57 protein-coding genes (2 of these 57 only partly in view) are annotated in these 55549 nt (G+C 72.3%); 29 read left to right on the top strand and 28 right to left on the bottom strand.

Annotated features, from left to right (window positions below; translation table 11 throughout):
- Positions 1-351 carry the end of a BTAD domain-containing putative transcriptional regulator gene (locus ACRB68_RS42165; RefSeq protein ID WP_153537046.1) on the top strand. Its footprint begins 2670 nt before the window's first position, so the window shows 351 of its 3021 coding nt (coding positions 2671-3021); its start codon lies off the left edge, out of view; it ends in the stop codon at positions 349-351.
- 4 nt (positions 352-355) lie between these two features.
- Here the strand turns inward: ACRB68_RS42165 and ACRB68_RS27055 are convergent, their stop codons facing one another.
- The 4 genes from ACRB68_RS27055 to ACRB68_RS27040 all read right to left on the bottom strand — a co-directional run bounded on the left by ACRB68_RS27055 (position 356) and on the right by ACRB68_RS27040 (position 4636).
- The gene (locus ACRB68_RS27055) at positions 356-1507 is read right to left on the bottom strand and encodes a YncE family protein (protein WP_153537044.1); all 1152 of its coding nucleotides are present in this window, start codon (positions 1505-1507) and stop codon (positions 356-358) included.
- A gap of 55 nt (positions 1508-1562) precedes the next feature.
- Positions 1563-2621: an NYN domain-containing protein gene (locus ACRB68_RS27050; RefSeq protein WP_153537042.1), complete on the bottom strand. Its 1059-nt coding sequence runs from the start codon at positions 2619-2621 to the stop codon at positions 1563-1565.
- Positions 2622-2729: 108 nt separating this feature from the next.
- Entirely contained in the window at positions 2730-2969 is a 240-nt protein-coding gene (locus ACRB68_RS27045; RefSeq protein ID WP_328594829.1) for an acyl-CoA carboxylase epsilon subunit, read from the bottom strand.
- A gap of 74 nt (positions 2970-3043) precedes the next feature.
- Complete coding sequence (locus ACRB68_RS27040; RefSeq protein WP_194293456.1) at positions 3044-4636, bottom strand: acyl-CoA carboxylase subunit beta; 1593 nt, start codon at positions 4634-4636, stop codon at positions 3044-3046.
- Between the two features lie 131 nt (positions 4637-4767).
- On the opposite strand from ACRB68_RS27040, the gene ACRB68_RS27035 reads away from it, so the two are divergent.
- The gene (locus tag ACRB68_RS27035; protein ID WP_153537904.1) at positions 4768-7362 is read left to right on the top strand and encodes a phosphoenolpyruvate carboxylase; all 2595 of its coding nucleotides are present in this window, start codon (positions 4768-4770) and stop codon (positions 7360-7362) included.
- A gap of 63 nt (positions 7363-7425) precedes the next feature.
- Here the strand turns inward: ACRB68_RS27035 and ACRB68_RS27030 are convergent, their stop codons facing one another.
- A complete protein-coding gene (locus tag ACRB68_RS27030) occupies positions 7426-8181 on the bottom strand; it encodes a hypothetical protein (RefSeq protein ID WP_153537039.1) in 756 nt (251 codons plus the stop codon).
- A gap of 28 nt (positions 8182-8209) precedes the next feature.
- Complete coding sequence (locus ACRB68_RS27025) at positions 8210-8416, bottom strand: hypothetical protein (protein ID WP_153537037.1); 207 nt, start codon at positions 8414-8416, stop codon at positions 8210-8212.
- 142 nt (positions 8417-8558) lie between these two features.
- Between ACRB68_RS27025 and ACRB68_RS27020 the strand changes: the two genes are divergently transcribed.
- A complete protein-coding gene (locus ACRB68_RS27020) occupies positions 8559-9554 on the top strand; it encodes a hypothetical protein (protein ID WP_153537035.1) in 996 nt (331 codons plus the stop codon).
- A gap of 108 nt (positions 9555-9662) precedes the next feature.
- Here ACRB68_RS27020 and ACRB68_RS27015 read toward each other — a convergent pair whose 3' ends face one another.
- A complete protein-coding gene (locus ACRB68_RS27015) occupies positions 9663-10436 on the bottom strand; it encodes an enoyl-CoA hydratase/isomerase family protein (protein WP_153537033.1) in 774 nt (257 codons plus the stop codon).
- Between the two features lie 116 nt (positions 10437-10552).
- Here ACRB68_RS27015 and ACRB68_RS27010 point away from each other — a divergent pair, with 116 nt between their 5' ends.
- Entirely contained in the window at positions 10553-11422 is an 870-nt protein-coding gene (locus ACRB68_RS27010; RefSeq protein ID WP_328594827.1) for a biotin--[acetyl-CoA-carboxylase] ligase, read from the top strand.
- 65 nt (positions 11423-11487) lie between these two features.
- Positions 11488-12480, top strand: coding sequence for an adenylate/guanylate cyclase domain-containing protein (locus tag ACRB68_RS27005; protein WP_153537031.1), 993 nt, complete (start codon positions 11488-11490; stop codon positions 12478-12480).
- Between the two features lie 58 nt (positions 12481-12538).
- On the opposite strand, the gene bfr is transcribed toward ACRB68_RS27005, so the two are convergent.
- Positions 12539-13036: a bacterioferritin gene (gene bfr, locus ACRB68_RS27000; protein WP_153537029.1), complete on the bottom strand. Its 498-nt coding sequence runs from the start codon at positions 13034-13036 to the stop codon at positions 12539-12541.
- Positions 13037-13133: 97 nt separating this feature from the next.
- The gene (locus tag ACRB68_RS26995) at positions 13134-13436 is read right to left on the bottom strand and encodes a (2Fe-2S)-binding protein (protein ID WP_153537027.1); all 303 of its coding nucleotides are present in this window, start codon (positions 13434-13436) and stop codon (positions 13134-13136) included.
- A 166-nt stretch (positions 13437-13602) separates the two neighbouring features.
- Between ACRB68_RS26995 and glgX the strand changes: the two genes are divergently transcribed.
- The 5 genes from glgX (at position 13603) to ACRB68_RS26970 (ending at position 21901) form a co-directional block, all read left to right on the top strand.
- Positions 13603-15732: a glycogen debranching protein GlgX gene (glgX, locus tag ACRB68_RS26990; RefSeq protein WP_328594825.1), complete on the top strand. Its 2130-nt coding sequence runs from the start codon at positions 13603-13605 to the stop codon at positions 15730-15732.
- Positions 15725-17947, top strand: coding sequence for a malto-oligosyltrehalose synthase (gene treY, locus ACRB68_RS26985; RefSeq protein WP_328594824.1), 2223 nt, complete (start codon positions 15725-15727; stop codon positions 17945-17947). The genes glgX and treY overlap by 8 nt, the downstream gene beginning before the upstream one ends.
- A complete protein-coding gene (treZ, locus tag ACRB68_RS26980; protein WP_153537025.1) occupies positions 17944-19671 on the top strand; it encodes a malto-oligosyltrehalose trehalohydrolase in 1728 nt (575 codons plus the stop codon). The genes treY and treZ overlap by 4 nt, the downstream gene beginning before the upstream one ends.
- 184 nt (positions 19672-19855) lie before the next feature.
- Complete coding sequence (locus ACRB68_RS26975) at positions 19856-20527, top strand: response regulator transcription factor (protein ID WP_019629095.1); 672 nt, start codon at positions 19856-19858, stop codon at positions 20525-20527.
- Between the two features lie 96 nt (positions 20528-20623).
- Complete coding sequence (locus ACRB68_RS26970) at positions 20624-21901, top strand: ATP-binding protein (RefSeq protein ID WP_153537023.1); 1278 nt, start codon at positions 20624-20626, stop codon at positions 21899-21901.
- Positions 21902-21971: 70 nt separating this feature from the next.
- Here ACRB68_RS26970 and ACRB68_RS26965 read toward each other — a convergent pair whose 3' ends face one another.
- On the bottom strand, positions 21972-22529 hold the full coding sequence (locus ACRB68_RS26965) for a GtrA family protein (RefSeq protein WP_328594823.1): 558 nt from the start codon (positions 22527-22529) through the stop codon (positions 21972-21974).
- A 274-nt stretch (positions 22530-22803) separates the two neighbouring features.
- On the opposite strand from ACRB68_RS26965, the gene ACRB68_RS26960 reads away from it, so the two are divergent.
- Positions 22804-23967: a 5-(carboxyamino)imidazole ribonucleotide synthase gene (locus ACRB68_RS26960; RefSeq protein WP_153537021.1), complete on the top strand. Its 1164-nt coding sequence runs from the start codon at positions 22804-22806 to the stop codon at positions 23965-23967.
- Positions 23964-24455: a 5-(carboxyamino)imidazole ribonucleotide mutase gene (gene purE, locus ACRB68_RS26955; protein ID WP_153537019.1), complete on the top strand. Its 492-nt coding sequence runs from the start codon at positions 23964-23966 to the stop codon at positions 24453-24455. The genes ACRB68_RS26960 and purE overlap by 4 nt, the downstream gene beginning before the upstream one ends.
- A gap of 12 nt (positions 24456-24467) precedes the next feature.
- On the opposite strand, the gene ACRB68_RS26950 is transcribed toward purE, so the two are convergent.
- Positions 24468-27809 carry a WD40 repeat domain-containing protein gene (locus ACRB68_RS26950; protein WP_153537017.1) on the bottom strand — a complete coding sequence of 1114 codons (3342 nt, stop codon included), beginning with the start codon at positions 27807-27809 and terminating at the stop codon, positions 24468-24470.
- 123 nt (positions 27810-27932) lie between these two features.
- On the opposite strand from ACRB68_RS26950, the gene ACRB68_RS42160 reads away from it, so the two are divergent.
- The 5 genes from ACRB68_RS42160 to ACRB68_RS26925 all read left to right on the top strand — a co-directional run bounded on the left by ACRB68_RS42160 (position 27933) and on the right by ACRB68_RS26925 (position 31845).
- The gene (locus ACRB68_RS42160; protein WP_153537015.1) at positions 27933-28337 is read left to right on the top strand and encodes a DUF6313 family protein; all 405 of its coding nucleotides are present in this window, start codon (positions 27933-27935) and stop codon (positions 28335-28337) included.
- Positions 28330-28620, top strand: coding sequence for a DUF6313 family protein (locus ACRB68_RS42155; protein WP_153537014.1), 291 nt, complete (start codon positions 28330-28332; stop codon positions 28618-28620). Before ACRB68_RS42160 ends, ACRB68_RS42155 begins: the two co-directional genes overlap by 8 nt.
- On the top strand, positions 28617-29585 hold the full coding sequence (locus ACRB68_RS26935; protein WP_153537012.1) for a hypothetical protein: 969 nt from the start codon (positions 28617-28619) through the stop codon (positions 29583-29585). Before ACRB68_RS42155 ends, ACRB68_RS26935 begins: the two co-directional genes overlap by 4 nt.
- A gap of 71 nt (positions 29586-29656) precedes the next feature.
- A complete protein-coding gene (locus tag ACRB68_RS26930) occupies positions 29657-30724 on the top strand; it encodes a ligand-binding sensor domain-containing protein (protein ID WP_153537010.1) in 1068 nt (355 codons plus the stop codon).
- A gap of 53 nt (positions 30725-30777) precedes the next feature.
- Positions 30778-31845: a GNAT family N-acetyltransferase gene (locus ACRB68_RS26925; protein WP_207709827.1), complete on the top strand. Its 1068-nt coding sequence runs from the start codon at positions 30778-30780 to the stop codon at positions 31843-31845.
- Positions 31846-31851: 6 nt separating this feature from the next.
- Here ACRB68_RS26925 and ACRB68_RS26920 read toward each other — a convergent pair whose 3' ends face one another.
- The 4 genes from ACRB68_RS26920 to ACRB68_RS26905 form a co-directional block, all read right to left on the bottom strand.
- Complete coding sequence (locus tag ACRB68_RS26920; RefSeq protein ID WP_153537008.1) at positions 31852-32868, bottom strand: endonuclease/exonuclease/phosphatase family protein; 1017 nt, start codon at positions 32866-32868, stop codon at positions 31852-31854.
- A 130-nt stretch (positions 32869-32998) separates the two neighbouring features.
- Entirely contained in the window at positions 32999-33205 is a 207-nt protein-coding gene (locus ACRB68_RS26915; RefSeq protein WP_153537006.1) for a DUF4287 domain-containing protein, read from the bottom strand.
- Between the two features lie 51 nt (positions 33206-33256).
- On the bottom strand, positions 33257-33826 hold the full coding sequence (locus ACRB68_RS26910) for a hypothetical protein (RefSeq protein ID WP_153537004.1): 570 nt from the start codon (positions 33824-33826) through the stop codon (positions 33257-33259).
- 37 nt (positions 33827-33863) lie between these two features.
- On the bottom strand, positions 33864-35210 hold the full coding sequence (locus ACRB68_RS26905) for an SMI1/KNR4 family protein (protein WP_153537002.1): 1347 nt from the start codon (positions 35208-35210) through the stop codon (positions 33864-33866).
- 96 nt (positions 35211-35306) lie between these two features.
- Here ACRB68_RS26905 and ACRB68_RS40305 point away from each other — a divergent pair, with 96 nt between their 5' ends.
- The 3 genes from ACRB68_RS40305 to ACRB68_RS26895 all read left to right on the top strand — a co-directional run bounded on the left by ACRB68_RS40305 (position 35307) and on the right by ACRB68_RS26895 (position 39031).
- On the top strand, positions 35307-35567 hold the full coding sequence (locus tag ACRB68_RS40305) for a hypothetical protein (protein ID WP_194293455.1): 261 nt from the start codon (positions 35307-35309) through the stop codon (positions 35565-35567).
- 582 nt (positions 35568-36149) lie between these two features.
- Positions 36150-36833, top strand: coding sequence for a hypothetical protein (locus tag ACRB68_RS26900; protein ID WP_153537001.1), 684 nt, complete (start codon positions 36150-36152; stop codon positions 36831-36833).
- 833 nt (positions 36834-37666) lie between these two features.
- Positions 37667-39031 (top strand): HNH endonuclease signature motif containing protein, encoded by a 1365-nt coding sequence (locus ACRB68_RS26895; RefSeq protein WP_153536999.1) that lies wholly within the window; start codon positions 37667-37669, stop codon positions 39029-39031.
- Positions 39032-39254: 223 nt separating this feature from the next.
- Here the strand turns inward: ACRB68_RS26895 and ACRB68_RS26890 are convergent, their stop codons facing one another.
- The 4 genes from ACRB68_RS26890 to ACRB68_RS26875 form a co-directional block, all read right to left on the bottom strand.
- Positions 39255-39440: a DUF397 domain-containing protein gene (locus ACRB68_RS26890; protein ID WP_153536997.1), complete on the bottom strand. Its 186-nt coding sequence runs from the start codon at positions 39438-39440 to the stop codon at positions 39255-39257.
- A gap of 90 nt (positions 39441-39530) precedes the next feature.
- Positions 39531-39725, bottom strand: a complete 195-nt coding sequence (locus ACRB68_RS26885; RefSeq protein ID WP_153536995.1) for a DUF397 domain-containing protein — start codon at positions 39723-39725, stop codon at positions 39531-39533.
- Positions 39726-39813: 88 nt separating this feature from the next.
- Positions 39814-40008 (bottom strand): DUF397 domain-containing protein, encoded by a 195-nt coding sequence (locus ACRB68_RS26880; protein ID WP_153536993.1) that lies wholly within the window; start codon positions 40006-40008, stop codon positions 39814-39816.
- A complete protein-coding gene (locus ACRB68_RS26875) occupies positions 40005-40823 on the bottom strand; it encodes a Scr1 family TA system antitoxin-like transcriptional regulator (RefSeq protein WP_153536992.1) in 819 nt (272 codons plus the stop codon). Before ACRB68_RS26875 ends, ACRB68_RS26880 begins: the two co-directional genes overlap by 4 nt.
- Before the next feature lie 97 nt (positions 40824-40920).
- On the opposite strand from ACRB68_RS26875, the gene ACRB68_RS26870 reads away from it, so the two are divergent.
- From ACRB68_RS26870 to ACRB68_RS26860, 3 genes are all read left to right on the top strand, one after another.
- Positions 40921-41352, top strand: a complete 432-nt coding sequence (locus tag ACRB68_RS26870) for an ATP-binding protein (protein ID WP_153536990.1) — start codon at positions 40921-40923, stop codon at positions 41350-41352.
- Positions 41349-41549: a hypothetical protein gene (locus ACRB68_RS26865; protein WP_153536988.1), complete on the top strand. Its 201-nt coding sequence runs from the start codon at positions 41349-41351 to the stop codon at positions 41547-41549. The genes ACRB68_RS26870 and ACRB68_RS26865 overlap by 4 nt, the downstream gene beginning before the upstream one ends.
- A 129-nt stretch (positions 41550-41678) precedes the next feature.
- Positions 41679-41882, top strand: coding sequence for a DUF5708 family protein (locus tag ACRB68_RS26860; RefSeq protein WP_153536986.1), 204 nt, complete (start codon positions 41679-41681; stop codon positions 41880-41882).
- A 44-nt stretch (positions 41883-41926) separates the two neighbouring features.
- Here ACRB68_RS26860 and ACRB68_RS26855 read toward each other — a convergent pair whose 3' ends face one another.
- Positions 41927-42250 carry a hypothetical protein gene (locus ACRB68_RS26855; protein ID WP_153536984.1) on the bottom strand — a complete coding sequence of 108 codons (324 nt, stop codon included), beginning with the start codon at positions 42248-42250 and terminating at the stop codon, positions 41927-41929.
- Between the two features lie 74 nt (positions 42251-42324).
- Here ACRB68_RS26855 and ACRB68_RS26850 point away from each other — a divergent pair, with 74 nt between their 5' ends.
- Complete coding sequence (locus tag ACRB68_RS26850; protein ID WP_153536981.1) at positions 42325-44073, top strand: bifunctional metallophosphatase/5'-nucleotidase; 1749 nt, start codon at positions 42325-42327, stop codon at positions 44071-44073.
- Between the two features lie 75 nt (positions 44074-44148).
- On the opposite strand, the gene ACRB68_RS26845 is transcribed toward ACRB68_RS26850, so the two are convergent.
- Positions 44149-44745: a PH domain-containing protein gene (locus tag ACRB68_RS26845; protein ID WP_153536979.1), complete on the bottom strand. Its 597-nt coding sequence runs from the start codon at positions 44743-44745 to the stop codon at positions 44149-44151.
- A 209-nt stretch (positions 44746-44954) separates the two neighbouring features.
- Between ACRB68_RS26845 and ACRB68_RS26840 the strand changes: the two genes are divergently transcribed.
- On the top strand, positions 44955-45935 hold the full coding sequence (locus tag ACRB68_RS26840; protein WP_153536977.1) for a C39 family peptidase: 981 nt from the start codon (positions 44955-44957) through the stop codon (positions 45933-45935).
- A gap of 32 nt (positions 45936-45967) precedes the next feature.
- On the opposite strand, the gene ACRB68_RS26835 is transcribed toward ACRB68_RS26840, so the two are convergent.
- The 5 genes from ACRB68_RS26835 to ACRB68_RS26815 form a co-directional block, all read right to left on the bottom strand.
- Positions 45968-47014 carry a hypothetical protein gene (locus tag ACRB68_RS26835; protein WP_153536975.1) on the bottom strand — a complete coding sequence of 349 codons (1047 nt, stop codon included), beginning with the start codon at positions 47012-47014 and terminating at the stop codon, positions 45968-45970.
- Positions 47015-47067: 53 nt separating this feature from the next.
- A complete protein-coding gene (locus tag ACRB68_RS26830; RefSeq protein ID WP_153536973.1) occupies positions 47068-48309 on the bottom strand; it encodes a cytochrome P450 family protein in 1242 nt (413 codons plus the stop codon).
- 124 nt (positions 48310-48433) lie between these two features.
- A complete protein-coding gene (locus ACRB68_RS26825) occupies positions 48434-48829 on the bottom strand; it encodes a CoA-binding protein (protein ID WP_153536972.1) in 396 nt (131 codons plus the stop codon).
- A gap of 5 nt (positions 48830-48834) precedes the next feature.
- The gene (locus tag ACRB68_RS26820; protein ID WP_328594819.1) at positions 48835-49074 is read right to left on the bottom strand and encodes a helix-turn-helix domain-containing protein; all 240 of its coding nucleotides are present in this window, start codon (positions 49072-49074) and stop codon (positions 48835-48837) included.
- Positions 49071-49673 (bottom strand): DUF2975 domain-containing protein, encoded by a 603-nt coding sequence (locus tag ACRB68_RS26815; RefSeq protein ID WP_153536970.1) that lies wholly within the window; start codon positions 49671-49673, stop codon positions 49071-49073. The genes ACRB68_RS26820 and ACRB68_RS26815 overlap by 4 nt, the downstream gene beginning before the upstream one ends.
- Before the next feature lie 130 nt (positions 49674-49803).
- Here ACRB68_RS26815 and ACRB68_RS26810 point away from each other — a divergent pair, with 130 nt between their 5' ends.
- The 3 genes from ACRB68_RS26810 (at position 49804) to ACRB68_RS26800 (ending at position 52390) form a co-directional block, all read left to right on the top strand.
- Positions 49804-51138, top strand: coding sequence for a diacylglycerol/lipid kinase family protein (locus ACRB68_RS26810; protein ID WP_153536969.1), 1335 nt, complete (start codon positions 49804-49806; stop codon positions 51136-51138).
- A complete protein-coding gene (locus ACRB68_RS26805; RefSeq protein WP_207709826.1) occupies positions 51135-51806 on the top strand; it encodes a DUF1345 domain-containing protein in 672 nt (223 codons plus the stop codon). Before ACRB68_RS26810 ends, ACRB68_RS26805 begins: the two co-directional genes overlap by 4 nt.
- 107 nt (positions 51807-51913) lie before the next feature.
- On the top strand, positions 51914-52390 hold the full coding sequence (locus ACRB68_RS26800; RefSeq protein WP_153536968.1) for a hypothetical protein: 477 nt from the start codon (positions 51914-51916) through the stop codon (positions 52388-52390).
- Here ACRB68_RS26800 and ACRB68_RS26795 read toward each other — a convergent pair.
- Both ACRB68_RS26795 and ACRB68_RS26790 read right to left on the bottom strand, forming a co-directional pair.
- Positions 52377-53030 (bottom strand): maleylpyruvate isomerase N-terminal domain-containing protein, encoded by a 654-nt coding sequence (locus ACRB68_RS26795; protein ID WP_328594818.1) that lies wholly within the window; start codon positions 53028-53030, stop codon positions 52377-52379. The genes ACRB68_RS26800 and ACRB68_RS26795 overlap by 14 nt on opposite strands.
- A gap of 74 nt (positions 53031-53104) precedes the next feature.
- The gene (locus tag ACRB68_RS26790) at positions 53105-54439 is read right to left on the bottom strand and encodes a UDP-glucose dehydrogenase family protein (protein ID WP_153536967.1); all 1335 of its coding nucleotides are present in this window, start codon (positions 54437-54439) and stop codon (positions 53105-53107) included.
- Between the two features lie 100 nt (positions 54440-54539).
- Between ACRB68_RS26790 and ACRB68_RS26785 the strand changes: the two genes are divergently transcribed.
- A protein-coding gene (locus tag ACRB68_RS26785) for an acyl-CoA dehydrogenase family protein (RefSeq protein ID WP_153536966.1) crosses the window boundary here: on the top strand, positions 54540-55549 show its 5' portion. It continues 160 nt past the right edge of the window; the window shows 1010 of its 1170 coding nt (coding positions 1-1010); the start codon lies at positions 54540-54542; the stop codon falls past the right edge of the window.

Genomic DNA, 55549 nt, shown 5'->3' with positions numbered 1-55549 from the left:
GCCCGCGGCCGGTACGGGTGGCTCGCCACGGCGGAGCTGGAGTACGAGGCGACCGCCCGCGTCATCGACGTCGCGCACCGGCTGGTGGTGCTGCGGCTGGACGAGGGCGACGCGCGCGCCGCGGTGGGCGCGGCCCGCGCGGGCCTGCGCCTCGCCCCCGAGGACGAGGGCCTCTGGCGCGACCTGCTGCGCGCGACGGCCGCGCTGGGCGACCCGGCGCAGGTGCAGGTGGTGGTCGACGAGCTGCGCGGCCGGCTCGCCCGCGACCCGATGCTGGACCGGCTGCAGCCCGAGACCGAGTCGCTGATCGAGGACCTGGTGCCCGCCCGGGGGCGCATCGCGCTGCGCTGACGGGTCAGCGGTAGAGGCCGGGCCCGCCGAGGGAGTGGCGGCCCGGCTGCGGGTAGGCCGCGACCGAGCGCGGTGTGCCGCCGACCCGCACCCGGCGCAGCGTCCGGCCGTCGCCGGTGGACAGGGCGTAGAGGGCGCCGCGCGCGGGGACAGCGAGCCACAGCAGCGCGCCGTCGGCCGACAGCGCGCCGGGCACGGCCGGGCCGCCCGCCGGCAGCGGCCAGCGGGTGACGGCCTGCCGGGTCGCCAGGTCGACGGCGGTGAGGGTCTCGGTGCCGAGCACGAACAGCCGCCGCGCGTCGCGGCTCAGCGTGAGCGCCCGGGCGCCCGCGCCGGTCGGCACGAAGCCGGTGGGGCGCAGCCCGATGCCGTCGACGGCCCACAGGCCGCCGCGGACGGCGTCGGCGATCAGGAACGCGGTGCCGTCGGGGGCGAGGCGCAGGTCGCCGGGGCGGGCGCCGGCGGGCAGCGCGGCCGTCCCGGTGATCCGCCGGCGCGCCGGGTCGATGCGCAGGACGGGCCCGGCGGCGCAGGTGGCCAGCAGGTAGGTGCCGTCGGCGGAGAAGTCGGCGTGGCGCGCCGCGCACGGCAGCCGCAGCGACGCGTGCGGCCGCATCGTCGCCGGGTCGCGGAAGTCGGCGCGCGGCGGGCGGGCGGTGAAGGTGAGGGCCTCGCGGCCGTCGGGGGTGAAGTACAGCGCGTCCACCCGCCCGGCGAGGGCGGGCCGGCCGAGCGCGCCGAGCCCGGCGCCGGTCGTCCACAGCCGCCGCAGGTCCCACGCCTGGACGATCCGCGCGGCGCCCGCGGCCCGGACGCGCCGCACGACCCGCGCCGTCCGCTGGTCGACGACGTCGACGGTGCCGCGCGTGTTCGGCACGTACAGGAGCTCGGGGGCGCCGCGCGCGGCGGGCGCGAGCATGCCCCGCATCGTCTGCGCGTACACGTCGACGCGGGGCGGGCCGGGTCGCCGGGCCTCGGGCGCGTGCCGCAGGTCGACGTAGGGCGCGGGCCCGCCGAGCGACGCCGCCGGCGCGTCCGCCGCGCCGTGCCCCGGCCGGTAGAACGGGACGGGCGAGCGGCAGCCCACGGCGAGCACGCCCGCCATGACCGCCCCGGCCAGCCGGACGGCGCGTTCGCCCCGCCGTGTTCCCCGCACGCGCCGGAGATTACCCTCCGGTCACGCCGGGTGTCCGCCCAATCACGCGAATGCCCTAGTCGGAGGTGCCGATGCCGATGCCGAACTCGCGGTAGACGCGCTCCCAGAAGCCGTCCCGCAGCCAGGTGCGGGCCTCCTGGTAGGGGCGCAGCGAGGAGCCGAGCTCCTTCTCCGCCTCGATCAGCAGCTCCTTGTCGATGACCTGCGGCAGCGTCGGGCCGGGCAGCAGGTCGCGGATGTTGTCGCGGCCCCGCTCGAAGATCCACTTCTGGGCGACGTGCTCGCCGATCTCCAGCATGTGGTCGCGGTCGGGGCCGAGCCGGGCGTCGGCCAGCGAGGTCGCCGCGGCGTGCAGCGAGGCGGCGACCGTGGCGGGGGTGACGGCGGGGGAGCGCACGGCGGCCGCGGCGGGCGCGGGCTTGGGCGCCGGCGCGCGGCCCGCGAAGACCTGCGCGGGCGAGGGCACCGGGGTGCGGTGGTTGGCCGCCGCCGCGGCGGCCTCGCGGATCGCGGCGGCCGCGGCCGGGCTGCCCGCCGACGGCACCACGACCTTGGCCTTGGTGAAGTAGGGGCGCAGGAAGTCCGACGGCAGCACGGTGACGGTGTCGGACTCCCACACCAGCCACTCGGCCTGGTTGGAGCCGTGCGTCGGCTCCACCCCCCACAGGTGCACCCGCACGCCGTAGCGCTGCGCGGCCTCGACGGCGGGCAGCATGTCCTCGTCGCCGGCCAGCAGCACCGCGTCGGTGATCGCCCGGTGCCGGGCCAGGGCCTCCAGGTCGGCGCGCAGCTGGGCGTCCACGCCCTTCTGCTGGCCCTGGGCGTTGAGGTTGCCGAGCCGCAGCTTCACCAGCGGCTGGTTGGCGATGACGCGCTGGTCGACGGTCGGCTGCCGCTTCGGCGCGGCGTCGAACCAGTACAGCCGCAGCAGCTCGCCGTGCATGTCGTCGGCGGCCCGGCTGGTCAGCGCCTTGATCAGTTTCTCGGCGGCGACGCGGTACTCGCGTCGCGAACTGCAGCCGAGCAGCAGCGCCCCGGAGGCCGCGTAGAGGTATCCCGCGTCGACGAAGACGGCATAGCGCGCGGGCTGTGGGACGAACTCCGAGGTGGCCATGGCCTTTCACCTTATTCGTGCAAGGCCCTTTACAGGGCGCGAACCACGGTTACATGTCCCTCGGGCATGTCCGGGCGCGCGCCCCCGGCGCGTCCGCGCCCGCGGGCGTCAGCGGGGATACCCGCTGGCCCGCCACGCGCCGGGCCCGCTCGGGCGGGGCGCCTCGGCCACCGCGCCGCGGACCAGCCGGGACCGGTCGGCCCAGCGCGACGCCCGGCGTGTCCCGGCGCCGCGGCCGGCCGCGGCGCCCTGCGCCCGGGCGGCCAGCACCGCGACGAGCGCGGCGATCTCCTCCGGCCCCGGATCGCCCCGGACGATCTGCAGGTAAGGCTTGCGTTCGGCGTTCACAAAATCTCCAATACCTCCGCGATCAAGGGTCAAAACCCGGGACCGCGGCGGAATGCTGGACCGGAGGAAATGGTTTAAAGCGGGATGTTGCCGTGCTTCTTGGGCGGCAGCGTGCGGCGCTTGTCGCGCAGCGCGCGCAGCGCCTTGACCACCTGGCCGCGCGTCTCCGACGGCTTGATCACCGCGTCGACATAGCCGCGCTCGGCCGCGATGTAGGGGTTGGCGAGGGTGTCCTCGTACTCGGTGATCAGCTCGGCACGGCGCGCGTCGGGGTCGTCCGCCGCCGCCAGCTCGCGCCGGTACAGGATGTTCACCGCGCCCTGCGCGCCCATCACCGCGATCTGCGCGGTCGGCCACGCCAGGTTGATGTCGGCGCCCAGGTGCTTGGAGCCCATGACGTCGTAGGCGCCGCCGTAGGCCTTGCGGGTGATCACGGTGACCAGCGGGACGGTCGCCTCGGCGTAGGCGTACAGCAGCTTGGCGCCGCGCCGGATGATGCCGTTCCACTCCTGGCCGGTGCCGGGCAGGAAGCCCGGGACGTCCACGAACGTCAGCACCGGGATGTTGAAGGCGTCGCAGGTGCGCACGAACCGGGCGGCCTTCTCCGAGGCGTCGATGTCCAGCGTGCCGGCGAACTGCATCGGCTGGTTGGCGACCACGCCGACCGAGTGGCCCTCCACCCGGCCGAAGCCGACGATGATGTTGGGCGCGAACAGCTCCTGGACCTCCAGGAACTCGCCGTCGTCGAGGACGTGCTCGATGACGGTGTGCATGTCGTAGGGCTGGTTCGGCGAGTCGGGGATCAGCGCATCCAGCTCGTCGTCCAGTTCGGCCGGGTCGGCCGGCGCCTCGAACGACGGCGCCTCGGACAGGTTGTTGGACGGCAGGTAGGACAGCAGCGCCTTGACGTACTCGATCGCGTCGTCCTCGTCGGAGCCCTGGTAGTGCGCCACGCCCGACTTGGAGTTGTGCGCGTGGGCGCCGCCGAGCTCCTCCATGGTCACCTCTTCGCCGGTGACCGTCTTGATGACGTCCGGGCCGGTGATGAACATGTGCGAGGTCTGGTCGACCATGACGATGAAGTCGGTGATCGCCGGCGAGTACACCGCGCCGCCCGCGCACGGCCCCATGACCAGCGAGATCTGCGGGACGACGCCCGAGGCGTGCACGTTCCGCTTGAAGATCTCGGCGTACAGGCCGAGCGCGACCACGCCCTCCTGGATCCGCGCGCCGCCGGAGTCGTTGATGCCGATCACCGGGCAGCCGGTCTTGACCGCGTGGTCCATGACCTTGCAGATCTTCTCGCCGAACACCTCGCCGAGCGAGCCGCCCGACACGGTGAAGTCCTGGCTGAACACCGCGACGGGGCGCCCGTCGACGGTGCCGTACCCGGTGACGACGCCGTCGCCGTAGGGCCGGTTCTTCTCCATGCCGAAGTTGGTGGACCGGTGCCGCGCCATCTCGTCGAACTCGACGAACGAGCCGGGGTCCAGCAGCGCGCCGATCCGCTCGCGGGCCGTCATCTTGCCCTTGGCGTGCTGCTTTTCCACCGCACGCGCCGAACCCGCGTGCACGGCCTCATGCCGGCGCCGTTCCAGATCCGCGATCTTTCCCGCCGTCGTGTGGATGTCGAAGTCCACGGGGGGTTCAGGAGCTTCCATCGCCATGCGGGCCAGCGTAACCACCCGCTGATGGCGGCCGGGCGACCGGGTGGGCGGACCGGGTGTCATGCCGGTTCCGCCCTGCTCATTACGCTTGTGCCGTGGCTACCAACACGCGCGATTCCCTCAGGCAGGACATGCCCGAACCGCTCCGCCGCGACGTGCGGCTGCTCGGCGCCATGCTCGGCGACGGGCTGGTCGAGTACGGCGGCCAGGAACTGCTGGACGACGTGGAACGGCTCCGGCACGCCGTCATCGGCGCCCGCCGCGGCGAGGTGCCCGGCGCCGACGTGGCCGCCCTCGTCGACGGCTGGTCGCTGGAACGTGCCGAACAGGTGGCGCGGGCGTTCACCGTCTACTTCCACCTGACCAACCTGGCCGAGGAGCACCACCGCATCCGCACGCTGCGCGAACGCGACGTGGCCGGGGACGAGCCCGTCGCCGGCTCGGTCGCCGCCGCCGTCGAGGCCGTCCGCGCCGCGACCGGCGACCGCCTTGCCGAGGCGGTCGAGGGCCTTGAGTTCCGGCCGGTCTTCACCGCGCACCCCACCGAGGCGCGCCGCCGCGCCGTCGTCACCGCGATCCAGCGGATCAGCGACCTGCTGGCCGCGCTGAACGCCGGGCCCGGCGCGAGCGAGCACGAGGAGATCGAACGGCGGCTGCGCGAGGAGATCGACCTGCTCTGGCGCACCGCGCTGCGCCGGCAGGCGCAGATGGACCCGCTGGACGAGGTCCGCACCGCGATGGCCGCGTTCGACGAGACGATCTTCCGGGTGGTGCCGCAGATCTACCGCACCCTGGACCGCGCGCTGGACCCCGAGGGCACCGGCACCCGGCCCCCGCAGGCCCGCCCCTACCTGCGGTTCGGCAGCTGGATCGGCGGCGACCGCGACGGCAACCCGTTCGTCACCGCCACCGTCACCCGCGACGCCGTGCTGATCCAGGCCGACCACGTGCTGCGCGCGCTGGAGGCCACCTGCGCCCGCGTCGGCCGCGAGCTGACCGTGCACGACGAGACCACCCCGCCGTCGGACGCGCTGCGCGAGACGCTCGCCGCCGCGCGCACCGCGCACCCCGAGAGCATCGCCGAGATCCTCAAGCGGTCGCCGCACGAACCGCACCGGCAGCTGCTCATGTACGCGGCCAAGCGGATCGGCGCCACCCGCGACCGCAACGCCGACCTCGCCTACGGCTCGCCCGAGGAGCTGCTGGCCGACCTGCGCACCGTGCAGGAGTCGCTGGCCGCCGCCGGGGCCGTCCGGCAGGCGTACGGGCGGCTGCAGCAGCTCGTCTGGCAGGTCGAGACGTTCGGGTTCCACCTGGCCGAGCTGGAGATCCGCCAGCACTCCGAGCTGCACGAGCAGGCCCTCAAGGAGATCCGCGCCGGCGGCCCGCTGTCGGAGATGACCGAGGAGATCCTGGACACCCTGCGGGTCGTGGCGTGGATCCAGCAGCGGTTCGGCGTCCGCGCCTGCCACCGCTACATCGTGTCGTTCACCCGCTCGGCCGAGGACATCGCCAACGTGCACGAGCTCGCCGCGTCGCTCGGCGACAACGCGCCCGTGCTCGACGTGATCCCGCTGTTCGAGACCGGCGAGGACCTGGAGAACGCCCCGCACGTCCTGGAGGGCATGCTGGCCATCCCCGCCGTCCAGAAGCGGCTGGAGGACACCGGGCGCCGCCTGGAGGTCATGCTCGGCTACTCCGACTCGGCCAAGCAGCTCGGCCCGACCAGCGCCACGCTGCGCCTGTACGACACCCAGGAGGCGCTGACCGCCTGGGCCGCGCGCAACGACATCACGCTGACGCTGTTCCACGGCCGCGGCGGGTCGCTCGGCCGCGGCGGCGGCCCGGCGGGCCGCGCGATCCTCGCCCAGGCGCCCGGCTCGGTCGCGGGCCGCTTCAAGGTCACCGAGCAGGGCGAGGTCATCTTCGCCCGCTACGGCCACCCGCAGATCGCCCGCCGGCACGTCGAGCAGGTCACCAACGCGGTGCTGCTGGCGTCCACCGACGCGGTCCAGGACCGCGCCCGCGCCGCCGCCGACCGGTTCCGCCCGCTCGCCGACAAGATCAGCGACGCGGCCCGCGCCGCGTTCCGCTCGCTGATCGAGACCGACGGGTTCGCCGAGTGGTTCGCCCGCGTCAGCCCGCTCGCCGAGATCGCCGACCTGCGCATCGGGTCGCGCCCGGCCCGCCGCAAGGCCGCCCGCGGCCTGGAGGACCTGCGCGCCATCCCATGGGTGTTCGCCTGGACCCAGACCCGCGTCAACCTGCCCGGCTGGTACGGCCTCGGCAGCGGCCTGGCCGCCGTCTCGGGCGACGGCGCCGACCTCTCCGGGCTCCAGGAGGCCTACGAGTCCTGGCCGCTGTTCGCCGCGCTGCTGGACAACGCCGAGATGAGCCTGGCCAAGTCCGACCGCACGATCGCGGCCCGCTACCTGGAGCTCGGCGACCGGCCCGAGCTGACCGAGACGGTGCTGGCCGAGTACGACCGGACCCGCCGGCTCGTCCTCGCGGTGACCGGCCACGAGCGGCTGCTGGAGAACCGCAAGGTCCTGTCCCGCGCTGTCGAGCTGCGCAACCCGTACGTGGACGCGCTGTCGCACCTGCAGCTGCGCGCGCTGACGGCCCTGCGCGCGGGCGTCGAGGACGAGGCCGAGCGCGACCGGCTGGAGGAGCTGCTGCTCCTGTCGGTCAACGGCGTCGCCGCGGGCCTGCAGAACACCGGCTGACCTGCGACTCCGCGCACGAGCGGCCTGCCGCCTCCGGGGCGGCAGGCCGCTCGGCGGAACCCCCTAGCTCCACGTGGCTTTGAAGTGCACGTCCTCGACGACCGTGAGGGACAGGGTGGCGCGCTCGAACCGGAGGGTGAGCCCGTTGTCCGCGGCCTCGGCCCCGGCCAGGACCTGCCCCACGGCCGTGTCGTCGTCGTGGACGAGCCAGTCGTCCTCGAGGGGAGTCCCTTCCACGAAGGACCGGTAGTGCCCGGCCCAGAGCTGGATCACCGTGCCGTCCTCGAACGTCAGCACCACGGCCTGGTCGAGGAGGCTCCCGTCATCGTCGGTGACGGCGTCGCGCTGGAGCCGGGCGAGCCGTTTGCCCAGGCAGCGCCAGACCTCGATCGGCAAGTGGCCGGCCGAGGGATGAGCGGTCCACGCGATCTCCTCCGCGTGCTCCAGGGCGAGCCGCCGGGTCGGCTCGGGGGTGCGGGGGTCGCGGGCGATCGCCGTCAGGCAGGGGACCGCGTCGGTCGTCCGGGTCAGCGCCAGCTGGGTGAGCAGGGAGTTCCCGTCCGCGCCGAGGAGCGGCACCAGCTCCCCGACCAGCCGGAAATACTCGGCCTGCTCCGGTCCGGCGCTCCGCAGCCGGTCGCTCAGCCACGCGCCCGCCCGCCACGCCAGGTCGCGCGCGGCGGCGCCGGAACCAGCGGCGAGCTCGCGCGCGCAGAGCCCGAGCACGCCGAGGACGTCGGCCGTCCGCGCCGGGGTCGCGGGGAGATCCCGCACCGCCTCCAGCAGACGGCGGGCGCTCTCCAGGCCGCCTTCGCTCACCGCGTCGTCCCCTGACACTCGTGGCCGGTCACTCATGGACGGGATTCTCGCTCTGCGGCCTGCGCAGCGCGTCGGAGTCGTAGGCCTTCCCGTTGATCTCCTGCTCCGTCGCGGTCCCGGCCGTGAACGCGGGGATCGCCTTGCCGAGCCTCGTGCCGGCCCTGATGAGCCCGATGGCACGGCGCGCAGCGACGGCTGTTTCTAGGGTGTGCGCCGACTCATCCGCCGATTCCACGAAGAGTCGTTAACAGCGAGTTTCGTTTCAGTCACTATTCCAGTCATCTCAGAAATCGGTATGGCGGCCGGTGAGTTTTCGGGGCGCGAAGTCATAAAGATCCTTTCTAGTGCCCGGTCGCGCGATTGATCATGATCGCCGCATGACCCGACACACTCGGAAGTTACTCGCCGCGGCCGCGGCCGCGACCTGCGCTGCGCTGGCCGCGGTGACCGGCCCGGCCCAGGCCGCCCCCGCCGCTCCCGCCCGCACCGACCCGCGCCCGCCCACCGACCTCGCAACGCACGCTCCTCTCAGCGGGAAGCAGGTGCCCGGCCTGTCCGGAGCGGCCCTTCGGCGTTCGATACCGGCTGCGGTCTCGGACCGGTTCATGGAAATGAACGGCCCCCGCCACGGCTACCCCGGCGCGAAGAAGACCGCCACCCGGACCCGGCTCTCGGACACGCAGCACCTCTTCTGGGCCGCCGCGCCGAAGCAGACGGTCTATGGAGCCAGCGCCGTCCATAGCGTGAACCCCTCGATCAACCTGTCGGCCGGCAACCCCGACATCATCTATGCGCCGACGCTGGACCCCAGCGCCCTCACCTGTATCGAAATGACGACGGCTTACTGGGGCGGCGGCGGCAAGGGCGTCTACGCCTGGGACTGGTGCGCGGCCCAGCCCGGCTGGCGTCAGGGCATCGCGATGGACGCGAACTTTCTCGCCACCTACACCCGCGACAGCATGGGATTCCCCGCCTATCAAGTGCGGGACGTCCAAACGGACGCGGCGACCAACCGCTGGACGTCATACCTGTTCAACTACAACACCAACTCCTGGGACACCTTCTACTCCAGCGCCAACACCAGCAAGCTGAGCGAATCCGGCGGTGGGTGGGATGCGTTCGAGCCCTACACGAATACCAACCCGAACACCGGGGAGGGGTACTACTGCACGGAGACCCGGGGCTCGTTGTGGTTCGTAGGCGGCCTGCAGTACCAGCTGACCTCCGGTGGCGCCTGGAGCTCCGCGACGTCGGCGAACTCCACCATTCCCGCCCCGTCCACACTCGATCCGAACTACGGCGGCTGCAACAACCCCAGTCTCCAGTTCACCGTGAACACCCCCAACAGCACCTACTGGGTCAGCAACGACTAATGATGGCCGGCCACGACGGACCTGCCGAACACCGGTCGGCCTGAGGGGCCGTGCACGAGCGGCCTGCCGCCCTCAGGGCGGCAGGCCGGTGGTCAGGAGGGCCGGTGGTCAGGAGGGCCAGTTCGGCTTGCGCTTTTCGGCGAAGGCGGCGATGCCCTCGCGGCGGTCGGCGGAGAACGCGACGGTGCGCCAGGCGTTGTCCTCGATGTCCAGGGCCGCGTCCAGGGCCACGGCGGCGCCCTGACGCAGTGCGCGCTTGGCGGCGCGGACGGCCGTGGGGGAGTTGCCCGCGATCGTCGACGCGATCGCCAGCGCCTCCTCGCGGACCGACCCGGCGGGCACGCGGCGGTCGACCAGGCCGTAGGCGACGGCCTCGTCGACGCCGATGCGGCGGCCGGTCAGCACCAGGTCGGCGGCCCGGCCGGGGCCGAGGCGGCGCAGCGCGAGCTGCGTGCCGCCGCCGCCCGGGACGAGGCCGACGCTCACCTCGGGCAGCCCGAACACGGCCGACTCATCGGCCACGACCAGATCGCACGACAGCGCGAACTCGCAGCCGCCGCCGAGCGCGTAGCCGTGCACGGCCGCCACGACCGGCTGCGGCAGGTTCAGCACGCCGGCGAACGCGGCGCGGAACACCGGCCGCTGCGCCAGGATCTCGTCGTCGGTCATCGCGTTGCGTTCCTTGAGGTCGGCGCCGACGCAGAACGCCTTGTCGCCGGCCGCCGACAACACCACCGCCCGCACCGACGCGTCCGCCGCCACCTCGGCGCAGACGGCGGCCAGCCGCCGCGCCATCGCCGTCGACAGCGCGTTCAGCGCCTCCGCCCGGTCCAGCACGATCTCGGCCACATGTTCGTCGCGCCGTAGCGTCACACCATCCATGTGCCGCACTCTAAGGCGGCGGCGCGAGCCGGTGATCAGGAGCCCCGTGTCCTCCGGCGGGCGCGCCGCGCGGACGCGGGCATGAAGCCGGACGCCGCGTGAGGTTGGATGGACGGGTGAGCGAGTCACCTTACGCCGACCTCGACCGTCCGCCGCTGCACGAGCGGTCCCTGCAACGCGCGCTGGTCCGCGACGGCGGGCTGTGGCAGGACGTCCGGGTCGTCCCCGAGACCGGGTCCACCAACGCCGACCTCGCGGGCGCCGCCCGCGCGGGAGTCCCCGAGGGTGCCGTCCTGGTGACCGAGGCGCAGACCGCCGGCCGGGGCCGGCTCGGCCGGACCTGGACCGCGCCGCCGCGCTCGGGCCTGATGTTCTCGCTGCTGCTGCGCCCCGGCGTGCCGGCGGCGAACATCGGCTGGCTGCCGCTGCTCACCGGCGTCGCGGTGGCCACGGCCGTCCGCCGCATGACGCAGCGGGTGGAGGCCGGCGACTTCGGCGAGGCGCACGGCGACGCCGCCGTCGACGTGCGGCTGAAGTGGCCCAACGACCTGCTGGTCGGCGACCGCAAGCTGGCCGGGATCCTGGCCGAGAAGGTCGACGGCGCGGTGGTCGTCGGCGTCGGCCTGAACGTCGGGCTGCGCGCGGCCGAGCTGCCGGTGCCGGCCGCGACCTCGCTCGCGGTCGAGGGCGCCCCGCTCAGCGACCGGGCGCCGCTGCTGCGCGCGATCCTGCGCGAGTTCGAGACCTGGTACCGGGAGTGGACGGCGCTCGGCGGCGACCCGGAGACGAGCGGGCTGCGCACCGCCTACAAGGAGCTGAGCGCCACGCTCGGCGGCGAGGTGCGGGTGGAGCTGCCCGGCGAGCGGGTGGTGCGCGGCGTGGTCCGCGACATCGACGCCGCGGGCCGGCTGGTCGTCGCCGGGCCGGCGGGGGAGCAGGCGGTGAGCGCCGGCGATGTCGTCCATGTGCGCAGGGCCCCCGGGTAACCTGCGTCACGCCGGATCTGTCACGCTATGTCGCGCAACGTCGCCGCCGCGAGGGGGGCTGGGGAATGTCAGCAGGGTTGCCTGACCCCAAGGAGATCGAGGAACTCCTCCTCGGCGGCGCGCTCCGCTACACCCGCGTCGACGCGGTCCGGCTGTCCGGCGTCACCCGGGAGTTCTCCGGCCGCCTGTGGCGCGCCTTCGGCTACCCCTCGATGCCCGACGACGCGGTCGCCTACACCGAGGGCGACATCGCCGCGCTCTGCCGCATCCGCCGGCTGATGGACGAGGGCGTGCTCGACGAGGACGGCGTCATCCGGCTCGTCCGCGCCTTCGGCCAGACCATGACCCGGCTCGCCGAGTGGCAGGTCAACCTGCTCAGCAGCATGCTGAGCGGCGGCGCGCAGGAGCCGCCGAGCGCCGCGGCCGTCGAGGCGATCATGGAGGTGGCCGAGAAGCACATCGACGAGTTCGAGCCGCTGGTGGTGCACGCCTGGCGGCGCCAGCTCGCCGCCGCCGGCACCCGCGCGATGGCCGCCGCGGCGACCCGCGACGGCCCGGTCCCCGGCCGCACCGCCACCACGGTCGGCTTCGCCGACATGGTGTCGTTCACCCAGATGAGCCGCGAGCTGGAGGAGATCGAGCTCGCCCGGGTGGTGGAGTGGTTCGAGGAGACCGCCGCCGACATCATCGCCGGGTGCGGCGGCCGCCTGGTCAAGACGCTCGGCGACGAGGTGCTGTTCTGCGCCGAGGACCCGAGGGTCGGCGCGGAGATCGCGCTCACCATCGCCGAGCAGATCAAGGACGAGACCGAGATCCCCGACGTGCGGGTCGGTGTCGCCCACGGGCCGGTGCTGCCGCTGATGGGCGACGTGTTCGGCACCACGGTCAACCTGGCGGCCCGGCTGACCTCCCTCGCCCGGCCCGGCACGGTGGTGATCGACCCCGAGCTGGCCGCGCTGCTGGCGGACGTGCCGGGCCTGGAGTGCACCACGATCGTCAAGCGCCCGGTCCGCGGCCTCGGCATCATCCAGCCCTCGGTGCTGCGCAGGGCGACCTAGCGGGCGGCCTGGTCCGGCGGCGGCGCGGGGCCGCCGCCGGCACGGGCGCGTCCGGGCCTCAGTTCGCGGAGGGGCCGCCCTCGCCCGGGGCCTCGGTGAGGCGCAGCAGGTAGTTCTGCTCGCCGAGCGAGCGCAGCAGCGCCAGCTCGGTCTCCAGGTAGTCGATGTGCTGCTCCTCGTCGGCGAGGATGTCCTCGAAGATGCGGGCGGAGGTGACGTCGCCGCGCGAGCGCATCAGCTCGATGCCCGGGCGCAGCCGGGCCACCGCCTCCTGCTCGATCGCCATGTCGGCCTCGAGCTGCTCGGGGATGTTCTGCCCGATCCGCAGCGTGCCGATCTTCTGGTAGTTCGGCAGGCCGTCCAGGAACAGGATGCGGTCGGTGAGCCGCTCGGCGTGCTTCATCTCGTCGATCGACTCATGGCGGGTGTGCCGCGCCATGCGGATGTAGCCCCAGTTCTCCTGCATCTTCGAGTGCAGGAAGTACTGGTTGATCGCGGTCAGTTCCGCGGTGAGCTGCTCGTTGAGCAGCGCGATGATGTCCTTGTCGCCTTCCATATCGACCCATGCTCGCATGGCCGGGGGCGTCGGGACAGCACTAACCCCCGCACGGCGCGTGTCCTTTACGCGGGGTGCGGGCGGCGGCGGGGCCCGGTCAGGCGGCGGTCTGCTTCCCGGTGTCCCTCTCCGGGCCGGACCGGCCGGTCTGGACGGTCCACGGGTCGGCCGGGGCCGGCGTGACGACCTCCAGCGGGAGCGGGCCGCCGGTCATGGCGTCCGCGAGCTCGCTGGCCGTCTTGTACTCGCTGACCAGGCCGTACAGGCGCTTGGTGCAGGAGCCGCAGCCGGGCTTCATCCCGCACGCCTCCTTGACGTCCTTGGCCGTGGAGCAGGCGCCCGAAGCGAGGCAGCCGCGCACGTCGTCCTCGGTGACGGCGTTGCAGACGCAGACGTACATCCGGTCGGACCTCCGGGCGCGACGATGATCACTTAGGGCAGCCTCAATAAGGTAAGGCTCCCCTAAGGTAACCGACGATGTCCGATCTGGCCAGTGGTGTCCGGGCGGTGTGAGCGACCCCTCACGGGGAAGCAAAACTCTCGCGGCAACGGGAAGGAATCGCACTGTGGCGCAGATTTGGCCAGGAGACGCCTATCCCCTCGGGGCGCATTTCGATGGGGCGGGCACCAACTTCGCAGTATTCGCCGAAGCCGCCGAACAGGTGGAACTGTGCCTGTTCGACGGTCCGGCCGAGGCGGCCGAGACCAAGGAGACACGGATCGTCCTGCCGGAGGTGGACGCGTTCGTCTGGCACGCCTACCTCCCCGGCGTCATGCCGGGGCAGCGCTACGGCTACCGGGTGCACGGCCCCTACGAGCCGGCGAAGGGGGCGCGCTGCAACCCGGCCAAGCTGCTCCTGGACCCCTACGCGCAGGCGATCGAGGGCCAGGTCGACTGGGACCAGGCGTGCTTCGGCTACGACTTCGGCGAGCCGTGGACCCGCAACGAGCTGGACTCGGCCCCGCACACGATGCGCTCGATCGTGGTCAGCCCCTACTTCGACTGGGGCGACGACCGCCCACCGCGCACCCCCTACCACGAGACGGTGATCTACGAGGCGCATGTCAAGGGCCTCACCGAGCGGCACCCCGACATCCCGGCGGAGCTGCGCGGCACCTACGCCGCGATCGGCCATCCGGCGATCATCGAGCACCTGAAGGGGCTCGGCGTCACCGCGCTGGAGCTGATGCCGGTGCACCAGTTCGTGCACGACGACTTCCTGGTCAAGCGCGACCTGCGCAACTACTGGGGCTACAACACCATCGGCTTCTTCGCCCCGCACAACGAGTACGCCTCGGGCGGCGGCCGCGGCGAGCAGGTGCTGGAGTTCAAGGCGATGGTGAAGGCCCTGCACGAGGCGGGCATCGAGGTGATCCTCGACGTGGTCTACAACCACACCGCCGAGGGCAACCACCTCGGGCCGACGCTGTCGTTCCGCGGCCTGGACAACGCCTCCTACTACCGCCTGGTCGACGACGACCCGCGCTACTACATGGACACCACCGGCACCGGCAACAGCCTGCTGATGCGGTCCCCGCACGTGCTGCAGCTGATCATGGACTCGCTGCGCTACTGGGTCACCGAGATGCACGTCGACGGCTTCCGCTTCGACCTCGCCGCCACCCTGGCCCGCGAGCTGCACGACGTGGACCGGCTCGCGGCGTTCTTCGACCTGGTCCAGCAGGACCCGGTCGTCTCGCAGGTCAAGCTGATCGCCGAGCCGTGGGACATCGGCGAGGGCGGCTACCAGGTGGGCAACTTCCCGCCGCTGTGGACCGAGTGGAACGGCAAGTACCGCGACACCGTCCGCGACTACTGGCGCGGCGAGCCCGACTCGCTGCCGGAGTTCGCCTCCCGCCTCACCGGCTCCTCGGACCTGTACGCCGACGACGGTCGCAAGCCGCTCGCCTCGATCAACTTCGTCACCTGCCACGACGGCTTCTCGCTGCACGACCTGGTCTCCTACGACGTCAAGCACAACGAGGCCAACGGCGAGGGCAACCGCGACGGCAGCGACGACAACCGGTCCTGGAACTGCGGGTTCGAGGGCCCGACCAACGACCTGGAGATCCTCGCCCTGCGCGAGCGGCAGAAGCGCAACCTCCTGGCCACGCTGTTCCTGTCGCAGGGCGTGCCGATGCTGTCGCACGGCGACGAGCTCGGCCGCACCCAGGGCGGCAACAACAACGCCTACTGCCAGGACAACGAGCTGGCCTGGGTGAACTGGGACGGCCTGCGCGACAACTTCCCGCTGCTGGACTTCGTGCAGCGGCTGTCCAAGCTGCGCCGCGAGCACCATGTGTTCCGCCGCCGCCGCTTCTTCCAGGGCCGCGACGGCAACCGGGCGTCCGCGCTGCCCGACCTGGTGTGGTTCACCCCGGGCGGCCGGGAGATGGGCGAGCAGGACTGGGAGGCCGGTTACAACAAGTCGATGTACGTGTTCCTGAACGGGGACGCGATCAGCGAGCCCGACCGGCGCGGCGCCCGCATCCAGGACGCCTCGTTCCTGCTGCTGTTCAACGCCCACGACGGCGACCTGCGGTTCGGCCTGCCGACCGCCCGCTACGGAGGGATGTGGACCAAGGTGCTCGACACCGCCGACCCGATGCTCGCCGAGGCCGAGTCGCCGGTGGTGAAGTCGGGCGAGCAGATCCTGGTGGAGGCCCGCTCGGTGCAGGTGCTGCGCCGTGTCTGACCTCCGCGACGAGACTTCCGGATATCCCGCCGGCACCTACCGCCTGCAGCTGCGCGGCCCCTCGGGTCTCGCGCACTTCGGGTTCCGCGAGGCCGGCGCGCTGGCGCCCTATCTGGCGGCGCTCGGCGTGTCGCACGTCTACCTGTCGCCGGTCCTGCAGGCCGCGCCGGACTCGACGCACGGCTACGACGTCGTCGACCACGACCGGCTGTCGGCCGAGCTCGGCGGGCCCGACGCGTTCCGCGCGATGGCGGCCAAGTTCCACGCGGCCGGGCTGAAGGTGCTGCTGGACGTGGTGCCGAACCACATGGCGATCCCGGACCCGCCCGAGCTGAACCGCCCCCTGGAGGGCGTCCTGGCGGACGGCCCGCAATCGCCGTACGCCCCCTGGTTCGACGTCGACTGGGACGCGGGCGGCGGCAAGATCGTCCTGCCCGGCCAGGGCGAGCCGAACTACCGCCGCTTCTTCGACATCTCCGGCCTGATCGGGCTGCGCCAGGAGGATCCGGAGGTGTTCGAGCGCACGCACGCCGTGCTGTTCGCGCTGCTGGAGGAGGGGCTGGTCGACGGCCTGCGCATCGACCATCCCGACGGCCTGACCGATCCGCGCGGCTACCTGGCCGCGCTGCCGCCCGCCTGGGTGCTCGTCGAGAAGATCACCACGGGGGAGGAGGCGCTGCCGGCGGACTGGCGGTGCGCCGGCACGACCGGCTATGACGCGCTCGGCATGGTCGGCGGCCTGTTCGCCGACCCGGCCGGCGAGGGGCCGCTCACCGACGCCTACGTCGCGCTCACCGGCGGCCCGCCCGACTTCGGGGAGGTCGAGTACACCGCGCGCCGCTACGCCGCCGAGAACGCGCTGCGTCCCGAGACCGACCGCCTGCTGCGCGTCCTGCGCTCGTTCCAGGGGGAGACCCCGAACCAGGAGCGCGTGCTGATCGAGCTCCTCGCGGCCATGCCCGTCTACCGGGCGTATGTGGTGCCGGGGGAGGAGCCTTCCGCCGAGGCGGTCAAGATCCTGGACGAGGCGGCCCGCCGAGCGCGCGCGCGGCTGCCTGAAGAGGCGCACCCGGAACTGGACGCGCTCGTTCGTCTCGCCCTCGGCTTGGACGACGCGACGCCCGAATTCGTGGTCCGCTTCCAGCAAACCGCCGCCCCGCTCGCCGCCAAGGGCGTGGAGGACACCGCCTTCTACCGCTGGAACCGCATGGCGGCGCTGAACGAGGTCGGCGGCGATCCCGAGCGGTTCGCGGTCAGCCCGCAGGACTTCCACGCCTACTGCGAGCGGATGCTGCGCGACTGGCCCGCCGCCATGACGACGCTGTCCACCCACGACACCAAGCGCCAGGAGGACGTCCGCGCCCGCCTCGCGGTGCTGGCCGAGCTGCCGGGCCCCTGGACCGAGGCGGTGCGGCGCTGGACGTCGTGGTGGCCGGAGGGCTCCCCGCTCGAACCCGACCTGGAGTACCTGTTCTGGCAGACCCTCGTCGGCGCCTGGCCGATCAGCGAGGGCCGGCTGCGGGAGTTCCTGGTCAAGGCGATGCGCGAGGCCAAGACCAGCACCTCCTGGATCGACCAGAACGCCGACTACGAGCGGGCCGTGCTCGACTTCGCGTCCCGCGTGCTGCAGGAGACCGGGCTGGTCGCGGAGATCGAGGGCTTCGGCGCGCTGATCGCGCCGTACGCGCGCGCGGTCATGCTCGGCCAGAAACTCGTCCAGCTCACCATGCCGGGCGTCCCGGATGTCTACCAGGGCTGCGAACTGACCGGCCTGTCGCTGGTCGACCCCGACAACCGGCGGATCGTCGACTACGGCCGCCGCCGCGCCCGCCTCACCCGCCTGGACAGCGGCCGCGAGCCGCAGGACCTGGACGACGAGAAGCTGCTGGTCACCTCGCGGGCGCTGCGGCTGCGCCGCGCCCATCCCGAGTGGTTCGGGCCGGACGGCGGCTACACGCCGGTCGCCGCGCGCGGCCCGGCCGCCGGGCACGCGGTGGCGTTCCGGCGCGGTGACGCGGTCACCGTCGCGACCCGGCTGCCCGCCGGGCTGGCGGAGCGCGGCGGCTGGGACGGCACCTCATTGGAGCTTGACGGAGAGCACGCCTGGCGGGACGTGCTGACCGGCGTCGTCCACGAGGACGGGTCCCTCGGCGAGATCCTCTCGACGCTGCCGGTCGCCCTGCTCGTCCCGGAAGAAACCGAGGAAACGCGATGACCAGGTTCGAGGTGTGGGCGCCGGAGGCCGAGCGCGTCGAGGTCGACGCCGCGGGAGCGGAGCGCTGCCCGATGAAGCGGGCGGAGCGCCCCGGCTGGTGGGAGGCCGAGATCCCCGGCGCCGGCCACGGCACCGACTACGGCTACGTGCTCGACGGCGGCGAGACGCTGCCCGACCCGCGCTCGCCCTGGCAGCCGGCGGGCGTGCACGGGCGCAGCCGCGTCTACGCGCACGACCGGTTCGCCTGGACCGACGATGACTGGCGCGGGCGGCCTCTTCCCGGGAGTGTCCTGTACGAACTGCACATCGGCACCTTCACGCCCGAAGGCACCTTCGACGCCGCGATCGAGCGGCTGGACCACCTGGTGTCCCTCGGCGTCGACGCGGTCGAGATCCTGCCCGTCGCGGCGTTCCCGGGGCGGCACGGCTGGGGCTACGACGGCGTGCACCTGTGGGCGCCGCACGAGCCCTACGGCGGCCCCGACGGCCTGAAGCGCTTCGTCGACGCCGCGCACGGGCGCGGCCTCGCGGTCGTCCTGGACGTCGTCTACAACCACCTCGGCCCGGACGGCAACCGCCTCGCCTCCTACGGCCCGTACTTCACCGACGCCTACTCCACGCCGTGGGGGCAGGCGGTCAACTTCGACCAGGTCGGCTCGGACGAGGTCCGCGCCTTCGTGATCGACAATGCGCTGATGTGGCTGCGCGACTACCACGTGGACGGCCTGCGGCTGGACGCCGTGCACGCGATCAACGACCACGGCGCGACGCACGTCCTGGAGGCGATGTCGGAGGCGGTGGACGCCCTGTCGGCGCACCTCGGCCGCCCCCTGTTCCTGATCGCCGAGTCCGACCTGAACGACGCCCGCCTGGTCACCTCCCGCGAGGCGGGCGGCTACGGCCTGGACGCGCAGTGGAGCGACGACTTCCACCACGCCCTGCACGCGGCCCTCACCGGCGAGCGGCAGGGCTACTACTGCGATTTCGGCTCCATGCGGACCCTGGCCAAGGCGCTGACGAAGGTGTTCGTCCACGACGGGACGATGTCGTCCTACCGGGGCCGCCGGCACGGGCGGCCGGTGGACGTGCGGCGCGTCCCCGGATCGCGCTTCGTGACGTTCCTGCAGGACCATGACCAGGTCGGCAACCGGGCGTCGGGGGACCGGATCGCGTCCGCGTTGTCCCCAGGGATGCTCAAAGCGGGGGCGGCTCTCCTCCTCCTCGGCCCGTTCACCCCGATGTTGTTCATGGGAGAGGAATGGGCCGCCGGGACGCCGTGGTGCTATTTCACCGACCACCAGGATCCCGATCTCGCCCGTGCCGTCAGTGAGGGGCGCCGCCGCGAGTTCGCCCGGCACGGCTGGAAGGGCGACGTTCCCGATCCGCAGGATCCCGACACCTTCCGCCGTTCCATTCTGGACTGGGGCGAGCTGGATAAAGCACCGCATCGCGACCTGCTCGCCTGGCACCGCGCGCTGATCGCGCTGCGCCGCGAATGGCCCGAGCTGACCGATCCGCGGCTGGACCGCACCCGGGTCGAAACCGGCGACCGGTGGCTCACGATGCGGCGCGGGCGGGTGACGGTGGCGGTGAACCTCGGGCACGAGTCCGTGCTGGTCCCGGTGCCCGACGGCGTGTCGCTCCGGCTCGCCGCCGACCCGCTCGTCCACCTGGTGGACGGCCGTCTCAATCTGGCCGGTTCGTCGGCCGCGGTACTGGCCTGACGGCGGCTTCGCCCCGATTCCGCCCGGCGCGGAAAAGGCGCGCCGCCGGGCGGATACTGCGGGCCGTTATTTCCGGCTTCATCGGTGTACATGCGTATTCGTGGATGTACACCGAGTTGCAAATCGCAGGTCAAGAGCGCGACGGGTGCCAGGAAACGTTCATGATTGGTCATACGATCGGTTCATGACCTCAGTACTGCTCGCCGAGGACGACACGTCCATCTCCGAGCCTCTCGCCCGTGCGCTGCGGCGCGAGGGGTACACCGTCGAAGTCAGCCCGGACGGTCCGCAGGCGCTGGAGCGGGCGCTCGGAGGCGGCGTTGATCTCATCGTCCTCGATCTCGGACTGCCCGAGCTCGACGGGCTCGAGGTGGCGCGCCGGGTCCGTGCCGAGGGGCACGGGGTGCCGATCCTCATCCTGACCGCGCGCGCCGACGAGGTGGACACCGTCGTCGGGCTCGACGCGGGCGCCGACGACTACGTCACCAAGCCGTTCCGGCTGGCCGAGCTGCTGGCCCGGGTCCGGGCGCTGCTGCGCCGCGGCAGCACCGAGACCCCGATCGTCCAGGGGGTGCGGATCGACGCCGAGTCGCGCCGCGCCTGGATGGGCGACCAGGAGCTCCAGCTGACCACCAAGGAGTTCGACCTGCTGCGCGTGCTGGTACGCGACGCGGGCAAGGTGGTGACCCGCGAACAGATCATGCGCGAGGTGTGGGACACCAACTGGTGGGGCTCCACCAAGACGCTCGACATGCACATTTCCTGGCTGCGCCGCAAGCTCGGCGACGACGCCGGCAGTCCCCGCTACATCACCACGGTGCGGGGCGTCGGCTTCCGGTTCGAACGCGGCGACTAGCCCCGTCCGCCACGGCCCGGCGGCCGCCGGCGGGCCCCCGAGAGGCCCTCCGGCGAGTCCGCCATGGTCGTGGCGCCGTATCCCTAAGGAGCCCTGATGAGGCGCCGACTGCTGTTGTCGACGCTCGCGGTGGCGGTCGTGGCGATACTGCTGCTGGGCGTGCCCCTCGCCTATGCGACGCACAAGCTCATCTACGAGGAGGCGCGCCAGTCGCTGGGTCGCGAGGCCGCCTCCATCCTCGGCGGCGTCGCACTGGACCTGCAGTCGCGGGCCCAGGTCGACCCGGGCAAGATCGCCCAGGCCTATCCCGGCCGCTACATCTCCATTACCTTGCCGGACGGCCGGCGGGTGACGGCCGGCCCGCGGCCGCGGCCGGGCGCCGCGCTGCTCACCGCCGGCGGCACCGCCAACCGGGTGCGCGTCGAGGTGGCGCGGCCCGCGGCCGGCGTCCAGGACGAGGCGCTGCGGCAGCTGCTGCTGATCGGCAGCCTGGCGCTGCTCGGCGTCGCGGTCACCGTCGGCCTCGCCATGTTCCAGGCGCGCAAGCTGACGCTGCCGCTGATCGACCTCGCCGAGACCGCCGACCGGCTCGGCACCGGCAACGCCCGGCCCCGCCGCCGCCGCTACGGCATCGCCGAGGTCGACCGGGTCGCCGAGGTGCTGGACCGCAGCGCCGTGCGCATCGCCGACCTGCTGGCCGCCAGCCGCGAGTTCGCCTCCGACGCCAGCCACCAGCTGCGCACGCCGCTCACCGCGCTGTCCATGCGGCTGGAGGAGATGATCGAGGCGGCCGAGTACCCCGACGTCGTCCGCGAGGAGGGCGCGGCGGCCATCGCGCAGACCGAGCGGCTCGTCGCGGTCGTCGAGCAGCTGCTGGCCCGCGCCAAGCACGACCGCACCGGCGCCGCGGTGGCGGCGCCCATCGACCAGATCATCACCCAGCAGGTGGAGGAGTGGCGGCCGATCTTCCGCCGCGACGGCCGGGAGATCGAGCTGACCGGCGAGCGCGGCCTGGCCGGCGTCGCCAACCCCGAGGGCCTGTCCCAGATCATCGCCACGCTGCTGGACAACTCGCTGGTGCACGGCGGCGGCACCGTCACCATCAACACCAAGCCCGGCGCGGGCTCGGTCGTGGTGGAGGTCGGCGACCAGGGCGCCGGGATCCCGGCCGAGCTGGAGCCGCGCATCTTCGAGCGCAGCGTGTCCAGCGGCAACGGCACCGGGCTCGGGCTCTACCTGGCCCGGTCGCTGGCCGCCGTCGACGGCGGCCGGCTGGAGCTGATCGGCTCGCGGCCCGCGGTGTTCGGGGTGTTCCTGCGGCCGGCCACCGAGGCGCGGCTGGCCGAGGAGCGCGTCGTCATCGGGCCGACCTGAGGCCCGTGGTCCAAGAGCCCGTGGTTCAGGAGCCCGTGGTCAAGGAGCCGCCGGTTCAGGAGCCGGTGGTTCAGGAGCCGGGGGAGCGGGTGAACTCGGCGTAGCCGCCGGCCCCCTCGGCCTGCTGGGGGCGGGCGCCCCGCGGGTGGTGGCCCTCGCCCTCGGGCAGTCCCGAGGCGGGGTCGACGGCCGGGGCGTCGGAGGGCAGGAACACCCACTTCTTGTACGACCAGTAGCGGAACAGGGTGGCCACGGCGGTGCCGAGGATCAGCGACACGTTGTAGGCGATCGGGCCGCGCAGGTCCAGGCCGAACTTGGTGACGCCCTGGAACAGCCAGGTGATCACCAGGCCGACGCCGTTCAGCGCGAAGAACAGCACGTACTCGCGGCCGAGGCCGGTCTGGTCGCGGTGCCGGAACGTCCAGAAGCGGTTGGCCAGGTAGGCGAAGGTGGCCGCGATCACCGTCGCGATGCCGGTGGAGGTCAGCTCGCCCAGCCCGAGGCCGACGTGCAGCACGTTGCCGGTGGCCAGCGTGATGACGAAGGCGATCGCGCCGACGCTGCCGAACTTCACGAGCTCGTGCACGATGTGCGCGAACCGCCGGTAGAGATTGGCGACCAGGCTCACGAAGGAGAACCGTCCTTCCGGGCACCGGCGGGCAGGGCGCGGGTGCGTTTCCAGGTGGGTGACCCGCGGCGAACGCCCGCGGGGTGGTGCGGAGGTACGACGAGGATAGACGCACGAGGCGTGCCCGGCGCCGGAACATGAACGTCCCACGGTACCCGCGGTGTTCCCTCCCTCCTCAGAGCGGCCGGGCGCACACCGGTTGGACGCGGCGACGCCGGTATCCGTTCACCTCCGCCCGGCCGCTAACCTTCTGCACGTGAGAGATCCAGCTCAGATGCCGGTTGTGGGGATGGCGGGCGGCGGCCAGCTGGCCCGGATGACCCAGCAGGCCGCGATCGCCCTCGGCGTGCAGCTGCGGGTGCTCGCCAAGACCGCCGAGGACTCCGCGGCCCGCGTCGTCGCCGACGCCCGGCTCGGCGACGACGCCTCCCTGGAGGACCTGCTGGCGTTCGCCAAGGGCTGCGACGTGGTCACCTTCGACCACGAGCACGTGCCCGGGCCGCACATCGAGGCGGTCACCGCCGCCGGTGTCCCGTGCCGTCCCGGCGCCCCCGCGCTCGCGCACGCGCAGGACAAGCTCGTCATGCGCAACCGCCTCAGCGGGTTCGGTGCGCCCTGCCCCCGGTACGCGCCCGTCCCCGCCGCCGACCCGATCCCGTTCCTCCAGGACTTCGCCGAGGGACGCGTCGTGCTGAAGGCCACCCGGGGCGGCTATGACGGCAAGGGCGTCTGGGTGGTCGACCCGCGCGACCCGGCAGCGCGCGCGCTGCTGGAGGAGCTTGCGGGCCTGGAGCTGATGGTCGAGGAGTTCGTGCCGTTCCGCCGTGAACTGGCCGCCCTGGTCGCCCGCTCCCCGCACGGGCAGGGCGCCGCGTACCCGATCGTGGAGACCGTCCAGGAGGACGGCATCTGCGTCGAGGTCCTCGCCCCCGCCCCGGACCTGCCCGACGACGTGCGCGCCGAGGCGCAGCGCCTCGCCCTGGAGATCGCCGACGAGCTCGGCGTCACCGGGCTCCTGGCCGTCGAGCTGTTCGACACCGATCAGGGCCTGCTGGTCAACGAGCTGGCCATGCGCCCGCACAACTCGGGCCACTGGACGATCGAGGGCGCGCGCACCTCCCAGTTCGAGCAGCACCTGCGCGCCGTGCTGGACCTGCCGCTCGGCGCCACCGAGCCGGCCGCGCCCGTCACCGTCATGGCCAACGTGCTCGGCGGCGACGACCCGGACCTGTACTCGCGCTACCTGCACGTGATGGCGCACGACCCGGCCGTCAAGGTGCACTTCTACGGCAAGGACGTCCGTCCCGGCCGCAAGATCGGCCACGTGACGGCGCTCGGCGACGACCTGGCCGAGGTGCGCGCCCGCGCCCGGCACGCCGCCGACTACCTGCGCTGGGGCCCCGCCATGAAGGACCACGCCATGAAGGAGAAGGCATGACGACCCGGGTCGGCGTGGTGATGGGCAGCGACTCGGACTGGCCCGTCATGAAGGCCGCGGCCGAGGCCCTGGCCGAGTTCGGCGTCGGCTACGAGGCCGACGTGGTCTCGGCGCACCGGATGCCGCACGACATGATCGCCTATGGGGAGCAGGCGGCGTCCCGCGGCCTGCAGGTGATCATCGCGGGGGCGGGCGGCGCGGCGCACCTGCCGGGCATGCTCGCCTCGGTCACCCCGCTGCCGGTGATCGGCGTGCCGGTGCCGCTGAAGTACCTGGACGGCATGGACTCGCTGCTGTCGATCGTGCAGATGCCGGCCGGGGTGCCGGTCGCCACGGTCGCGGTCGGCGCCGCCCGCAACGCGGGCCTGCTGGCCGTCCGCATCCTCGCCGCCTCCGACGAGGTGCTGCAGGAGAAGATGCGCGATTTCCAGCGCGACCTGTACGACCAGGCCAAGGCGAAGGGCGCGAAGCTGCGCGAGTGGGCCTGAGCCCTTGGTGCCTCACCCACCTGGCCGCGGCCGGTGGCAGGTGCCCGTCAGCGTGAAGCGGGACAGGAACTCCTGCCAGCCGTCGGCCAGGTTGTAGGGCAGGCCGGAGCTCAGGCCGGACCGTGCGTCCCTGCTGAGGGCGGTGCACAGTTCGGGCACGGCCCGGCCGGGGTCGAGGTTCCATTCGCGGACGTCGCCGCTGGAGTCGCCCGCCAGCAGCCCGCGCCCGTCCGGGCGGAAGGACAGGGTGAGCACCTCGCCGCGGTGGCCCTGCAGCACCCCCGTCGTCCGGCGGGTGGCGGCGTCCAGGAGCCGGATCGTGTGGTCGTTGCCGCCGAGGGCGATCGTCCGGCCGTCCGGGCTGTAGGCGACGGTGTTGGCGTCGGCGCCCCTCATCACCAGGGTGCCGCTGCCCGTCCGGCTGCCGCCGTCATAGACGGACCCGACGGGCCACCGGGTGATCCCCCCGTCGGCGTCGGCGCTGATGATGGTCCTCCCGTCGGGGCTCACCGCGATGTCCCTGATCCGCTTGATGAAGCCGCCGGGGTTGCTGAACTGGCCGTACACCCCGTGGCCGTCGGCGTCGACGAAGTCGATGGCCCCGCCCGCGCCGGCGCCGATGAGGGAGTGCCCGTCGGGGCTGAAGGCGATCGCGGACAGGACCAGGGGCCAGGACCAGTTGCCGAAGGCGTGGGGCAGCACGCGGAGCCTGCGGAAGGTGCGCGCGTCCCAGAGCACGGCGTTGTCGGAGGCGTCGGCGGTGACGATGGTGCGCCCGTCGGGGCTGAACGCCACCGCGACGACGGGTTCGGCGTGGGCGGTGAGGGTCGCCCTGAGGCGGCGGCCGGCGAAGCCCCAGACCTTGGCGGTCCGGTCGTTGCCCGCGCTGACCATCGTGGTGCCGTCCGGGCTGATCGCGATGGCCCGCACGCCGTGGCGGTGGGCGGCGACCCGGACCGCGCCGGCCGCCCGGTCGGCCGGGTTCCACCAGGTGACGGTGCCGTCGCCGCTGCCCGCCGCGGCGATCCGCCCGCCCGCCCCGTACGCGACGGCGTTGATCGCGGCGCCGAGGGCGGCCGCGGCCCGCGGGCGGCCGGTGCCGATCAGGGTGACGGTGGCGTGCAGGTCGACGATCGCCAGCGTCCGGCCGTCCGGGCTGAACGCCATCGACTCGACCGTTTCCCCGAATCCGCCGAGCGTGGCGAGCGGGTTGCCGTCGGCGGTGGACCAGAGCGTGATGGGCGGCCCGCCGGTGGCCGCGGACCTGGCGAGGGCGACGACGTCGCCGGAGGGCGCGAACGCGGTGACCGGCCCGCCGGCCAGCCGCACCCCGGTGGACTCGTCCTCGGCGCTGCGCAGCCAGGTGGTCTCCGCCACCAGGGGGTTCCCGGTGATCGCCATGTTCAGGCCGTCGGGGCTGATGAGGATGCCCGGCGAGCCGGTGGCGTGGTACAGCGTCCTGAGCCGCGGCACCTCTGGCAGGGAGCGCGTGCCGAACAGTTCGACCCGGCCGCCCGCGACGACGAGAAGGCCGCTTTTGCCGAAGACGGCCTCGGTCGCCCGTTTCACCGGCACGGCCGCCGCCAGGCGGCGGTCGCCGGTCCGCCACAGCCGGACGTCGCCTCCGACACTGGCCAGAAGCCGGGAGTCCGGGCTGAAGGCCAGGGAGGTGATCGGCCCGGGGTGCCCGGTCAGCGTGGCCAGGGGCTTGGCGTCGGCGGCGTTCCAGAGCCGGACGGTGCGGGTCTCGTCCCCGGTGGCGATCATCGAGCCGTCCGGGCTGAACGCGACCCTGCGGCCGGGGAGGGTGGCCGCCAGGGTGCGGCCGGCCATGTCCCACAGCCGCACCGAGCGGTCCTCCCCGGTGGTGGCGAGGAGGCGCCCGTCGGAGCTGAACGCGACCGAGGAGACGGGGCCGGTCCGCTGCAGCCGGTCGTTGACCAGGCGGCCGTGCGCGGTGAGCAGGGCTCCCCGCGCCTCCGGCGTGGGCGCGGCCGTCCACGCGGCCAGGGCCAGGGCGATGGAGTCGCGGGGCGACGCGCCGAAACGGCCGACCGACTGCGCGGCGAGCCGCCGCGACAGGTCCTGGTCGTCCCGCGCGCGCTCCCGCTCGACCTGCGCCGCCCACTGGCCGGTGGCGGTCGCCGCGAAGGCGACCATGAGGACCAACGCGACGACGGCGCTGCGCAGCCGGTTGAACCGGTAGAGGCGGCGCCGCGCCTGCGCGGCCGTCCCGACCCAGATGATGTTCTCGCCGGCCACCTCGCCCTCGTTGGCCTCCGGCGCGACGACCGTCAGCTTCGCGGCCGCGGCGCGGTCGACCTTGGCCTGCAGGCCGCCGACCCGCTCCAGCCCGCCCTGCTCGGTGACGTCCCCGGTGACGGCGTGGCCCGGGTAGGGGTGGCGCAGCAGGCCGGTCAGGAGCCGGCCCGCCGCGGCCAGGCGGGAGAGCGCCACGGTCCCGGGCTGGGGCGGGCCGAGCAGTTCGCGCAGCAGGACCGCGAACGCGGCGCCGAGGGAGGCCCCGACGACCCGCCGCCCGGAATATCCGGCGATCTCCAGCCGCCAGACCACGCACGGGACGCGCCGCCGGTTCTGGGTCTGGTACTTCCACGCGGCGGTCAGCGCCTCCTGGAAGTCCTCGTCGGCGGTGAACATGCCCATGGTCCTGGGGTCGGGGAACAAACCCGGCGGCCCGTCCGGCATGAGCTCCAGCTCCAGGCGCCCGACCAGTCCCGTCCCGTCCGGCCACTGCGGCGCGAGCAGGACCTTGATCTCCCGCCGCTGCAGGGCCGCGGGCGGGCGGCCCTCGGCCAGCCACAGCGCCTGCAAGAACACCATGGCCCCCGCCGCCCCGGCCTCCATGGGGGCGAGCAGGTCCGCCACCCGCTGGACCCGGGGGTACCGGGGGGCGCGGGGGAGGCCGCCGGGCACCCCGCCGGCCGGGAGGGTGGCGGCCTGGGACCAGGAGCGCACCATGGCGGTGAGCAGCCCGTCCTCCGGGCCGTCGCCGGTCACGAAGGCCGCGAGGCGGGCGAGGTGCAGGGCCCGGTCGGCGGCGCCCGCGCCGTGGCCGGGGGGAGCGGGATCGTCCTCGCCCAGCCGCTGCAGGGCCCAGCAGGCGGCCGGGTCGCCCGTCCATTCCCCGAGCAGGTCGCGGCGGGCACGGGCGGCGTCGCGGCACGCGTCCCACCACAGGCCGCCGGTGAGCTCGATCCACACCTCGTGCTCGCGCGGCCTGTTCTCCGCGTCGACCGAGCCATTCCTGTCGCGCCGTTCGAGCTCATGAAGGGAATCGAGACCGGAAACGTTCTTACCGCCGGACCAGAACGCCCACCGCCCTGCTGGCGCCATATTCGGTGATCACCTGTTCCCGGGTCCGAAAACGATAAGGGTGAGACAACGGTAAGGAGGCCGGCCGGGCATTGTCCCGTGAATGCGCCCACCGATTCGGCGGGCAGGCGATAACCTGTGGCCATGCCAACGCCGACCGGCGAGCACCAGGGTGGAACCGATCTCGTTCCGCCGCCCAGGGAGCCACTGCGGCACGCCGTCCGGCGCCGGCTGCGCTCGGTGGGAAGGCACAACGGCCTGCGCCACTGGCTGTCCACCCGCGGGATCCCGGTGCTGCTCGGCTATGCCGCGCTCTTCACCGGCAACGGCTTCCTGATCGGCTGGCGGCGCGCCTATGACGTCAGCATCGGCATCACCTCGCCCGCCGACACCTCCGCCCCGGTCCCGGCCTGGTTCCTGTCGGTCGCCGGATGGCTGCTGGTCCCCGGAATCGTCGGCGCGGTGGCCGGCTACGCGGTCAGCAACGCGATCACGTCCCGGCGCACCAGGCCATTGGACGAACTCTTCCCCGAAGACGACGATGGCTGAGCTCATTCCCCTGCTGTCGGATCTTCTCTACGCGCGCTGCGGGTTCACCGTCCCGGACGGCTTCGTCGAGTCCTATGTGAAATTGCACGACCAGGACTGGCACCGGGCGCAGGACCATTGGGAACGCGTCGTGCGATGGGTGCTCGACTGCCGCGAGGTCGAATCGCGGGCGACGTCGAGGCGGGCCATGCAGCAGGCGGTGGCGGCGTCGGGCGCGATACTGCACCTCACCCCGCTGCTGGCCCGCTGCCCCCACTGCCGAGCCGGACGGAGAGTGCCATGAACGCCCACGAACCGGTGCCCGGCGGCTTCGAGCGGCTCTGCCGCGAACTCCTCGCCGCCGCCTATCCCGAGGCGGACGCCCAGTGGCTCGACGAGCACACCGCGAGCGCGGTGGCCGCGGCGGACCGCGCGGTGGCCCTGGCGGACCGGCACGCCGACGCGGCACGGGAGGACGCCCGCGCGGCCATGCGGGACGCGCTGAGCGGGCTGCGCACCCGGGGCCTGTCGCCGGACGGGCCCGACGCCCGGATCGAGACCGGCGCCATCGCGCTGACCGCCTCCGCCCGGCCCGCCGGTGCCAGGTTCACCGTCACCCTGCGGGCGGACGCCGCCGATCCCGTCCTCGGCGAACTGGCCGGCCTGTGGCTGACCGCCCGCGCGACCGGCGCCCGGGCGGCACGCCTGCCCGTCCGCTACCTCGGCGAGCTCACCCGGCAGGGCGTCGCCGTCTTCACCGGCTTGCCCGCCGGGCGCTGGACCTTCGACCTGCTGGCGCACTCCCGGCCCGGCGCCTTCCCCATGCCGGCCGTCGAGACGAACGTGGTCGCCGCCGCCACGGGGGGCTACGCGGTGGCGGCCCCGAACGGCGTGCTGTTCGTCCTGCACGACCCGGCGGGCCGGGCCCCCGTCCTGGAGGTCGGCGGCACGGTCGACCGCCTGCGCGTCGTCTGGATCCGGTACCGGGACCGGGCGGGCGCGGCACGGCGGCTGCTCGTCCCGCTCGCCCCCCGCGCCGCCGGTCCCGCGAACTCCCGGACCGGCCTGCCCGGATTCTCCCCCGGCCTGGAGTGGGAGGCCGGCGACCTGATGGACCCGGCCGATCTCGGGGCCGCCGACGCCGCGGCCGCCGCCGACTCCGTCCGGGCGGCCGCCGACCGCCGTGCCCTGCGCGGCTGGCAGGAGCTGGCCCGCACCGCCCGGCCCGAGGTGGCCGCCGCGATCGGCGCCGCACTGGCCGGTCTTTGACGTCCCGGCCCTATTGCGCCAGTGATCACTGGCATTGTTGAATCGGGGTCCCCCCTTCAGGAAGGGCACCGATGAGACTCGCCACCCCCGTGTTCGCGTCCGCCCTGCTTCTCACCGCCGCCGTCGCCGCCCCGGCCGAGGCCGCGACCACCGGCTTCACCTCCGCGCCCGCCCCGTTCTTCTGGCCGCGCAGCGGCCTGGAGGCGGTGTCGGCCAGTGGTCCCGCCGACGTGTGGGCCTCCGGCTACCAGGGCTACCAGGGCATCGACTGGTCGATCCCGGGCTTCGGCGCGGGCACCGTCCACGTCCTGCCGCCGAAGGCCGCGGTGTCGCGCTGGGACGGCCGTTCGTGGAAGAACTACGACCTGCCGGACTTCGGCGGCGACGGCGTCGTCAGCGACATCGCCGCCGGCTCGCCGTCCAACGTCTGGGCCGTCGGCCGGCTGCGCCCGAACAGCAGCAACGACTCCGCCGCCTACCTGGCGCACTTCGACGGCACGGCCTGGAAGAAGGTCACGATGCCCGAGACGTGCCTGCCGACCACCCCCGTCGCCGACCCGGCCGGCGACGGCCTCTGGGTCGGCTGCTGGCAGCAGACCTACCGCTACCAGGACGGCAAGTGGACCCAGCACGACGCCGGGGCGCCGCCGGACCGGTGCTGCATCGGCGTCCACGAGATCTCCGTCGCGCCCGACCGCTCCGCCTGGGCCGGCACCACCTGGGGCCTGCGGCGCTGGACCGGCAGCGCCTGGGCCAAGGTCGAGGAGGTCGAGAAGGGCGTCATCGTCGAGCAGGTGCTGGCCATCGCGGCCGACGACGTCTACATCGCGGGCAGCAAGTACACCGACGCCTCCGGCCAGAACCCGATGTTCCGCCACTGGGACGGCAGGACCTGGCAGGACCTGAAGGCCGAGGGCGGCTACGGCAAGCTGCTGCACAGCTCGGACGGCGCGGTGTGGAAGTTCATCCCCAACCGCTGGGGCGGCCTGTACCGGCTGGACGGCGACTCCTGGACGCAGGTCACGGTGCCGGTGCCGTCCGACGGCTACCTGACGGACGTGGCGTCGGTCCCGGGCAGCCCGGTGCTCTGGGCCGTCGGCAAGACCAAGAACGTCCCGGTCGTCGCCCGGAACGGCTGAGACCCGGGGCGGGGGCGAGCGGCTCGCCCCCGCCCCGTTCTAGGCTGCGGACCGTGCCGGGTTACACCGAGGTCGCGGACCAGGACGTGCGCAGCCTGCGGACGCGGTACTGCCGGCTGCGCACGCAGGACGGCGAGCCGGTCGCCGAACTGGAGGCGGTGTCCTTCCGGATGCGGTTCGGCGCGGTGGCCGTCCCCGTGGAAGGCATCGGCGGGGTGGAGACCGAGCCGCGGTTCCGGCGCCAGGGCCACATGAGCGACCTCCTCCGCCGGGCGCTGACCGGCATGGCCCAACGCGTGGACGTCGCCTTCGTGTCCGACGGGATCGAGGGGGTGTACGAGAGGTTCGGCTTCGCCGGGGCGGTCGCCGAGGGCGGCCTGACGGTGCCCGTGCGCAACGTCGAGTCCGTGACGGGGGCCGATCTGGAGGGGGACGTCCCCGCCGGCACTGTGGCGGACCTCCCGGCGATGATCCGGCTGTACAACACCGCGCACGCGCAACGGCCCTGGACCCATGAGCGCGCGCCCGGCTGGAACCGCCTCGTCCCCCAAAGCACCTGGAAGCCCGGGTCGCGCACCCTCGTCCTGCCGACCGGCGGCTACGCGGTGCTCGAAGGCCGGGCCTTCGGCGACCCGCTGGGAACGGTGACGGTGGACGAGGCGGTGGCCGAGGACGCCGCCGCGGCCCGGCACCTCCTGGTGGCCCTCGCCCGCTTGTGCTGGCAGCGCCGCCTCGCCGAGTTCACCATCAGGGAACCGGCCGACGGCCTCATCGGCCGCGTGGCACGCCGCATGGGCTGCACGTACCGGCAGAGCACCCCGCCGAGCGGCGGAATGATGGCCGCCATCTTGAACCGGGCGCCCCTGCTGGACCGGCTGGAGCCGGAACTGCGCCGCCGCGCCGGCCAGAGCCACGACGAGGCCTTCGCCGCCCTACGACGCGGCACCCTGATCCCCGACGACCGGACGCTCATCCGGCTGCTCCTCGGTCACTGGTCGCTCAAGGACGCGTACGACACATCGATCCCCGCCCCCTACCAGGACATCTGCACGGCCTGGTTCCCCGGCGGCGGCACACCCACCCTGCCGGCCCCGTACGCCCACCGCCTGGACCGCTACTGAGCGTGCTCACCAGCCGATCCGGGCCACCACCGGCCGGTGATCGCTGCCGGTGGCCGGCAGCACCCGCGCGCTCTCCGGCTTCACGCCGCGGACCAGGATCTGGTCGATCCGCACCATCGGGAAGGACGCCGGCCAGGTGAAGCCGAAGCCGTCCTGGGCCGAGCGCAGCTGCGCGGTGAGGCCGGCGAACGCGCGGTCGTCCATGGTGCCGTTCAGGTCGCCGAGCAGCACCACCCGCTCGTTCCGCTCGGCGGCGACGGCCTCGCCGAGCGCCCGCGCGCCCCGGTCGCGGTGGCCCGTCGAAAAGCCCTCCCGGGGGTTCACCCGCACGGACCCCAGATGGGCCACGTACACCGCCAGCGGCCCGTGCGGCGTGGCCACCGTGGCGCGCAGCGCCCGGTTGTAGGCCATCTTGGCGCGGTCCGGCTTGGTGGCCGCCAGCGGCCCGGCGTCGATCTTGGTGTCGACCGGCCGGATGTCCGACAGCGGCAGCCTGCTCCACAGCCCGACCGTGCCTTGCACCGTGTGGTACGGATACGCCTTCGCCAGCTCCTTCTCATACGCGCCCCGGGCCTGCTCGGTCATCTCCTGCAGGGCCAGCACGTCCGCGCCGGAGGCGGCCAGGCCACGGGCGGTGCCGGCCGGGTCGCGGTTGTCGGCACCGACGTTGTGGCTGACCAGGGTGAGATCGCCGCCGGGGTGGGACCTGTCGCCGAGCCGCCCGCCGAACAGGCACAGCCACACCGTGACCGGCAGCAGCAGCGCGACCACCGCGGCGGCCGAGCGGCGCCACAGCGCCCCGGCCAGCAGCACCGGCACGAACAGGCCGGACCACGGCAGGAGGGTCTCCACGAGGCTGCCGAGGTTCCCGATCCGGTTCGGGATCCACGCGTGCAGCAGCATGGACAGGCCCAGCAGCAACGCCGACGCCGCGAGCACCGGGCCGCGCTTCCAGACCCGGAAGCCCGCTCGCCGGGCACCGGCGTCGCCCTGGGCGGCCTCGACCGTCTCCACCTGCGTCATCGTCGATCCTGGCTCGCTGTCGGTCACTGCTGCATCCTCGGGCATGCCTCCATCGAAGCCGGATGACCGTTGCGGTGGCGTATGCGTTTTTCGATACGCCCGCGATACATCCGCCCTCCCGGCCGGCGGCCTACTTCCGGCCGGCGAGGGTGTGGGCGACCAGGGCGTTGGCGTGGCCGTGCCCGAGGCCGTGCTCGGACTTGAGCCAGGCGACGAGCTCCATGTGCTTGGTCAGGGGCGAGGCGTCGATGAGGTCGATCCAGTCCTGGACGGGACGGCCGTACTTGGCCTCGATCGAGGGGAAGTAACTGGCGGGGCCCTTGACGGGGGTGGTCATGCGCTGCGGCTCCGTTCCGATGCCGGGATAAGTGGCAGGATCATGGCACACCTATGTGGACGCCGTCCACATTGACGCTTCCAGGCCGGGTGCAGGGCTGTCGGCGACCTCCGCCAGCTCTTCGGCCGATTCGCAGGTCAAGCGGTAGAAGCCCTGGAGGCTGATCACGTGCTCCAGGCGGCCGTCCACCACATGCTTCAGGCCGCGGGTCTGCCCTCGCCGGTTGCGCCACGTCAGCCGCCCGAGGAGATCGCCGGGGATCGGCACGTCGAAGCGCACGGGCGTCGCGTCCACGTGCACCGCCGTCGCACCGCAGCCGCCGGCGCCGAGCATCGACCAGTCGCCGTGCCCGGGGAATCCCGGGTCCTGCCATGTCGAGGGGGCGGCGCCGCAGCAGTCGCGCCGCCCGACGCCGTCCACCCGCATCCGGCTCACGACGAACACGGTGCCCCGGTTGACGTGCAGGGCGTACACCTCGTCCCCCGCGCGGGCCCCCGACCAGGCCGGCAGAGACGAGTGGACCCCGCTGAACGCGACCGGCGGCCGCTCACCCACACGCCCCGCTTTGCGCAGCGCGCGGCACGTGTCATGGGTCCACAGGACGGTGAAGGCATCAGGCATGCGCCGATCGTACGAACGGGGTCGGACGGTCCAGCGATCACAGGGCGAGGCGGCCCTCGACGACGGTCTCGGTGATCAGCGGGCGGTCCCAGAGGGCGAGGAGCTCGTTGGCGACGGCCACGACCTGGAGCAGGTTCCCGTTGCCGCGCGTCTCGATGGCGGCGGCCGACAGGCTGCGCGGGACGGCCCCGGCGTCGAGAAGGACGCGCCACTCCTCCGAACCGAGCGCCAGGAACTCCAGCCCGGTCAGCACGGCGATCTCCCGCGGGTCGGCGAGCGTGCCGGGCTCGGCGCTGAGGGAGCGCAGGCGGGGCAGCCCGATGACGGGGGCGAGGCTGAGCGGTTCATCCTTCCGGGACTGGATCCACAAGACCTCCAATTCGGGATGGGCGGCGGCTTGGACACCGACCGGATCCTGGCCGCCGACCCAGACCACGACCGGCGGCCGGTCGCGTTGGTAGAAGGGCTGGTCATCCCTGCGCCGGGCCGTCACCAGATCGGTGAGGGAGTCGGCGAGCAGATAGGCGCCGATCTCCTCCTCGTGGCTGAGCATGATGACCTGGCCCGTGTGCCCGCGCGGCCCCGGAGTCAGGTCGAGCGCGATCCGGTCGCCGCCGCCACTGTCGCCGAAGGCGAGCCAGCCCGGTGAGCCGACCAGTCCCTGCACTGCGGCGTCGGGCGGGGTGATCACCGCTGTCATCGCGGCCTGCTGCCACGGGCGCGGCCGGGACAGGGCGTCGGCGATGTGCAGCTCGTCCAGTGGGAGGAACTCGCAGCCGAACGCATGGAAGGTGCGTCTGAGTGTGTCTTCGTCCCCTTCCCGCGTCACCCGGTAGACCGCTTTGAGTTCGGCGGGCAACGTGATGCCGAGGCGCGCTTCCGCGGCGGCGATCTCCGCTTCGGTGGCGCCGATGGCGTCTGGGAGCAAAGCGCGGAGCGTCCGCTCCACCAGCGCCGGGTCCGCCGACGGGGCCGGCACCGCCCCGGGCGTCGGATCGGGCAGACGGCGCCAAGGCTCGGGAACGGCACCCTCGACCAGAATGATCGTCCCGTCACGCGGCCCGAAGCAGTCGCCCACAGCGGGGCCGGGAGTGAACAGGCGAAGGACGGTCTGCCCGGACGGATCGATCTCCGCCGCGAACGGGACGCTGATGTTGCCGATGTCGGCGAGTGCGCTCCGCACGCGCTCCATGGCATCGCTTCGTTCTTGCCGACCCTCGAATAAAAAGTACAGAGGCCGCGATACAGATGTGGGCAAGCTCGCCTCGTAGGAGCCCATCCGTCCCGCCAGATGGCACCCGGAAGCGGGAAGGCCGCCCGTCTGGTCCACCGCCAGGGAACGCAGCAGCGGCTCCCAGGTCGCGAAGTCATGGATGGCGAGCATCGGCGGCCTCTCGGGGCATCCCAGTGATCATGGTGGAGGCGATTATCGCGAAGAATCACCAGCAACCGGGCCCACGCGAGAGGCGGCTTCTCCTCAGTGGAACGTCAGCAGCTCAGTTCGCCCCACTTGATCCGGTCCGCTGGCACAGCAAAGACAACGGCGGGAGAGGTGAGGTGCCTCGGCCTCGGGCGCCTTGCCGACCCATACGCCGACGGCTTCGCTGTCAACGCGGTGGAACAGACCGGCATTACGGTTTCCGGCCCCGGCAAGGCCACGGGCTTCTGGAGCGATCCCCTCGGCTTCACCTTCCGTCCTGTGCGGAGTGCCGCGATGGACGATGACCGGCTGATGCTCTAGGAACACATCAGGCGCCGGTACTTATCGTGGTCGTCGCGCAGATAGATCATCGGTCGCCCGAGTCTTCAACAAGGCCGGTCGATCCGCGCGGATCGGTGGCATCGCTCCAGCAGCGACATCGGCCAAGTGACATCGCCGGCGGTCGCCGCTGATCAACGCCAGGGCGAGCCGGAGTGTCGTGGTCGTCGGCCGGCACATGGTGTTCTGAGCTCGCCGACCGCGGGCGGCCGGACTCGGGCCGCTTTCTGGCTCCCCTTTCAAGGCTCGGAGGTGCGAGCCGCCATCACCGCCCTGGACCAGGCCAGTGCTCGCAGCGCGCAGTTCCCCTAACAGCAGCCAGGACCGCGAAATGCTGCTCGGCCAGGCGTCGCGGCACGTCATACCTGCCCCGGCCCCGGCTTCTGCGGCAGCGATCCCCACCGGGTTCTGGTGAGCAACGCGCCAAGAGGATCGACAGAAGGAGATGTGACCAGGAAACTCATCTCTGCACGGACCAGGCCGTGCTCACGATGTATCCATGCATGATCACGCCGGGGCCTGCCAGGTGACCGGCGAGTTCCCGGTCCGAGACGGAGCACGCGCTTGAGCCTGCGGTTCCCCGCCACGTGGTGCGCGACCGATCTGGGCGTTCATCGGCCCAGCCACGGGACTTACGAGCGTTACCCCTACGAGGGCCTGCCGGCCTTGGACGCCTCAGCGTTCACGGGTTCCTTCGCCTGGTTCGGCGACCTGGGGCCCATCGTCGACGAGCAGGTCGCCGTGATGAACCTCTTCGCCGCGGGCCTGGCGCAGTACGGACTCGCGCTCCCACGCGACTTCGTGACCTTCCAGACCCACGCCAAGCTGAGCCGGATGTTGGACAAGGTCTCGGTCACCTGCTGCTGGAGCAGTCTGTCCCGGCCGATGGCCAGCCCGGTCGAGCCAGGCGCATATCTCGTCCGGTTTCTACGTGACCAACAGGACTGCGCCTTCTGGTACCTCTACCTACGGCCCTCCGCTGAAGCCTTCGTCGTGCATTCTTATGAACTCGCCGAACATCTCGACTACCTCGAGCCGGATGAGGGTTTCGGCTCCGACGACGAAGACCCTCCCGAACTCGACCCCGTCGACCTCGCCACAAAGATCTACTGGTGTGCCCCGAGCTTTGAGCAGTTCGCTTACCGCTTCTGGATAGAAAACCGCATCTGGACGAAGCTCCACGGCGATCCAGCCGTCGGACTCGCCCCCGCAGAACGCCAGTACATGGACCACTACAACATCCCTTGATGGGTAACGGCCGTGGTGTGGTGGTGAGACGCGAAGATTTGTTGAGTGATGAAGTGCCGTCTTGCGGCGCGGTGGCCGGAGTAGGTGGGTTGAGCTTCGGTTTCGGGGCCTTCGGGATTGGCTCGCTGGGCAGCTGGGGATGGCAGTCGCTGCCGGACGCGCATGCTGCGACATTTGGCTGGTGACCGCTAGGGCTCGCCGAGGGCGGTGCGGGGTGAGGTAGGGGCGCATGGGTGGCGGCTTGTTGCGGCTTGGCGTTCTGGCTTGCTGGGCGGGTCGACTGGCCAGCCTTCGCGGTTAGGTTGCGGTGGCGTGACGCGGCGCTTTGCGGAGTAATGAAAAAGACAGTCTGCGGCGCGCTGGCCGGGCCTGGCGGGTTGGGACTTACTTTCGGGGATTGCGCGCTGGGAGTTGCGCGCTGGGGATTGCACGCCGGGGATTGCACGCCGGGGGTTGGGGTCTGGGGTTGGGCAGCGGCTGCTGTCGAGCGTGCATGCTGAGGTCTTTGGTTGGTGACCGTTAAAGACTCGGCGAGGGTGGTGCGGGGTAGGGGGTGGGCGCATGGGTGGCCGCTCTTTGCGGGTTGGCGCCTTTGGCAGGGCTGGTCGGTGGCCTGGTCGTTGGGGTCCTGGTGCGGCGGTGCGACGCGGCGCTTTGCGGAATGAAGGAAAAGCCAGGGAGGGGCGGCGGCCGGGGTGGGTGGTCCGGTTGCGGTCACTGCATAAAACCGACAAAATATCGATGGTAAAGAATGCTATTCGGCATCCCGGTTTATTGTGGATGATCTTCGCCGTCTTTAGAATGGAGATGGACGTGGAAGGGGGTAGGCGGGAATGGCTTCTCTGGCTGAGGTCAAGGCGTTTCGCGGTGAGGAGCGGGAGTGGGAGGGGCGTTCGTGGTTCCCGCCCGGTCCGCAGTTGGCGGTGTGCCTGTCGGGCGATAAGAACCGGCTGGCCGATCTGAGTGACGCGGAGTTGTGTGAGCGGATGGCCGCGGCGCGGCGCCAGGCCTCCTGGGCCCAGGCGCAGGAGCTGGCGGCGATCGCCGAGCTCGCGGCTCGCCGCCAGGCGCAGGACGAGCGCCACGATCCCGACTACCGGGTGTTGTCGGCGCGTGAGTCGCTGTTGGAGGAGGTGTCGGTCGCGCTGGCGGTGACGGGGAACGCGGCGGCGACGCTGGTGCATCTGGCCGAACGTCTGGCGCATCAGTTGCCTGGGACGCGGGAGGCGTTGCAGGCGGGGCGCATCGATCTGGCCAAGGCCCGCGCCATCAGCGATGCCACCGACCACCTGCCCGACTCGCTGTGCGCCCGCGTCGAGGACACCGTGCTGGACGGGGTGGAGGAGCGCACGACGGGTCAGCTGCGCGGCCGCATCAAGCGCCTGGTGCGCCGCCTGGCGCCTGCGGAGCTCGAGGAGCAGACCCGCAAGACGGTCAAGGGACGGCGGCTGGAGCTGTGGGAGTCCGGGCATGGCGCCGCCGGCCTGGCATTGATCGACATCCCCGCCGATGACGCGGCAGCGGTGCACAACAAGCTCACCGCCGCCGCGCACGGCCTCAAACAGGACGGCGACGCCCGGCTGATCGACCAGATCCGCGCCGACCTGGCCCTGCAACTCCTGCGCGGCGTCCCCCTCCCCGAAGCCGTCCACGCGCCCCCAGCAGAGGCCAAGAGCACGGACCCGGCGCCCGTCGTCGCGGACATGGCCGAAGAGATCGGTGACTCGGTCGCCGAGATGGTCGGTCACGCTGCGCGGCGCAGGCTGGAGGAACTGCGCGCGCACGCCGAGTTTCATGGACGGCTGGCCGACCTGCCCCGACTGGCCGCACGAGCCGTCGAAGAACTGCACGAGCGGCTGGCCCCGCTGCGCGACACCGCCTGCGGGCACGGCAAGCCCGGCTACCGGCCACCCACCGCACTACGGCACCAGATCGAAGCCCGCCACACCACCTGCGTCTTCCCCACCTGCAACCGGCGCTCCGAACACTGCGACATCGACCACACCACTCCCTACGGAGTGCGCGGCACGACCTGCGGATGCAATCTCGCCCCGGTGTGCAGGCGACACCACCGGACCAAACAAACAACCCGGACCAACGAGACGGCCGGGTGGCGGTTGTTCCAGCCCTGGCCCGGCGTCCTGATCTGGATCACCCCCGCCGGAACCTGGCACATCACCCTCCCCAGCAGGCAATGACCTTGGCTGGAGACAGATCACTCACCCCACTCCGGCGGCGGCAGAGCTGGGGACACGCGGCCACTTACCCAAAAGCCAGTGAGGCCACCTCAGCACCGAGAGCCTTGCTGTCTCTCACGCCGATGGGTTCGGCCTGCATGAAGATCTCGATGCAGGGACTTCTGTCTGCTTGAAAGATTCCCTGGAGCAGGGCGGTTGCATGCCCGCGTGGAAAGGTTGTTCGTCAGAGTTCCAGCTCGTCCTGCTTGATGCGGGCGACGAGCGCGGTGAAGCCGGTGGTGGGGAGGGTGATCTGGTCCGCTTCGGGTGCCTCGCTGTCTCGGATGCCGATGGCCCCGGTCAGTTCGGCGACCTCGACGCATTCCTGGCCCTGCATGTCGCTGTGGGACGACTTCCGCCAGTTGATCATTCCCTGGCCTCTCCGCGTACGGGTTCCCTGTCTCCGCTGAAGGGGTGCCTGGTGCAGGGCGGTTGCAGCACTGCATCGGGGCGTTGTCCGTCAGAGGTCCAGCTCGTCCCGCTTGACGCGGGCGACGAGTGCGGTGAAGCCGGTGGCGGGGAGGGACAGGTGCCCGGTTTCGGGGGCCTTGCTGTCCCGCATGCCGATGGCCCCGGTCAGCTTGGCGACCTCGACGCAGTCTTGCCCGCCAGCCCCGCCGCCGCCGCTGTAGCTGGACTTGCGCCAATTGATCATCTCCTGCCCTCTCCTCGCATGGGTTGCCGTCCCCTGGAGAATCCCCTGATGCAAGGCGGTTGCAGCCCCTACATCGAGGCGTTGTTCGTCAGAGTTCCAGTTCGCCCTGCTTGATGCGGGCGACGAGTGCGGTGAAGCCGGTGGCGGGGAGGGACAGGTGGCCGGCTTCGGGTGCCTTGCTGTCCCGGATGCCGATGGCCTTGGTCAGTTCGGCGACCTCGACACAGTCCTGACCGCCGACGTTGCCGCCGCCGCTGTAGCTGGACTTACGCCAAACGATCATTCGAATCGCTCCATCGCTCGTAGTATGAGAGCACGCGAGGCATCCCAGGGCAGGGCGCTTGCGCCGATCCGGGCCCAACGGACCCCGAACTCGCGAAGCTCCGCAGTTCCCTGTATCAGCCTGCCACCGCCAGGGGCCTCTACGAAAGTCAGCCCTCCGCTTTCCATGGTCAGGCTGTTGAAAGATCCGTCCAGGCCCATGTAGTAGCCCGTGGTCTGGGGAGTGATCTGTATCGTCACAGAGCGCATGTCAGTTGCGTCCCGAAGAAACGCTAGTTGCTCACGCATCACCTCCGGTCCGCCAACCGGTCGGTAGAGGACGCTTTCGTCGAGCAAGACCCAGACGAACGGCGGGTCTTCCCGGGTGAGCACCTCCCTGCGCTGCATCCGATCTTCGACGGCGGCCTCGATGTCCTGGACGAAGCGGGCGCCTGATATGAGGGCCCGGGCATACCCGGGTGTCTGGAAGAGGCCGGGTAGCAGCGAAAGCCGGTAGAAGCGGATCTCCAGCGCCTTGGCCTCATGCTTGGTGTACTCGGCGAACCAGTCCGGATCATGGGCGGTGCGCGCGTATCGCACGAGGCGCTGGAAGTGGCCATTGAGGCGCAAATAACGATCAAGGCGTTCCGCCTGATCTTCGTTCATGTTCCATGCGTCGCGGGCGTGCTCGATGTTCGAAACAGTGTGGCGACTGGCCTTCACGATCTGACCGAGCTGTGCGAGGGAGAGTCCTTCGCGCTCACGGAAGAAGCGCAGGTCAGAGGCGATCCAATGCTTGAAGGACAGGTCCGGGTTCAGCGACTCCAGCGGTGCCACGCGTCACGCTCCGGTGTGTCGGATGTGTCATCGACACACGACAAGTTATGCGCAGCCGGTCACGCTTGTCTTGGAAACGCAATTCCAGGGAGGCGCAATGGGCGACACAGTCATCAGGAAAACGCGGCAGGAATGGAGATTCCCGGCATTCGGGGTGCCGCAGGCGGCGCGGCTCGTCCGCCGGCTCGCCGCCCGGGAGCTCGCGCTGTGGGGCGTCCCGCCCGACCGCGCGGACCTGGCGATCGTCGTGCTGAACGAGCTGGCCGCCAACGCCATCGTCCACAGCCCAGGGCGGTTGATCTGGATCAGCATGGTCCGCACCCGCTCCGCGCTGCTGCTCCAGGTCGCCGACCAGTGCATGCTTCCGCCCGTGCAGCGTGACGTGGCCGAGACCGACGAGTCCGGCCGGGGACTGCACCTGATCAAGTACCTGACGGAGGCCGACGGCCACCGCTACCACCGCGACCCGAACGGCGCGATGTGGAAGGTCGTCTGGGCGCGCATGGACATCGGGCAGGTACGCGCATGAGCGCCGGTCCCGCATCCGCGTGGGCGTCCCTGGGGGAGGGTTGTGACCTGCTCCCGCTGTCCAGCGCCCTGGAGATCGCCAAAGCGGCCTACGAAGAGGCCCTCATCAGGCACGGCATGCTCCCGGCCGCCATCGCGGTCGTCCACGCCTATGCCGAGCAGAACCTGGAGGCCCTCGAAGCCGAGGAAGATCCCTGACCGGTGCCACCCTCCGCGCGGCGTACTGCGAAGGGACGACACCCGCCGCACCGGACGGGCCACCGGCAGGATGCCGTCCCCGGTGGCCGGTCAATAGCGTCGGAGGCGAGCCGGACAAGGGAGGCGGCAATGCGGGAGTTCATCGTCGGCGCGGTCTTCACCGTCGCCGGGCTGGTGCTGTGGCTGGCGGCCAGGGGAGTGGACACCCCGGTCGTCTCCCTGCACAAGGTGGGGCTCGTCGTGGCGGTGATCAGCGGGGCCGAGACGCTGTGGGCGCTGTGGACCATGCTGCGCCGCTCCGCCGGGCCTCCTGAGGCCGGGCGTCGCCGCTAGCCGGTGATGGTGTGCGACCCCCTGCCGGGGATCTTGGCGGTGTATCAGGTGCCGCCGACCTTGTACTGCATGTACACGGCCTCGAGGATGGCGGTGCAGCCGGCCTTGGTCGTGCCCGTGGTGACGACGTTGCCCTCCACGGCCCGGCTGTGGCGGGCGCCGATGCAGGTGACCTTGATGTGCGACCGGCGTCCGCAGGTGCTGGCGTCGACCCAGGCGGTGCTGGAGATGTTGCCGCTGCCGTTCCGGCGGTAGCGGATCTCGCAGCGTGGCTCGGCCGAGGCAGGGGCGGCGGTGCCGAGCGCGGCGGCCAGCGGAACGGCCGGCGCGGCCGCTGCAAACGGGTGCAGTTCTCCCCATCTAGGCATCTTCCGCTCACCGGGCGGCCACCCGCCCATGATCGTCTTCTGTCGACCGTGACAGGCGCGAGGGAAGAGGCGTGATGGTGCGACGGACGGCGGTGACCCTGCTCACCGCGGGGGCCGTGCTGGCGGGGATCGGCGGGACGGCGGTGGCCGGGCCCGCCCCGGTGGACGTCCAGCTGCTGGCGATCACCGACTTCCACGGATACCTGCGGCCCTACGACGACGCCGCCAACGGGCAGGTGAAGCTGCCCGACGGAACGGTGCTCAAGGTCGGCGGGGCCGCCTACAACGCCGCCCACCTGAAGCGGCTCCGGGCGGGCAAGCGGAACTCGATCACCTTCTCGGCGGGCGACAACTTCAGCGGATGGCCGTTCGAGGTGGACGCCTTCCAGGACGAACCCACCATCGAGGTCCTCAACGCGCTCGGCGTCCGGTTCTCCGCCACCGGCAACCACGAGCTGGACGTCTCGCCGCGGTTCCTCAAGGACCACATGATGCGGGGCCGCTGCTCCGGCGAGGTCGACGTGGACAGCTGCTTCACCGACTCCACCGGGCGGCGCTTCAAGGGCGCGGACTTCTCCTTCCTGAGCGCCAACATCGTGGACGCGCGGACCGGTCGCCCCATCCTCAAGCCCTACAACGTCGAGTGGGTGCGCGGGAACGGGGGCCGCCGCATCCCGGTCGGGTTCATCAACCTGACCGTCACCGACACGCCGGTGGGCTCCACCTCCTACCAGCCCGGCCTGAAGGCGCTGCCGCTGGTGGAGACCGCCGCCAAGTACGCCGCCGAGCTGCGGCGCAAGGGCGTGAAGGCGATCGTCGCCAACGTCCACGAGGGCGGCCAGGCCGACGGCGCGGGCTTCAACGGCTGCAACAAGCCGTCCGGCCCCGTGATCGACTTCGCCCGGGCCGCCACGCCCGACATCGACGCGATCGTCACCGGCCACTGGCACGCGGGCTTCAACTGCCAGGTCCCCGACCCGGCCGGCCATCCCCGTCCCGTGGTGGAGGGCCTGAACCACGGCCGCCTGATCAGCGAGCTCGGGCTGAAGATCGACCCCCGCAGCGGGGAGGTGCTGCGCGAGCGCACCACCGCCGTCAACCACCCCGTCACCCGCGACATCGCGCCCGCCCCGGCCGTCGCCGGGATCGTCGACTACTGGCGGGCGCGCGGCGACCGGCGCGCGGCCGAGCCGGTCGCCCGGCAGACCGGCGACCTCACCCGCACCCCTGACGCGCACGGCGAGAGCACCCTCGGCGACCTGGCCGCCGATGTGCAGCTGTGGACGGCCGGGCGGACCCGCGCGGGCCGCGCCGACCTCGCGCTGGTGGCGACCAGGCCGCGCAAGGGCTCGACGCCGCTCGGCCGGGACCTGCCGTTCGCCAAGGGGACCGCGCCGGGCGACGCCGACGGGACGATCACCTTCGGCGAGGCGTGGTCGGCCTACGGCTACGGCAACCCGGTGCTCACCGTCACCGTGACCGGCGAGCAGATCCACCAGGCCCTCGAGCAGCAGTGGCAGGGCGGCCGCTTCGCCCCGCTGGCGGTGTCGGCCAACGTGCGCTACCGCTACGACGCCGCCCGCCCCGAAGGCGACCGGGTCGACCCCAAAGATGTGCTCGTCGGCGGGCGCCCGCTCGACCTCGGACGCGACTACCGGCTGGCGGCCCTGGCGTACACGCTCATCGGGGCCGACGGATACCCCGCGTTCGCCGGGTTCCGCCAGGCGTACCGCAACCAGCCCGCCGACCACGAGGCGTTCATCGCCTACCTGAAGGCGCACCCGACGATCGCCCCGGCCCCGCTGGACCGCGTCATCGGCTGAGCCCGGCGGAACGCCGCCGCAAGCGCGTGGTCCAGTCGCGGGGCGCCGGGCTGGGAGGTCGACTTCTAGACGGGCTTAGGGCCTGGCGGCGATGGTGACGATGGCCGCTGTGACGAACAGGGCGACCGCGAAGCCGAGCACCGAGACCGGGAGGCGTGCCCAGAGGCGGCACGGGCCGGCGGAGGGATTCGCTGTGCTGTAGAAGGAGCGGTATCGCTCGATCTCCTCGGTGACCCGCTCCCGCTTTGAGAGACCTCCGGCACTGAAACCGAACAAAGGGGAAGTGACCTCTTCGGACTCGCCGTCGGAGGTCCCGTAGGTGATTCTTATTTTGCTGTCCGTGTTCACGTCCTTGAGGGCCTGCCAGGGGATCAGGTGGTCTCTCAGGTACTGGCGGACGAGCAGCCCGGATTCGCTCATGACGATCTGCGGCCGCATGTAGAGCACCCCTGCGGCGCTGATCAGGGCGGGCCAAGCGGCAGAACGCACGATCGCGAGGGCGAGTTCGGCGGGGTCCCCCTTGTGGAGGTAAAGCGAGAGATCGAGCATTTCGCGGAAAACCGCTATGCCGATCAGGACGAAAACGCATCCCAGGGCGGTCGACTGGTTCGAGCGTATCTTCAGGGCCCCCTTCGGGTGTTGGCCCTCAGCGGATCCGCTGCCTTCCGTCATCGGCCTGCTCCTGATCTGCTTTCCCGGACCCGCGGTTCGTTCGGCCAGGTGAGGGGGGTTCGCCAGGGATCATCCCTACAGCGGGGAACACCGCCGGTCAACAGGGGCGGACCCAGGGGCCGGGCGGCGGTTCTGCGCAAGATCGGGACAGGTGATGATCTTCGGGGTTAGCGTGAGCACTTCTTGATCACTCCCCCCGAAGGAGAGCCATGCGAGCTCTTGTGGTGCTGGCCGGTGCCGTCTCCGCGACGGCCCTGCTCGGAGCCCCCGCCGCCGAGGCGGCGAGCTGGGGCGGCCAGAGCGGCGCCCCGTATCAGACCTGTACCGACGCCAAGACCTACAACAGGGTCACCTACTACACCTGCATCCAGCACAGCGCCGGGTACGGCAAGGTCCGGGTCGTGGTGAAGGTGAGCACCTCCGCCAGGCGGAGCGTCAAGGGGTCCCCGTACCTGAGGGTGCCCGGGCGGTCCCACAACGTCAGCGCGCCGTCCTGCTCGGGGACGCTCGCCAGCGGCGCCAAGAAGCAGTGCTCCACCGCCTGGCTGAACGCCAACCGCATCCTCCAGGACGGCAACGCGGCGGTCTGGGTCGCCGGGCACCGGGTGGCCGACCAGGTGACGCGCGGCATGCACCTGTCGGCCAAGAAGCAGGAGAACTCGGCCAAGTACTGCGGCCCGGCGACCGTGCAGGCGGCGCTGTGGACGATGAAGGGCTCCGCGCCGTCCCAGGACACCCTGGCCAACAGCAGCAACCTGCAGACCAACCGGTACGGCTTCACCTACCCGGGCCGGCTGGACGACGCGCTGAACCGCTACAAGCCGGGCTCGGTGGGCAAGTACCACGTGTACGACTACGGCTCGTCGGGCCAGTCCGTCGAGCTGGCGTTCCGGCAGATCCACCGCTCGATCAGCGCGGGCCAGCCTGTGGTGTACCTGGTGGACCCGTCCAAGCTGCCGTGGTCGAGCAACCCGACCGGCACCAACGTGCGGCACTACATCCTGCTGTACGGCTTCGCCGCCCGGAAGACCACCTCCGACACCAACCTCAACGGCGGCCTGCTCGTCGACCACTTCGCCGCCTGGGACCCGGCGCGCGGCGGCGTGCACAACATCACCGTCAACCAGCTCATCCACGCCTCGACGGCCTCGCAGTACATCGACGACGACCTGGTGTTCGCCGCGAAGTGACCCGCTGACCGCGGGCCGGGCCCGGCCCGCGGTCATCCGCTCCCGGTGATCACGCGCGGGTCGTCGCCCTGGTAGGCGGTGGCCCAGACGGCGTCGCCGCCCGGCACTGCGGTGAGGGACGTGACGCCCATGACCGGCAGCGCCGCGTTCGTCCAGGCCCCGCCGGTGTAGTGGTAGAGCGCGCCGACGCCGTTGGCGGGGACGCCGATGGCCCAGGGGGAGCCGTCGGCGCCGGTGGCCAGGTCGGTGAACCTGACCACGCCGGGCGGCGCGGGGACGACCGTCCAGGACGAGCCGTCCCATCCGGCCAGGGAGCGGGTGGTGATGGCCCACATCGCGTTCGCCCCGGTCGGCGACACCTTCAGGAAGCGCTCCCTGGAGGCGGGAGCCTGCGCCGGGTTGGGGACGGCCTGCCAGGACGTCCCGTCGAAGTGGGCGATGGCCGGGACGTCGGGTTCGAGGGTGGAGCTGTCGGCCCACTTCTGGACGCCGACCGCCCACGCGTCGGTGGCGGTGCGCGCCTTGACGTCGGCGATGTGGCGCAGGTTGGCGGGGACGGCGGCGGGCGTCCAGCCGTCGCCGTCGCGGTGGTACAGGGACGTGGTGACCGCCCAGGTCCCGGCGGGTCCGCTGCTGAGGACGGCGATCGCGCCGGCGTCCGGCGCGGGCACCGGTGTGAAGCGGGCGCCGTCGAACCGGGCGAGGTAGCGGCCGGTCGCGTTGGCGATCCAGGTGCCGCCCGTCCCGGTGCGGACCTGGGTGATGCCGCCCTGGCCGGTCCAGCCGTCGAGCGGGTACTCCTTCCAGGCGCTTCCGGTCCAGCGCCGGACGACGGGGTTGCCGTCGCTGGACAGCGCGCAGGACAACCCGACCGGCACGCAGTACATGCCTTGCTTCCCGCTCACCCACACGCTGGTCGGGGAGTCGGCGGCGGTGGACCCGACGTAGGCGCGGGGCCACAGGAACGGCAGCGGCACCACCCGGAACGGCTCGGGGGCGGCGTGCGCGGCGGGGGCGGCGGCGATCAGGGCGAGCGCAGCGGACGCGGCGGCCGCCGCGCGGGCGAGCAGAGGGGCCATGAACGATCACTATCGCCCATGCCAGTGAACACTGGCAAGGTTTCGCCATGTGTTCACCATCCGGGGATGAGAAGGACGGGCAGGGCGCGGTGGCCGTTGGAGATGAACGAGTCGAGCGGCCGCAGTTCGTCCGGTTTCACCGCGAGCGCCATGCCGGGGAAGCGGGTGAACAGGGCCGGCAGCGCGATCGCCGCCTCCAGCCTGGCCAGCGGCGCCCCGAGGCAGTAGTGCACGCCGTGGCCGAACGCCAGGTGCTCCTTGTCCGCGCGGGTGACGTCGAAGAGATCGGCGTCGTCGCCGTGCGCGGCCGCGTCGCGCCCGGCCGCCGCGTAACAGGCGAGGATCGCCTCGCCCTTGCCGATGACGACGCCGTCGTCCAGCACGATGTCCTCGACGGCGAAGCGCAGCGGCAGATTGGCCACCGGCGGCTCGGCCCGCAACGTCTCCTCGATCACGTCGTCCCAGGCGGCCCGTCCCGCCCGGACCAGCGCGAGCTGGCCGGGGTGGACGAGCATGGCGTGGATCGCGTTGTCGAGAAGGTTCACGGTCGTCTCGTGGCCCGCGCTGAGGAACAGCATGAGCGTGCCGACCAGTTCCTCCTCCGACAACGGCGAGCCCTCGTCGCGGGCGGCGATGAGGGCCGAGGAGAGGTCGTCGGCGGGACGCGCCCGCTTCTCCCGCACGATGCCGCGGATGATCTCCTGCATCCGCGGGAACGCCGCGGCGGCCTCCTCCGGCCCGGCGGTGGTGCGGAAGAACGCGTCCACGCAGCGGCGGATCTCCTCGCGCGCGTCCGGGTCCGCCACCCCGAACAGCTCGCAGATCACCCTGATCGGCAGCGGATAGGCGTAGCGGTCGCGCAGGTCCACCGACCCGCCGGCGGCCAGGGCGCCGAGTTCGCCGAGCAGATCGGCGACGATCGCCTCGACGCGGGGCCGCAGCGTGGCCGTGCGGCGCGGGGTGAACGCGCTGGACACCAGCCGCCGCAGCCGCCGGTGGTCGTCGCCATAGGCGGTGAGCATGTTGCGTACCGCGACCCAGGGGAACAACTGCCAGCCGGGGCCGACATCCCCGTTGGCCAGGGGCGGCCAGTGCAGGTAGGCGTCCTTGGAGACCCGGTCGTCGGTCAGCAGCCGGCGCAGCAGCGCGGGACCGGTCACCGCCCACGCTCCCACACCGCCGGGGAGCACGATGCGCGTCGCGGGACCACGCGCGCGTAATCGGGCCGCGTCGCCGTGCAGGTCACGGCCGCTGGGGTCGATGACGAACGGGCCGCTGTCGTCGGAAGCGCCCATCGGTTCCTCCTGATGCCGCCGGGGTGGAGCGATGCTTCACACGCTCTCCCCGGCGGCGTCCGCCCGCAAGAGGGCGCGGAGCGGCGGTTCACTTACCCGCCGTGCGGGGCGGCGGCCCGGCCGGTCAGCGGCGGCGGGCCCACTCCACGGCCGGGCAGCGGTCCATGACCACGTCCAGCCCGGCGTCGCGGGCGCGCTGCGCCGCCGCCTCGTCGACCACGTCCAGCGGCATCCAGACGGCCTTGGCGCCCGCCGCGATCGCCTCGTCCACGACCTGGCCGGCGAACTCCGAGCGCCGGTAGACCCCCACGACGTCGATCTCCCCGGGCACCTCGGCCAGCGACCGGTAGCCGGGCTCGCCGAGCACCTCCGCGCCGTCCGGGTGCACCGGCACGATCGTCTTGCCGCGCTGCTTCATCAGGCCGGCCTGGCGGTGGACCTCCCGGTCCGGGCTGTCGCCGAGCCCGACGAACGCCCACACCCGGTGGTCCAGCAGCCGCTCGATCACGTCATCGGTCATGCCCGTCACAACCCTTCGCCGCGGCGATTCGTTCCCACGCCGAGCAGGTCGCCGGGCTGGCAGCCGAGGGCCTCGCAGATCCGCGTCAGGGTGGAGAACCGGATCGCCTTGGCGCGGCCGTTCTTCAGGATCGACAGGTTCACCACGGTCACCCCGACCAGCTCGGACAGCTGGGCGAGGGTCATCCCGCGCGCCTCCAGCAGCCGGTCCAGGTGGACCTCGACGGCATGTTCGTCGCCGCTCACACCGTCCCCTCGAGGTCCTCGTGCATCGCCGTGCCGACGCGTAGGATCCGCGCCATCGTCAGCAGCCCGAGCCCGGTGACGACCAGGGGAACCGGGAACGCCTCCACGACGCCCCTCCAGTCCGGAGCGCTGTCGGGCAGGAGCATGGCCCGCAGGAGCGAGGTGTGCGCGAACGCCTCCGCCGACGCCGCGAGGACGCCCCCGCCCGCGAGCCACCAGCCGAGGGAGCGCAGCCAGCGGGCGTTCGACCTGGCGAACGGCCCGTGCCGCCTGGCGCTCTGGACGAACAGCCAGAGCAGCAGGGCCGCGCCGCCGTACAGCAGGTAGGAGGGGACCTCGGTCATCCGGTCCAGCAACCGGAGGCCCGGCCCGGCGTGGTGCACGCACATGGACACACCTGAATTGCTGTAGGACACCCCGGGCTTGAAGATCCCCGACACGGTGTCCGGCCCCCCGATCGAAAGCGAGTCGTTCACCGCGCACACGTCCCGGCCGCCGGAAGCGAGCACGCCGAAAACGGTGAACAGCAGCGCCATCGGAGCCAGCAGGGAGACCAGTGTGCCGAGGGGTGCGAGGGGGTTGGCCGTCTTGGTCCGCATGGCTCTCCATATCGAATCTCGTTATTAACGAAAAACGATACTATCGACTTTCGATATGGGCAAGCCCGTCGTGAAGCCCAGGTTTGAGAGAGGGCGGGTCGGTGGGACGGACGGGGGGAGGGGGACGCGCATGGGGCAGGACGGAACGCCGGAAGGGGACCGGACCGCGCGGCTGCTGGCACGCCTGGCCGTGCTGGCGGCGGTCGGCATCGTGGTCGTGCTGGTGCTCGCGCTGGGAAGGGCCGGCCTGGTGATCCTCGGGGCCGGGTTCCTCGGGCTGGCCGTCTGCGCCGCGGGCGTGTGGTGGTTCCTGGCCCACCGGGGCGTGACGCGGCTGCTGGGGGCGATCGTCGCGGTCGGGGCGCCGGTCGCCGTCCTGGTGCTGTTCGTCGTCGACGGCCTGTGGCTCATGGCGCTGTTCCTCGGCGTGTGCTGGGCCGCGACGCTCGCCTGCGCCCGGGCGGCGCTGCGCCGGTCGGATCCGCGGCGGCCGGGACGGGCCACGGCCGCGCCCCCGTCCCGGCGGCCCGTGCTGATCATGAACCCGAGGTCGGGGGGCGGGAAGGTGGGCCGCTTCGGGCTGGCCGAGCGGGCGCGGGAGCTCGGCGCGCAGGTGATCATGCTCGACCCGTCCGCCCCGGCCGACGTCGCCGGGCTGGCCCGCCGGGCCGTCGCCGCGGGGGCGGACCTGCTCGGGGTGGCGGGCGGCGACGGCACCCAGGCCCTCGTCGCGGCCGTCGCCGCCGAGCACGACCTGCCCTTCCTGGTCGTCGCGGCCGGCACTCGCAACCACTTCGCCATGGACCTCGGCCTGGACCGCGCCGACCCCGCCCGCTGCCTGGACGCGCTGACCGACGGCGAGCAGCTGCGCGTCGACCTCGGTGACGTGGCGGGCCGCGCCTTCGTCAACACGGTCTCGTTCGGCGTGTACGCCGACGTCGTGCAGCGCCCCGAGTACCGCGACGACAAGGCGGGCACGGCGCTCGCCCTCATGCCGGACCTGCTGGCCAGGGAGAGCGGCCGGCGCCTGGACGCCCGCGTCGACGGCGCCGCGCTCTCCTCCCAGCAGGCGCTGCTGGTCAGCAACAACCCCTACGTCTCCCCCGACGTCGGCCGCCGGCCCCGGCTCGACGGCGGCGAGCTGGGCGTGCTCGGCATCCGGGTGGAGGGCGCGGCGCAGGCCGCCGCCCTGGCCGTGCGGGGCGCGCGGTCCGCGGGGCTGACCGTCGCGACCGCCCGGCGGGTCGAGGTGACCTCCGGCGCGGGCGAGATCTCCGTGGCGGTGGACGGCGAGGCGCTGCGGATGCCCACCCCGGTCGTGTGCACGCTGCGGCCCGGGGCGCTGCGGGTCCTGCTGCCGCGCGACCGCCCCGGCGCCGCCGTCCCCGCCCCGCCGGTGGACTGGCGGCGGCTCGTCCGGCTGGCGTTCGGACGCCCCGCGCCTGATCGGACCGCCCGACCGTGAACCACTGGCTCTCCGAGCCCCGCCGGTCGACGGTGAGCGCGCTGATCGCCGTGGCCACCGCGGTGGTCCTGTTCTTCCTCGACGACGACCGGACGCAGATCACGGGGGCGGACGCGTGCGTGCTGGTGCTGCTCGCCTACCTCCTGCCCTACCTGGTGATGACGTCGGTCGCCTTCACGACGGCCTCGCCCGAGCGGGTGCGCACCTGGGCCCGGCGGGAGGCCCGGGGCACGGTGCTGCAGCGCTACGTCTACGGGACGGCCCCCGGCCCGGGGGTCTCGATCTTCATCGCGGCCGCCGCGCTCGTGGTGGCGATGGTGTGGCTCCCCGGGCACATCGGCTCCGCGATCCCTCCCTTCCCCCGGACGGCGGTGGCGCTCGTCCTGGTGGCCGGCTGCTGGATCTGCGTGGCCGTCTGCTTCGCGGTCGCCTTCCAGGCCGACAACCTCGTGGAGGACGAGCGGGCGCTGTCCTTCCCCGACGACGCGACGCCGGCCTGGGCCGACTACATGTACTTCGCCCTTTCGGTGATGACGACGTTCGGCACGACCGACGTCACGGTGACGTCACGGGAGATGCGCCGGACGGTGGCGGTGAACTCGGTCATCGCGTTCGTCTTCAACACCATCACCGTGGCCAGCCTCGTCTCCGCCTTCAACAGCCTCTGAAGGCCGCCGCCCTGCGACCGGACAGACTAGGGCGCGTGGAGATCGAGGGGGAGCTGAGACGGATCCGGTCAGGGCCGTCCGCTCGTGAGCGTGCGCAGAGTCCGCAGTTGTTCCTGCTCCGCGTCGTCTTCGACGCCGAGGACGCCTCGGCGGTCCTGGCGGTGGCGCGGGAGGCCCTCGCGGCCGTGATCGAACGGGTCGGGGCGTGGCCGGACGACGACGTGTGGCCCGAGGTGCTGCCCGCGGAGTTCGTGGAGCGCTGCGAGCCCGAGGAGCCGGAGCAGGACGCGGGGCCGCAGGCCGTCGCGGAGTGGACGGCCTGGTGGCAGGGGCTGTCGGCGGAGGAGAAGGCGGCGGCCTGTGCAGGGCCGTGGCGGCTCTCGGACTGGCTGTTCTACTTCGATCCGACGGAGGAAGGCCAGGGCGACGACCGCAGCTGGTGGTGGTGGGACGCGGGGGTCGACGCGTCCGGCGGGGGGTGGGTGGATGTCGCCACCACCGGCTGGCCGTTCGGGTCGGGCTCCCTGTACTGGCTGATCGAGGCCGGCGGGGGGAGGAACCCACGGCTGGTCAGCCCAGGATGAAGGGGAGCTTTCCGGCGAGGTCCCCCAGGGCGGCCCTCTCCGCGCCGGTCGGGGCGCGGCGCCCGGTGCCGACCAGCAGCGCGTCCCGGTCGGAGAGCGCGGCGGGGAACGCGGTCCCGGCGATCCGCTCCAGGGCCGCGCGGGACGCCGCGAGGGTCTCGGCGGGCGGCCCGGCGGCCGACGGCAGGTGCGCGATCAGGTCGAGATGGTGCAGGGTCCACTCGAGCACGTACGCCGTCAGGTAGTCGCCGGCGGTCAGCACCTCGTCGCGGGTGCCGACGGGGGCGGCGGGGTCGGCGAGGACGGCGGCGCGGCCCGCGGCCGACCCGACGTCGTCCAGGTGGAACCTGAGCAGCCGCGGCTCGCCGTACGCGGCGGCCAGCCGGGGGATCAGCGCGTCCAGCGGGTCCTCGCCGGTCGGCGGCTCGACCAGCTGCCAGTAGGTGGTCGCGTCCACGGTCGGCTCGGCGTCGGCGGGCGTGACCAGGGTGATCAGGACGTCCTGGGCGTCGATGACCAGATGGCACACCAGGTCCCGGACGAGCCAGCCGGCGCAGCCCGACGGCCGCGCGAAGTCCTCGTCCGGGGTCGCGGCGACCGCCGTGAGCAACGCCGACCAGGAGCGCGAGAAAAGGTCCACTGCGGCACGGTAGCGGCGCCCGGAACGGCCGACAAGCCTCGCCGATCTCGGCCGGCCGAGATCGGCGAGGGAGGCTACGGGCGGCCGAGGGCGCGGTAGTTCCAGCCGGCCGCGCGCCACGTCTCGGGGTCCAGGGCGTTGCGGCCGTCGACGATGTTGCGTTCGGCGACGACCTCGGCGAGCGCGGACGGGTCCATCTCGCGGAACTCGGCCCACTCGGTCAGCAGCAGCACGGCGTGGGCGTCGCGGGCGGCGTCCAGGGCCGAGTCGCCGAAGTCCAGCGACGGCTGCGCGCGGCGCGCGTTGGCCATGGCCTGCGGGTCGTAGACGGTGACCTTGCCGCCCTGGGCGCGGATGGTGGCCGCGACGTCCAGGGCGGGGGAGTCGCGCACGTCGTCGGAGTTGGGTTTGAAGGCCGCGCCGAGGACGCCGACCGTGCGGCCGATGAACGAGCCGCCGAGCTGCTGGCGGGCCAGGTCGACCATGCGGATGCGGCGGCGGATGTTGATCTCGTCGACCTCGCGCAGGAACGTCAGCGCCTGGTCGACGCCGAGCTCGCCGGCGCGGGCCATGAACGCGCGGATGTCCTTGGGCAGGCAGCCGCCGCCGAAGCCGAGGCCCGGGCCGAGGAACTTGCCGCCGATCCGGTCGTCGTAGGACAGCGCCTCCGACAGCTTGGTGACGTCGGCGTGCGCGGCCTCGCAGACCTCGGCCATCGCGTTGATGAAGGAGATCTTGGTGGCCAGGAAGGCGTTCGCCGACACCTTGACCAGCTCCGAGGTCGGGTAGTCGGCGGTGATGAACGGGGTGCCGGCGGCCAGCATCGAGGCGTAGACCTCGCGCAGCACCTTCTCGGCGTGCTCGGCGGCGCCCGGCTCGGCGGGCAGGCCCACGACGATGCGGTCCGGCTGCAGCGTGTCCTGGACGGCGAAGCCCTCGCGCAGGAACTCGGGGTTCCACACCAGCACCGCGTCGCCGCCGGCCGGGGCGAGCCGGGTGAGGCGGGTGGCCAGGCGGGCGGCGGTGCCGACCGGCACCGTGGACTTGCCGACGACCAGCGCGGGCCGCCGCAGCAGCGGGGCCAGCGAGCTGATCGCCTCGTCCACGTAGGTGAGGTCGGCGGCGTACTCGCCGGCCTTCTGCGGGGTGCCGACGCAGACGAAGTGCACGTCGCCGAACTCGGCGATCTCCTCGTAGGACGTGGTGAAGCGCAGCCGGCCGCTCTCCAGGCCGCGGCGCAGCACCGGCTCCAGGCCGGGCTCGTAGACGGGCAGGTCGCCGGCCGCGAGCCGGGCCACCTTGGCCTCGTCCACGTCCAGCCCGAGCACGTCGAAACCCAGGTCCGCCATGCAGGCGGCGTGCGTGGCGCCCAGATAGCCGGTCCCGATCACCGTCAGACGGTGGCTCAAGGCGTCTTCCTCTCTTCTCGGCGGTCTCCAGTAGACCTGCCCGTCCGGGACGGGTACCTGCACGGCCGGGCGAAGTGTACCGGCAGGTAGCATTCGCGATATGAGTGCCGACTTTCCCACGTACGCCCCCTCGGAGGAGCACGAGCTCCTGAGGCAGACGGTGCGTGAGCTCGCCGATGCCAAGATCGCCCCGTTCGCCGCCGCGGTGGACGAGGAGTCCCGATTCCCGCAGGAGGCGCTGGACGCGCTGCGCGCCAACGACCTGCACGCGGTGCACGTCCCCGAGTCCTACGGCGGTGCCGGCGCCGACGCGCTGGCCACCGTGATCGTGATCGAGGAGGTCGCGCGCGCCTGCGGCTCGTCCTCGCTGATCCCGGCGGTCAACAAGCTCGGCACCGTCCCGGTCCTGCTCTCCGGCTCCGAGGAGCTGAAGAAAAAGTATCTGACCCGGGTGGCCTCGGGCGACGCCATGTTCTCCTACGCCCTGTCGGAGGCCGAGGCGGGCTCGGACGCGGCGGGCATGAAGACCCGCGCCGTCCGGGACGGCGACCACTGGGTGCTGAACGGCACCAAGATGTGGATCACCAACGCGGGCGTGTCGGAGTACTACACCGTGATGGCGGTGACCGACCCGGCGGCGGGCGCGCGCGGCATCTCGGCGTTCGTGGTGGAGAAGTCCGACGAGGGCGTCTCCTTCGGCGAGAAGGAGAAGAAGCTCGGCATCAAGGGCTCGCCGACCCGCACCGTCATCATGGAGAACGTGCGGATCCCGGCCGACCGCATCATCGGCGCCGAGGGCACCGGCTTCAAGACGGCCCTGGCCACCCTGGACCACACCCGCATCACCATCGCCGCGCAGGCCCTCGGCATCGCCCAGGGCGCGCTGGACTACGCGATCGGGTACGTCAAGGAGCGCAAGCAGTTCGGCAAGGCCATCGCCGACTTCCAGGGCGTCCAGTTCATGATCGCCGACATGGCGATGCGGCTGGAGGGCGCGCGGCAGCTCACCTACCACGCCGCGATCAAGTCCGAGCGCGCCTTCCACGGCGAGAAGGTGCCGGACCTGACCTTCGTGTCGTCGGCCTGCAAGGCCCTCGCCTCGGACGTGGC

Origin of the sequence: Actinomadura macrotermitis, from assembly GCF_009604375.1 — a bacterium.
GTDB classification, from domain to species: Bacteria; Actinomycetota; Actinomycetes; order Streptosporangiales; family Streptosporangiaceae; genus Spirillospora; species Spirillospora macrotermitis.
This window is presented reverse-complemented; position numbering and strand designations above follow the sequence as displayed.

Coding starts and splice junctions, on each gene's coding strand:
- ACRB68_RS27050 (WP_153537042.1), bottom strand. CDS start 2,621: ATGGCCACCTCGGAGTTCGTCCCACAGCCCGCGCGCTATGCCGTCTTC.
- ACRB68_RS27040 (WP_194293456.1), bottom strand. CDS start 4,636: ATGGCGATGGAAGCTCCTGAACCCCCCGTGGACTTCGACATCCACACG.
- ACRB68_RS27035 (WP_153537904.1), top strand. CDS start 4,768: ATGCCCGAACCGCTCCGCCGCGACGTGCGGCTGCTCGGCGCCATGCTC.
- ACRB68_RS27020 (WP_153537035.1), top strand. CDS start 8,559: ATGACCCGACACACTCGGAAGTTACTCGCCGCGGCCGCGGCCGCGACC.
- ACRB68_RS27015 (WP_153537033.1), bottom strand. CDS start 10,436: ATGGATGGTGTGACGCTACGGCGCGACGAACATGTGGCCGAGATCGTG.
- ACRB68_RS27005 (WP_153537031.1), top strand. CDS start 11,488: ATGTCAGCAGGGTTGCCTGACCCCAAGGAGATCGAGGAACTCCTCCTC.
- bfr (WP_153537029.1), bottom strand. CDS start 13,036: ATGGAAGGCGACAAGGACATCATCGCGCTGCTCAACGAGCAGCTCACC.
- ACRB68_RS26995 (WP_153537027.1), bottom strand. CDS start 13,436: ATGTACGTCTGCGTCTGCAACGCCGTCACCGAGGACGACGTGCGCGGC.
- treZ (WP_153537025.1), top strand. CDS start 17,944: ATGACCAGGTTCGAGGTGTGGGCGCCGGAGGCCGAGCGCGTCGAGGTC.
- ACRB68_RS26975 (WP_019629095.1), top strand. CDS start 19,856: ATGACCTCAGTACTGCTCGCCGAGGACGACACGTCCATCTCCGAGCCT.
- ACRB68_RS26970 (WP_153537023.1), top strand. CDS start 20,624: ATGAGGCGCCGACTGCTGTTGTCGACGCTCGCGGTGGCGGTCGTGGCG.
- ACRB68_RS26960 (WP_153537021.1), top strand. CDS start 22,804: ATGCCGGTTGTGGGGATGGCGGGCGGCGGCCAGCTGGCCCGGATGACC.
- purE (WP_153537019.1), top strand. CDS start 23,964: ATGACGACCCGGGTCGGCGTGGTGATGGGCAGCGACTCGGACTGGCCC.
- ACRB68_RS26950 (WP_153537017.1), bottom strand. CDS start 27,809: ATGGCGCCAGCAGGGCGGTGGGCGTTCTGGTCCGGCGGTAAGAACGTT.
- ACRB68_RS42160 (WP_153537015.1), top strand. CDS start 27,933: ATGCCAACGCCGACCGGCGAGCACCAGGGTGGAACCGATCTCGTTCCG.
- ACRB68_RS42155 (WP_153537014.1), top strand. CDS start 28,330: ATGGCTGAGCTCATTCCCCTGCTGTCGGATCTTCTCTACGCGCGCTGC.
- ACRB68_RS26935 (WP_153537012.1), top strand. CDS start 28,617: ATGAACGCCCACGAACCGGTGCCCGGCGGCTTCGAGCGGCTCTGCCGC.
- ACRB68_RS26930 (WP_153537010.1), top strand. CDS start 29,657: ATGAGACTCGCCACCCCCGTGTTCGCGTCCGCCCTGCTTCTCACCGCC.
- ACRB68_RS26920 (WP_153537008.1), bottom strand. CDS start 32,868: ATGACGCAGGTGGAGACGGTCGAGGCCGCCCAGGGCGACGCCGGTGCC.
- ACRB68_RS26915 (WP_153537006.1), bottom strand. CDS start 33,205: ATGACCACCCCCGTCAAGGGCCCCGCCAGTTACTTCCCCTCGATCGAG.
- ACRB68_RS26910 (WP_153537004.1), bottom strand. CDS start 33,826: ATGCCTGATGCCTTCACCGTCCTGTGGACCCATGACACGTGCCGCGCG.
- ACRB68_RS26905 (WP_153537002.1), bottom strand. CDS start 35,210: ATGCTCGCCATCCATGACTTCGCGACCTGGGAGCCGCTGCTGCGTTCC.
- ACRB68_RS26895 (WP_153536999.1), top strand. CDS start 37,667: ATGGCTTCTCTGGCTGAGGTCAAGGCGTTTCGCGGTGAGGAGCGGGAG.
- ACRB68_RS26890 (WP_153536997.1), bottom strand. CDS start 39,440: ATGATCAACTGGCGGAAGTCGTCCCACAGCGACATGCAGGGCCAGGAA.
- ACRB68_RS26885 (WP_153536995.1), bottom strand. CDS start 39,725: ATGATCAATTGGCGCAAGTCCAGCTACAGCGGCGGCGGCGGGGCTGGC.
- ACRB68_RS26880 (WP_153536993.1), bottom strand. CDS start 40,008: ATGATCGTTTGGCGTAAGTCCAGCTACAGCGGCGGCGGCAACGTCGGC.
- ACRB68_RS26870 (WP_153536990.1), top strand. CDS start 40,921: ATGGGCGACACAGTCATCAGGAAAACGCGGCAGGAATGGAGATTCCCG.
- ACRB68_RS26865 (WP_153536988.1), top strand. CDS start 41,349: ATGAGCGCCGGTCCCGCATCCGCGTGGGCGTCCCTGGGGGAGGGTTGT.
- ACRB68_RS26860 (WP_153536986.1), top strand. CDS start 41,679: ATGCGGGAGTTCATCGTCGGCGCGGTCTTCACCGTCGCCGGGCTGGTG.
- ACRB68_RS26855 (WP_153536984.1), bottom strand. CDS start 42,250: ATGCCTAGATGGGGAGAACTGCACCCGTTTGCAGCGGCCGCGCCGGCC.
- ACRB68_RS26850 (WP_153536981.1), top strand. CDS start 42,325: ATGGTGCGACGGACGGCGGTGACCCTGCTCACCGCGGGGGCCGTGCTG.
- ACRB68_RS26845 (WP_153536979.1), bottom strand. CDS start 44,745: ATGACGGAAGGCAGCGGATCCGCTGAGGGCCAACACCCGAAGGGGGCC.
- ACRB68_RS26840 (WP_153536977.1), top strand. CDS start 44,955: ATGCGAGCTCTTGTGGTGCTGGCCGGTGCCGTCTCCGCGACGGCCCTG.
- ACRB68_RS26835 (WP_153536975.1), bottom strand. CDS start 47,014: ATGGCCCCTCTGCTCGCCCGCGCGGCGGCCGCCGCGTCCGCTGCGCTC.
- ACRB68_RS26830 (WP_153536973.1), bottom strand. CDS start 48,309: ATGGGCGCTTCCGACGACAGCGGCCCGTTCGTCATCGACCCCAGCGGC.
- ACRB68_RS26825 (WP_153536972.1), bottom strand. CDS start 48,829: ATGACCGATGACGTGATCGAGCGGCTGCTGGACCACCGGGTGTGGGCG.
- ACRB68_RS26815 (WP_153536970.1), bottom strand. CDS start 49,673: ATGCGGACCAAGACGGCCAACCCCCTCGCACCCCTCGGCACACTGGTC.
- ACRB68_RS26810 (WP_153536969.1), top strand. CDS start 49,804: ATGGGGCAGGACGGAACGCCGGAAGGGGACCGGACCGCGCGGCTGCTG.